Genomic DNA, 56,470 nt, shown 5'->3' on the forward strand with positions numbered 1-56,470 from the left:
GCAGGACGAGGCCGCGGCCGAGGACCCGGCGAGCCCGGTGCTGCGCAGCACGGTCTTCCAGCGTGACGACGTCGTCGTCCGCCTGGTCGAGCAGCGGCCCGGCACGCCCGCGGACGTCACCCCGGCCCACGCGCTGACCGCCCTGCTGGACGGCGACGCGGTGCGGATGCAGCTGATCACCGACCGCCGCTCACCGGACGCCTGACGCCCGACGCCCGACCCTTCAACATCGCATCACCCCCACGGAGGAACGCAGACATGCAGCCCATTCCGAAGATCGTGGACCTCAGCGAGGTCGAGCCCAACACCCGGCGCGGCGGCGATCTGCGCGCCATGCTCACCCCGGCCACGGTGGGTTCCACCAGCGGTTTCATGGGTGTGGCCATCGTGCAGCCGGGCGACCGCATCGCCGAGCACTACCACCCGTACTCCGAGGAGTTCGTGTACGTCGTCTGCGGCGAGATGGAGGTCGACCTGGACGGCGAACCGCACCCGCTGCGGCCCGAGCAGGGGCTGATGATCCCCATCAACATGAAGCACCGCTTCCGCAACGTCGGCAGCGCCGAGGCCCGGATCGTCTTCCACCTCGGCCCGCTGGCCCCGCGCCCGGCGCTCGGCCACGTCGACACCGAGGAGACGGAAGCCGTCGCCGTGGGGCAGGTCCGGTCGTGACCCGGCGCGTGGCGGTTACGGGCATAGGCATCGTCGCTCCGGGGGGTGTGGGCGTACCGGCGTTCTGGGATCTGCTCGCCTCGGGCCGGACCGCGACGCGCGGCATCACCTTCTTCGACCCCTCGGGCCTCAGGTCGCGGATCGCCGCCGAGTGCGACTTCGACCCGGCGGCACACGGCCTGGACGCCGAGGAGATCGAGCGGGCGGACCGGTACATACAGTTCGCCCTGGTCGCCGGCGACGAGGCGGTCCGGGACTCCGGTCTCGACCTCGGCCGGGAGGACCCCTGGCGGATCGGGGTCTCCCTGGGAACGGCCGTGGGTGGCACCACCCGCCTCGAGCACGACTACGTCCTGGTGAGCGGCGCGGGCCAGCGGTGGGACGTGGACCACCGGCAGGCGCAGCCGCAGCTGCACCGGGCGTTCTCCCCGAGCACCCTCGCCTCGGCGGTGGCGGAACGTTTCGGCGCGCAGGGTCCGGTCCAGACCGTGTCCACCGGCTGCACCTCGGGCCTGGACGCCGTCGGCTACGCCTTCCACACCGTCCAGGAGGGTCGCGCCGACGTCTGCATCGCCGGTGCCTCGGACTCCCCGATCTCACCCATCACCATGGCCTGCTTCGACGCGATCAAGGCCACCTCCCCGAACAACGACGACCCCGAGCACGCCTCCCGCCCGTTCGACAACCGCCGTGACGGGTTCGTCATGGGCGAGGGCGGCGCGGTGCTCGTCCTGGAGGAGGAGGAGCACGCCAAGGCCCGCGGCGCGCACATCTACTGCCTCCTCGACGGCTACGCCACCTTCGGCAACGCCTACCACATGACCGGTCTCACCAGCGAGGGCCTGGAGATGGCCCGCGCCATCGAGACCGCCCTGGACCACGCCCGCCTCGACCCCACCGCCATCGACTACGTCAACGCGCACGGCTCCGGCACCCGGCAGAACGACCGCCACGAGACCGCCGCCGTGAAGAAGGCGCTCGGACAGCACGCGTACAGCACGCCCATGAGCTCCATCAAGTCCATGGTGGGCCACTCGCTCGGCGCGATCGGCGCCATCGAGGTCGTCGCCTGCGTGCTCGCCCTGGCCCACCAGGTCGTCCCGCCCACCGCGAACTACGAGACCCCCGACCCCGAGTGCGACCTCGACTACGTGCCGCGGGTCGCCCGCGAACGGAAGCTCGGCGGCGTCCTGTCCGTGGGCAGCGGGTTCGGCGGCTTCCAGTCCGCGGTGATCCTGACCCGGCAGAGAGGACGGACACGATGAGCGAACCGCCTGCCCGACGGGCGGCCGTCACCGGCATCGGTGTCGTCGCGCCCAACGGAACCAGCACCGAGACCTTCTGGAAGTCCGTCCAGGAGGGACGCATCGTCCTCGACAAGGTGACCCGCGACGGCTGCGAGCACCTGCCCATGAAGGTGGCCGGCGAAGTCCGCGACTTCGACCCCGCGGCCGCCGTCGAGGAACGCCTCATCGTCCAGACCGACCGCTTCACGCACTTCGCGATGGCCGCGGCCGACCTGGCACTCGAAGACGCCCGGCTCGGCCGCGCCGACACCGACGGCTCGCCGTTCGACATCGGCGTGGTCACCGCGGCCGGCTCCGGCGGCGGCGAGTTCGGCCAGCGCGAGCTCCAGCAACTCTGGGGCAAGGGCAGCCGGTTCGTCGGCCCCTACCAGTCCATCGCCTGGTTCTACGCGGCCAGCACCGGCCAGATCTCCATCCGGCGCGGCTTCAAGGGACCCTGCTCGGTGGTGGCCGCCGACGAGGCCGGCGGCCTGGACGCCCTCGCCCACGCCGCCCGGGCGGTCCGCCGCGGCACGGACGTCATCGTGGCCGGCTCCACCGAGGCGCCCATAGCTCCGTACTCGGTGGTCTGCCAGCTCGGCTACGAGGAGCTCAGCCGGGAGACCGACCCGGCCCGCGCCTACCGCCCGTTCACCGAGCAGGCCTGCGGGTTCGTGCCGGCCGAGGGCGGCGCCATGCTCGTCGTGGAGGACACCGGCTCGGCCCGCCGACGCGGACTGCCGGTCCGGGCCACCCTCGACGGGCACGCGTCGACCTTCACCGGCGCCTCCCGCTGGGCCGAGTCCCGGGCCGGGCTCGCCCAGGCGATCCGCGGGGCACTGGCCGAGGCCGGCTGCGCCCCCGAGGAGGTCGACGTGGTCTTCGCCGACGCCCTCGGCGTCCCCGAGGCCGACCGGGCGGAGGCGCTGGCCATCACCGACGTCCTCGGCGCGCACGGCAGGCGGGTGCCGGTCACCGCGCCCAAGACCGGGATCGGCCGCGGCTACTGCGCGGCCCCCGTCCTGGACACCGCCGCCGCGGTGCTGGCGATGGAACACGGGCTGATCCCGCCGACCCCGGGTGTCCACGACATCTGCCACGACCTCGACCTCGTGACCGGCAGCGCCCGCGCGGCGCGGCCACGCACGGCACTGGTGCTCAGCCGGGGCCTCATGGGGTCGAACTCGGCGCTCGTGCTGCGCCACGGCGCGGCCGAGTGAGTCGAACACACCAGCTGCCCAGCAGCGAAGCAGAAGGAGTTGCTATGAGCATCACCGTGGACGAACTGTCCGAACTCATGAAGAAGGCCGCCGGCGTCACCGTCTCCCCGGCCGACCTCCAGGACCGGGCCGACAGCGGCTTCGACGTCCTCGGCGTCGACTCGCTCGGCCTGCTCGGCATCGTCGGCGAGCTGGAGAACCGGCACGGCGTGCCCATGCCGGTGGACGCCGAGCGGTGCAAGACGCCCCGCCAGTTCCTCGACCTCGTCAACAGCGCCATGCCCGCGGGAGCCTGACATGACCGGACACACCCAGAACGAGATCACCATCGCCGCCCCCGTCGACCTGGTCTGGGACATGACCAACGACGTGGCCAACTGGCCGCAGCTGTTCAGCGAGTACGCCAGCGCCGAGATCCTCGAGGAGGACGGGAAGAAGGTCACCTTCCGGCTGACCATGCACCCCGACGACAACGGCAAGGTGTGGAGCTGGGTCTCCGAGCGCGAGGCGGACCGCCGCAACCTGCGCGTCAAGGCCCGCCGGGTCGAGACCGGCCCGTTCGCGCACATGGACATCCTCTGGCAGTACGAGGAGGTCCCCGCCGGCACCCGGATGGTCTGGACCCAGGACTTCGCGATGAAGCCGGAGGCCCCGGTCGACGACGACTGGATGACCGACAACATCAACAAGAACTCCAAGATCCAGATGGCCCTGATCCGGGACAGGATCGAGAAGGCGGCCACCGGCCGGCGTCCCGACCCGGCCCTCGCCGACTGAGACCGCACGAGCCGTACGACAGGAGAGACACCGTGCACCAGGCCCTGATCGTCGCCCGTATGGCACCGGGCTCCGCCCCCGACATCGCGAAGGTGTTCGCGGACTCCGACCGGGGAGAACTGCCGCACCTCGTCGGGGTCACCCGGCGCAGCCTCTTCCAGTTCGGTGATGTGTACATGCACCTCATCGAGTCCGAGCGCGAGCCGGGACCGGCCATCGCCAAGGTCACCTCGCACCCCCAGTTCAGGGACGTCAGCGACCGTCTCACGGCGTACGTCAGCGCGTACGACCCGGAGACCTGGCGCTCCCCGAAGGACGCGATGGCCCAGCGCTTCTACCTCTGGGAGCGCGACGGCGGCGCGTGATCCCGCGTACCGCCGTACGCCAACGGTGCCGGACCCGCGCACGACGCGGGCCCGGCACCGGCGCGTGCCGGGGTGTCCGTCAGGCGGGCACCGTGCAGTCGAAGGCGTGCAGGTACGGGTTGACCGGCCGGATGTCGTTGACGTTCAGGCCCGCCTCCGTCAGCCGGCGCACCATGCTGTCGGTGGTGTGCTTGGCCCCGCCGACGTTCAGCAGGAGCAGCAGGTCCATCGCGGTGCTGAACCGCATCGACGGGGTGTCGTCGACCAGGTTCTCGATGATCACCACCCGGACCCCGGGCCCGCCCGCCGCGATCACGTTGGCGAGCAGCCGCGCGGTGGAGTCGTCGTCCCACTCCAGGATGTTCTTGATGATGTAGACGTCCGAGTCGACCGGTACGGCCTCCCGGATGTCGCCGGGCACGATCCGCGCCCGGTCCGCGAGGTCGCCGCCCTCGCGCAGCCGGGGCAGGGCCTTCTCCACCACCTTGGGCAGATCCAGCAGGTAGCCCTTCATCGCCGGGTACTTGTCCAGCAGGCTGGCCACCACGTGCCCCTGCCCGCCGCCGAGGTCCGCGACCGAGCGGCTGCCGGACAGGTCGAGCAGGGCGGCGACCTCCCGGGCAGACTGCTCGCTGGAGGTGGTCATCGCCCGGTTGAAGACGTCCGCGGATTCCGGCGCGTCCTCGTTCAGGTAGGCGAAGAACTCCTTGCCGTAGAGGTCCTCGACGACGTTGCGGCCGGTGCGCACGGCCTCGTCGAGCATCGGCCAGGCGTCCCAGGTCCACGGCTCGGTGCACCACATGGCGATGTAGCGCAGGCTGTGCGGGTCGTCCTCGCGCAGCAGCCGGGAGGTCTCGGTGTGGGCGAACGTCCCGTCCGGCCGCTCGGCGAAGACGCCGTAGCAGGACAGGGCGCGCAGCAGTCGGCGCAGCGGCTTCGGGTCCGTCTTCACCGCCGACGCCAGGGACTCCACCGTCATGGGGGCGTCCCCGAGCGCGTCGGCGACGCGCAGCCGGGCGGCCGCGCGGACGGCGGCGGCGCAGGCCGCCCCGAACACGAGCTCGCGCAGCCGCATCGACGGCGGCGGAGCGTCCTCCTCCAGCCCCTTGGCCGGCGTCGTGAGGTCGCGTGCTGGTGCGGTCATGTGCCGCCTTCCTTCCGTGTGGGGTGTCGTACGGCCGTCAGGTCAGCACAGACCCGAGGGCTTGGACTTCTTGCAGGTGTTGTCCTTGAAGGCGTTGTTGTGCTTGACGGCCTCCTGGTTGACCAGGTCGGCGGGGGCGTTGCCGGACAGCTTGTTGCGGGTGATCTGGTTCTTGTCGCTGGTGACACCCACGAAGCTCTTGAAGACCACGACACCGCCCGACAGCGGCGACTTGCCGGAGTTGCCGGTGACGGTGTTCCCGGTCACCAGGGTGTCCTCGGCGCCGGTCAGCACGATGCCGGAGCCCTGCAGGAAGGCCAGCCGGGCGGTCTTCTTGCAGTACTTGTTGTTCTTCACGACCTGGTTGTCGGCGACCGTCAGGTGACCGGCCTTCGGCTTGTTCTCGTCGCCGACGACGAAGACGCCCGCGCAGTTCCCGGTGACCGAGTTGTCCGAGACCGTGAGGTTGCGCAGCCGGCGGACGGTGACGCCGATCCGGTTGTTCTCCAGCAGGTTGTGCTCGACGACCGTGCCGAACGTGTCGACGGCGCCCTTCTCCGCGGTCACGGAGTTGGCGAGGAAGATGCCCGCGTCGCCGTTGTTCCGGGCGACGTTGTTCTGGTACATGCTGTGGACCGAGCGCTCCTCGGCGAGGCCCCACTGCCCGTTCTTCACGGCGGCCACGCCGTGCACGTGCAGGTTGGCCGTGCCCACGGCCATGACGCCGGTCCGGGAGAACCCGGTCACGGTCAGGTGGGCGACGGTCACGTCCTCGACGGGCTGGTTCTTGGCGCCGACCACGCAGATGCCGTTGCCCATCTCGGCGCAGGACTTCACGGCGGTCTTCTTCGTGCCGCTCATGGCCTTCGTGGCCTTCATGGCCTTCTTGGACTTCTTGACCGGCTCGAGCACGGTGTCCGGACCCATGCCCCGCAGGGTGAGGCCGGGCGTGGTCACCTTGACGCTCTCGTGGTAGGTGCCGGCCAGCACCAGGACCGTGTCACCGGGCTCGGCGGCGTCGACCGCCTTCTGGATGGACTCACCCGGGTGCACGGTCAGAACGCCGTGCGAGGAGGTCGCCGGAGCGGCACCGAGGAGGGAGCCGCACAGGGCGGCGCTGCACGCGAGGTATGTGATATGGCGTTTTGTCACATCCGGCAGATTAGGAGCAGATGACCCGATAAGCGGCAGGATGCTCCGTTCGGCGGCGTGTCACGAGCGCCCCGCAGGGGCGCGGGGAACTGCGCGGGAAACCACGAAGGCGCGGCGGTCGCCAACGCAACCACCGCGCCCGAGCCCGTAGGCGTGCCTACCGGCGGCTACCGCCCCCGAGGCCCGCCCTTCGGCATCCGCATCCCCTTGGGCATCGGCCCCTTCGGCAACGGCATGTTGGACATCAGGTCCCCCATCGCCCGCAGCCGGTCGTTGGTGGTCGTCACCTGGGGCCCCGTCAGCACGCGAGGGAACTTCAGCATGGTGGTCCGCAGCTTCTTCAGCTCGACCTGGCCGTCACCCGTGCCCACCATCACGTCGTGCACCGGCACGTCCGCCACGATCCGGGCCATCTTCTTCTTCTCGGCGGCCAGCAGGGTCTTCACCCGGTTCGGGTTGCCCTCGGCGACCAGGACGATGCCGGCCTTGCCGACCGCCCGGTGCACCACGTCCTGGCTGCGGTTCATCGCCACCGCCGGCGTCGTCGTCCAGCCCCGCCCGATGTTGTCCAGCACGGCGGCCGCGGCGCCCGGCTGGCCCTCCATCTGTCCGAAGGCCGCCCGCTCGGCCCGCCGGCCGAAGACGATCGCCGTCGCGAGGAACGCGAGCAGCAGGCCCAGGATGCCCAGATAGACCGGGTGGCCGATCAAGAAGCCGATCACGAGGAAGACGGCAAGGGTGCCGAGACCGACACCGGCAAGCACCAGGCCGATCACCTTGTCGGCCTTGCGCGTCATCTTGTACGTCAGGACGATCTGCTTCAGTCGTCCCGCATTCGCAGCGTCCGCTGCGGGTTCCTTCCTCGCCATGCCCCGAAGTCTACGTGGCCCCGGGAGTGCCGACGACGGCAGTGCCCGGGAAGGGCCGCGGAGGGGCGTCAGGAGCGGCCGGCGGCCTGCTCGAGGAAGCGCTGGGCCTCGACCCGGTCCTTGGCGCGACGGCGGTCCTCCAGCACGGAGGTCCAGGCGTTCTGGCGGGCGGTGCGCTGACCGCCGCTCATGAGGATCGACTCGACGGCGCGCAGCGCGTCGGTGAAGGACGGGATCGCGGTGGCGCGAACGGGCGCGGCCTGCATGGTGGAGGTCCCCCCTCGAGGTGGGTGTACATGCTGTGATACCAGGGTCACTGTTCGGTGTTACCAGGGCGTGACCGACCGGTCAAACGCCAATGAAACCTTGATACGCGGGCCCGGAACGCTGACGCGGCCCTGACGACGTCCTCATCAGCGAGGACGGTCAGGACCGCGTCCATTCGGTCACTACTGACCGGTAATAGTTTGTGCGTGAATTCACACGCTCGGCGGCGAGGCCCGTGCGGACCGCCGTCGGACCTCCCGTCAGACCGCCTGCGCGGCGACGAACGCGCCCCGCTTCTCGACGGCCATCTGGTACAGGCGGCCGGCGCGGTACGAGGACCGGACCAGCGGGCCGGACATGACACCGGAGAAGCCGATCTGCTCGGCCTCCTCCTTCAGCTCCACGAACTCCTGCGGCTTGACCCAGCGCTCCACGGGGTGGTGGCGCACGCTCGGGCGCAGGTACTGCGTGATGGTGACCAGCTCGCAGCCGGCCTCGTGCAGCTGGCGCAGCGCCTCGGAGACCTCCTCGCGGGTCTCGCCCATGCCGAGGATGAGGTTGGACTTGGTGACCAGGCCGAAGTCGCGGGCCTCGGTGATGACCTTGAGCGAGCGCTCGTAGCGGAAGCCGGGGCGGATCCGCTTGAAGATCCGGGGCACCGTCTCGACGTTGTGCGCGAAGACCTCGGGGCGGGACGAGAAGACCTCGGCGAGCTGCTCCGGGACCGCGTTGAAGTCGGGGGCGAGCAGCTCGACCTTGGTGCGGCCGGCCTCGCGCTGCGCCGTCTGCGCGTGGATCTGGCGGACCGTCTCGGCGTACAGCCAGGCACCGCCGTCCGCCAGGTCGTCGCGGGCGACGCCGGTGATGGTCGCGTAGTTCAGGTCCATGGTGACCACGGACTCGCCCACCCGGCGCGGCTCGTCGCGGTCCAGCGCCTCGGGCTTGCCGGTGTCGATCTGGCAGAAGTCGCAACGCCGGGTGCACTGGTCGCCGCCGATGAGGAAGGTCGCCTCGCGGTCCTCCCAGCACTCGTAGATGTTCGGGCAGCCGGCTTCCTGGCAGACCGTGTGCAGGCCCTCGCTCTTCACGAGGTTCTGCATCTTCGTGTACTCGGGGCCCATTTTCGCCCGGGTCTTGATCCACTCGGGCTTGCGCTCGATGGGGGTCTCGGCGTTGCGGACCTCCAGGCGCAGCATCTTGCGTCCGTCGGGTGAGACTGCGGACACGACCGGCTCCCTAGCGATTGATTCTTCGGCGACCTTCAGGGTACGCCCGTTGATTTGTAACCCGGAGAGGGTGCTGGCCTGCCGGGGGCTGCCGCCCCGGACCCCCGCTTCGGCCTGAACGGCCTCGTCCTCAAACTCCCCCAGAGGGGGTGCCCCCAGACGGGCTGACGGTTACCGGTGTTTTCTCGATCACCCTCGGCTTGAGGTCCGCGTTCTCCAGTACGGCCTTCAGATGGCGCTCCGCCACCGGCAGCACCTCCGCGATCGTCACGTCGCGGCCCAGTTCGCCGGCGAGGGAGGCGACGCCGGCGTCGCGGATGCCGCACGGGATGATCTTGTCGAACCACTTGTTGTCCGGGTTCACGTTGAGCGCGAAGCCGTGCATGGTCACGCCCTTGGCGACGCGGATGCCGATCGCGGCGATCTTGCGGTCCTCGCGGCGCTGGCCGGCGTTGGAGGGGGCGTACTCCGGGCCGTTGAGGCGGGGGTCGAACTCGTCGTCCGTCAGGCGGGGGTCGAAGTCCAGGGAGAGCCCTCCCCCAGCCTCCGGCCGGGGGGACCCCCAGGCCCGCGGGCGCTGCTCGACCGGGTCGCCGAGCACCCAGACGCCGCTGCGGCCCTCGACCCGGGTGGTCTCCAGGCCGAACTCGGCGCAGGCGCGGATCAGGGCCTCCTCCAGGCGCCGGACGTGCGCGACCACGTCCACCGGGCGCGGGAGCTTCTGGATCGGGTAGCCCACCAGCTGGCCGGGGCCGTGCCAGGTGATCTTGCCGCCGCGGTCCACGTCGATGACGGGAGTGCCGTCGAGGGGGCGCTCGTTGTCCGCGGTGCGGCGGCCCGCCGTGTAGACCGGGGGGTGTTCGAGCAGCAGGACCGTGTCGGGCACCTCGTCGGCGAACCGCGCCGCGTGCACCCGGCGCTGCTCGTCCCACGCCTCCTGGTACTCGACGGCGTCCGCGCCGAACCCCATGCGGACGAACCGCAACTCACTCACGGCAAGCGCCTCCCTCGGGCGATGGGTGTGTCAGGCACATAACGCGCCCAAGCCACTGTACGTCCGCCCGTCGCGCGTCAGCCCTGGGGCCAATCCTCACACGATCGGATGAATGAACGGCGAGATGTGCGATCGACTGCTCACTCTCCGCTACATTCGCGCCGTCCACGAGCGCCAAAAGGGCTGCTCACCGGCAATCCGGGCACAAGCGACCGAGCTGAGCCAGAAGGCAGGAGACCGCACCCCAGATGACGGACCGACCCGCGCAGCGCACCCCCAACCGCCAGCTCGCCGCGCTCATCGCAGAAGCAGGGTTCTCCAACGCGGGTCTGGCCCGGCGCGTCGACCAACTCGGACTCGAACACGGGCTGGATCTCAGATACGACAAGACATCGGTCACCCGGTGGCTGCGCGGCCAGCAGCCCCGGGGCACCACACCCGCCCTGATCGCCGAGGTCTTCACCCGGCGCCTCGGCCGTCGGCTCACCGCCCAGGACCTGGGTCTCGACGCCTGCGCCCCGGTCTACGCCGGGCTGGAGTTCGCGGCGACCCCCGAGGAGGCCGTCGACATCGTCAGCGGGCTGTGGCGCAAGGACTCCGGCAGCCACGCCGAGCTCCGCAAGATCGCCTTCACCCCGGCCGGGCTGGTCGTGCCCAGCCGGGACTGGCTGATCGGCCGCGCCGACGACAAGGTGGCCCGCGGCGAGCCGGCGCCACCGGTGGCCGCGGTCCGGGTGCCGGCGCAGACCCGGCCCGCCCCGCCCAAGCCGGTGCCGCTCGCCCCGGTGCGGCCACGCGGGCCGGCCGAGCGCGGGCCCGGCCAGAAGGTGACCGGCGGCGACATCGCCGCGCTCCGCTCGGTCGGCGAGCTGTTCCGCTCCCTCGACGACCAGTACGGCGGCGGCCATGCCCGGCAGGCCCTCGTGCGGTACCTGGAGCACGAGTGCGAGCCGATGCTGCGCGGCACGTACGGGGAGCAGACCGGCCGCAGGCTGTTCGGCGCGGCGGCGGACCTGACCCGGCTCGCGGGCTGGACGTCGTACGACATCGCCGCGCACGGCCTCGCCCAGCGCTACTTCGTCCAGTCGCTGCGGCTCGCCCAGGCGGCGGGAGACCGGTCCTACGGCTCCTACGTCCTCGTCACCATGAGCCGCCAGGCGGTCTACCTCGGCCACGGCCGGGAGGCGGTGCAGCTCGCGCGCGTCGCCCAGCAGGGGGTGGGCACGAGCGCCCCGCCGGTCGTGCAGGCGCTGCTCCACGCGGCCGAGGCCCGTGCGCACGGGGTGCTCGGTGAGGTGCGCGCCTGCACGGGCGCGCTCGTCCGCGCCGAACGGGCCCTGGAGACGGCCCGTCCCGGCGACGAAGTCCCGTACTGGGCCCGCTTCTTCGACGAGGCGCAGCTGGCCGACGAGTTCGGCCACTGCCACCGGGACCTCCAGCAGTTCCGGGCGTCCGCGCAGCACGCCGAGCGCTCCCTGCAACTCCGTGCGCCCTCCTATGCCCGCAGCCGCCTCTTCTGCCGCGTCGTCCTCGCCACGGCCCGGCTGGGCCTGGGCGAACTCGACCAGGCGTGTGCGCTGGGCGTGGAGGCGGCGGGGGCGGCGGCGGAGATGCGCTCGGTCCGTGCGATCGAGTACGTCAAGGACTTCGAACGCCGACTGGAGCCGTACAAGGACGCGGCACCGGTGAAGGGCTACCGCGAGAAGGTCGCGGCCCTGAACTGACGCTCCGCTGCGACTCACCTCTCTTTTCCGCCGCGGCGCTGATCAGCCACGACGGCGTTGCCCGGCGGCGCCGGGCCGACCGCTGCCGGTTCCCGCCGTCCGCCGGGCGCCGCGCCGTCGTGGCTGGTCGCGCAGTTCCCCGCGCCCCTTGCGGGGCGCGATGCCGTTCGCCCTCATCTTTTCCGTCGCGGCGGCGATCAGCCGCGACGGTCTTGTCCGGCGGCGCCGGGCCGACCGCTGCCGGTTCCCGCCGGGCGCCGCGCCGTCGTGGCTGGTCGCGCAGTTCCCCGCGCCCCTTGCGGGGCGCGATGCCGTTCGCCCTCATCTTTTCCGTCGCGGCGGCGATCAGCCGCGACGGTCTTGTCCGGCGGTGCCGGGCCGACCGCTGCCGGTTCCCGCCGGGCGCCGCGCCGTCGTGGCTGGTCGCGCAGTTCCCCGCGCCCCTTATGGGGCGCGATGCCGTTCGCTCTTTCTTGTTCCGTCGCGGCGGTGATCAGCCACGGCGGTGTTGTTCGGCGGTGCCGGGCCGTGGTGGCTGATCGCGCAGTTCCCCGCGCCCCTTGCGGGGTGCTAGGCGGCTCGGCGTTGTTCGGGGTCTGCTCGGTTCAGGGAGCCTGCTGTGCCCAGGTCGGCCAAAATCGCCGCAGTGGCCCGGTGGGCTGAATGGAGGGCTCCCTGGACTGTGCTGGTGTCGCGGTGGTCGCCGCAGACGTAGAGGCCGGCGAGGAGGCGGACGGGGCGGCGGAGGTCGTGCGGGGGGCGCATGGCGGGGATGGCCTCGGGGGTGTGGTGGACGGCGAGGGTCTCCCAGCGGCGGGTGGAGGTGCCGTAGAGGCGGGTGAGGTGCATGCGGACCGCTGTGTCGATGTCGGAAGGGGGCGTGCCGAGGACGGTCGAGGAGATCAGGGCGCGGCCCTGGGGGGCACGGCTCGGGTCGATGTTGCTGACGACGGAGGTGTGGGAGACGGGGCCGCCCCGGTCGGCGTCCAGCAGGAGGGACGTTCCGGTCGTGAGGGTCACCGGCTCGTCCGTCGTGTGGTGGACCACCGTCACCCGGTGGAAGTCCGGGACGCGCAGGCCCGGGAGGAGTTCGGCGGCGGCCCGGGCGTCGGTCGCGAGGAGGACCGCACGGCAGCGGATCTCGCCGTGGTCGGCCGTCGTCACCGAGGTCGTGGAGACCGAGGTGACCCGTACGCCGGTGTGCACCGTGCCGGGCGGCAGCGCGCGGGCCAGGAGGTCCGGGAGGACCTCGGCGCCGCCCTCCGGCACGCACAGCCGCCCGCTCGCGAAGGAACGCAGCGCGAGGTCCGCGCAGCGGCTGGACGTGGTCAGCTCGGGGTCGCAGAGGAGGGCCGCGAGCAGCGGGCGCAGAAAGCCGTCGATCGTGCGGGCGGGCACCCCGCGCTCCGCGAGGGCGTGCGCGGCGGGGAGTTCGGGGCGTGCGAGGATGCGCTCGACCGGGGTCGTCGCGATGCGGCCCAGCGCGGCGCCCAGGCGGGCCTGGTCGACCGCGCCGCCCATCGGCGCGGTGGCCCGGGGCGGCGCCACCGGCGAGCCGCCCCTGGGGGCGCTTGCCAGGGCGCGCACGGCATACAGTGCGCCCCTCGCGCTTCCCCCACCCGCTGGGGCGCCGGCCCGGTGCCTGCGCCCGTCGCGATGCAGCAGCACACCGGGCGCGTACCGGCGCAGAACCAGGGCGTCCAGTCCCGGGGCGAGGCGCAGCTCCGGATAGGACGTGGACAGGAGCTGCCCGATCCGGTCGAGCCGGAAGCCGTCCACCTTCTCGGTCGACATGCGTCCGCCGACGTAAGGGGCGGCCTCCAGGACCGCGGTCGTTACTCCTGCGCTGTTCAGCCGATGAGCCGCGGAGAGTCCGGCGATACCGGCTCCCACGATGACGACGTCCGCCTGGTACGCGGGCTCATGCACGAGGCCCCTCCTCGATTGCGCGTCCGGTGGAGACGTGATGCCCCCAACAAGCTCCGGGGATACCCGAGTTCGGGTCGAGGTTAGGACGGTGATCGGTCAAGGACAGTCGCGCATGAACAGGGCACGGTCGCACGGCGGTCGCATACGGTCACAGGGGCCGTCAGGCCGCGCGGATCGCGTCCTCGATGCCCGGGAACGCGAAGGTGAACCCCGACTCCAGCAGCCGCTTCGGCACCACCCGTTGGCTGCGCAGCACGTCCCCGGCCATCTCGCCGAGCGCCGCCCGCAGCACCGGGGAGGGCACCGGGAAGCGGGCCGGGCGGCGCAGCACCCGGGCCATCGCCGCGGTGATCTCGGCGTTGGTCAGGGGGTCGGGCGCGGTGAGGTTGAAGGGCCCCGCCAGACCCTCGGTCTCCATCAGGAACCTGATCGCGGCCACCTCGTCGTGCAGCGCGATGAACGACCAGTACTGGCGCCCGTCGCCCAGTCGCCCCCCGAGCCCGGCCTTGAAGAGCGGGAACAGCCGGCCCCAGGCCCCGCCCCCGCGGGCCACCACCAGACCCGTGCGCGGGAACACCGTCCGTACGCCCGCCTCCCGCGCCGGGGCCGCCGCCTCCTCCCACTCCACGCACAGCGAGGGCAGGAAGCCGTCCCCGGGCGGGGCGTCCTCGTCCACGGCCCGGTCGCCGGTGTCGCCGTAGAAGCCCATCGCGCTGCCGCTCACGAACACCCGCGGCGGGTCCGGCATCGCCGCCACGGCCTCCGCGAGCGCCGCCGTGCCGAGCACCCGGCTGTCCCGGATCTCCCGCTTGTAGTCGGCCGTCCAGCGCCGGTCGCCGATCCCGGCCCCGGCGAGGTTCACCACCGCGTCGCAGTCGGCCAGGCCCGCGGTGTCCACGTACTGCCCGCCGGGGTCCCAGCAGACCTCCCCGGTGCCGTGGGCCGCGCGCCGCACCAGGCGCACCACCTCGTGCCCGTCCGCCCGGAGGGACCGCACCAGGGCGCTGCCGATGAGGCCGGACGCGCCGGCCACCGCGATACGAGAACGTTCCATGGGTCCCAGCATGCCGGGAAGGACGGGGGAAAACCCCTGGGGCCCCGGTACCGGCCGACTTAGGGTGACCGCATGCCGGAACCGTACATACGCAGCGCCCTGCCCGACGACGACGAGGAGCTCTCCGCCCTCGACCGCGCCACCTGGTCGTACCTGCACGCGGTGCTGCCGAGGCCGCAGCCGCCGTACGACCCCTTCTTCGGCGAGCGGCACGCCCCCGAGGACACGCTGGTCGCCGAGGCCGACCGGCGCATCGTCGGCTACGTCCGCCTCGGCCTCGCCTACAAGGTCGCCTCCAACGCGCACGTCCGGCAGATCCAGGGCCTCGCGGTCGCCGAGGAGGCCCGCGGCCGGGGCGTGGCACGGGCGCTGCTGCGGGCGGTGATGGAGGAGGCCCGGCGCCGCGGCGCCCGCCGGATCCGGCTCGGCGTCCTCGGGCACAACACCCCCGCGCGCCGGCTCTACGCGTCGGAGGGCTTCGCCGTCGAGGGCGTGCTGCCCGGGGAGTTCTTCCTGGACGGCGAGTACGTCGACGACGTGATCATGGGCCGGTCGCTGTGACGCCCAAGGCATGACGCCCGGAACGTGACGCCCGGAACGTGACGCCCAGAACGTGACGGTCACGACGTGACGCTCAGGGCGTGACGCTCAGGACGTGATCAGCTCGCCCGTGTCCACCGGTGAGGTGGCGCGCGCCCCGCGCGCGGCGTCCGTGGCCACCTCGTCGGCGGTCAGCACGTACCCCGTCTCGTCGTCGGACGTGGAGCGGGCGAACACCACGCCGTACACCTTGCCGCCGGTGGTCAGCAGCGGTCCGCCCGAGTTGCCGGGGCGGACCGTGGAGCGGATCGAGTAGATCTCCCGGGTCACGGTGGCGTCGTTGTAGATGTTCTGGCCGGTGGCCTGCACCTTGTTCGCCACGGTGGCCGCCTGGAGGTTCAGGTTGCCGTCCTGCGGATAGCCGGCCACCACCGCGGAGTTCCCGCGCGCCGCGCTCGTGTCGAACTTCAGCACCGGAGCCCGCAGCTGCGGCACGTACAGCACCGCCACGTCCCGGTCCGGGTCGAAGAGGACGACCTCCGCGTCGTACGCCGGACCGACCCCGCCGATCCGCACGCTCGGGTTGGCGATGCCGGCCACCACGTGCGCGTTGGTCATCACGTGCTCCGGCGCGAACACGAACCCGCTGCCCTCGCGGCCCTGGGTGCCGGAGGAACCCTCGATCTTGACCGTGCTGCGCTTGGAGGCGTTCGTGGCCGCCGCCGTGACGTTGTCCCCGGAGGGCTTGGCGACCTGGGCCGTCGACTCGTTCTCGAACGGGTTGAAGACCTGCGGGAAACCCGCCTCGGTCAGGGCGGAGGTGGCCCGCGAGAACCAGTCCGGGGTGGTGTCCGGCATGGCGCTCTGCACCGTGCCCAGCAGCTTCGAGTCGCGGATCGCCGTCGTCACCGCGGGCGACGAGGACGCGCCCAGCACGCTCGCCGCCACCCAGGCCACGATCAGCACCGCCACCGAGTTGGCGACCGCGCCGCCTACTCCGTCCGCCACCCTGAGCGGCCCCTGGTCCAGCTCCCGGCGCAGCCGCAGCGCCAGCCGCCCCGCCAGCTCGTGCCCCACCACGGCCGGTACCAGCACCGTCAGCACCGCGACCACCGTCGCCGTCGCCGTCCCGCGCGTGACCAGCTCCATCACCCAGGGCAGCACCCACACGCCGATCACCGCGCCGCCCACGAACCCGGCCAGCGACACACAGCCGGCCACCAGCCCGCGCCGGTAGCCGGACGCCGCGTAGACGAGGACCACCAGTACGAGCACCAGGTCGAGCAGGTCCACGGAGCCGCCTTTCTCTCGGTGCCCTCAATTACGGCCGGGACAGGTCCAGTGATCAGTTCACGCGCGCGAGGCCACGGGAACCGGCCACGCGTGCCTGTACCCCCTGAAACGCCCCGGACCAGGACGATGGTTCCACCAGGTGGCACAGCACACATCGCGGGCGCAGTCGATCACCCCGAGAGTGATTGCCATGCGTGTCTTCCCACGAGCGGGGCGGCGCACCAGGATCACCGCCCTGACGCTGCTCGGCTGCCTGCCCGGCCTCGCCGCCGTCCTCGCCCTGGTGCTGTGCGCCCAGGGCGCCGACCGCACCGTCGCGATCCACCTGGCCGCGCCCGCGCCCGCCAGCCCCGCAGCCTTCCACCGGGCGCCCCGGCCGCACATCGTGCCGCGCTCGGCCTGGCTCGACGCCACCGTCCGCCGCACCCAGCCGCCGCCGCGCTACGACGACCAGGTCGTCGCCGTCTTCGTGCACCACACCGACTCGCCCAACGGCTACTCCTGCGCGCAGACTCCCGAGATCATCCGCCGCCTGTACACCGGCCAGACCGGCGACCGCGCCTGGGACGACATCGGCTACAACTTCCTCGTCGACCGGTGCGGCACCGTCTACGAGGGCCGCGCGGGCGGCGCGGACCGGGCCGTCACCGGCGCGCACACCCAGGGCTTCAACCACCGCACCGCCGGCATCGCCGCCCTCGGCACCTTCACCGCCGGGGTACCCGTGCCGCGCGCCATGACCGACGCGATCGCCGCCGTCGCCGCCTGGAAACTCGGGCTGGCCGGCGTCGACCCGCGCGGCAGCGCCCGGCTGGTCTCCAGCAACGGCCTCAGCCGGTACCGGGAGGGCACCGCCGTCGCCCTGCCCGCGGTCGCCGGCCACCAGGACGGCTACCGGACCAACTGCCCCGGAGCCGCCCTCGCCGCCCTCCTCCCGGAGATCAGGGAGACGGCGGCCCGGCTCCAGGGCAGGACGGCCCTGGCGGGAACTCCCTTGCGAACACTCATGGAAACGCCCCCCGCCGTCTCCCTCGGACCACCCGCGAAAGCATCCACAGGAACGCCATAGGCGGCACGCAGGCGGCTCAGATCCCCGCGCCCTACCGTCGGGGACATCAGAAGCCGACTGGAGGTGGGGATCATGAACAGCAGTCGTACCGAAGCCCGTACGGACGCCGCGCAGGCCACGCAGGCCGCGGAGAAGGCCGGTCGGGGCAGGTCTTCCTGGGGACCCTGGGCCGTGGTCTGCGCGGTCGCGACGGTCGTCCTCGGCCCGGCCGCGGTCACCGCGTCCGCCCTCGACCAGGCCAACGCGGCACCGATGCACCACGCGGTCAAGGCCGAGCAGACGCAGGCGTACATCCCGTCGGACGCGACCCGCCGGCGCACCGCGGCCTGAGCCGCACCCGCCCGGGTCCTCCCCGTCTGAGCCCTACCCCTTGAAGCGGTCCCACAGCCTCGGGAACCGCTCGGCGAGCACCCGGCCGTTCTCGAAGTCGACCGGGGCGCCCTCGGGTTCGGAGGGCGCGGGGGCGATGCCCAGGTCCGGCGCCACCGTCCCGGTCAGCTGCTCGTACGCCTCGTCCGCCGCGTACCCCAGCTCCTCGCCGTCGCCGTCGATCTCCTCGTCGAAGTCGGCGAGCAGCTCCGCCAGCGCGTCCGGGTCGTGCAGGGCGCCCTCGAAGATCTCCCGGCCCTGGGCGATGAGCCAGCACCGGAAGAAGTCGAACGCGTCGTCGCTGGCCCCGTCCAGCAGCACCCAGGCGGCACCCCACAGGTCCCAGCGGTAGGCGCGGTTGTAGCGCGCCTCGAAGTGCCGGGCGAAGTCCAGGACCAGGTCGGGCTCCAGCTGGAGCAGCCGCTCCACGAGCAGGTCGGCCTGCTCCTCGGGGTCGCCCTCGGCGGCCTCGCGGGTGGTGTCGACCAGCTCCCAGAACTCCGTCTCGTCCATCACGGGTCCAGCATCGTGCCTGGGCGCCGGGGGCGCACGCGGAGTGGTGCGGATTGTTATCCACCGTCACTCCGGCGTGCGTCACCCCGTCAACCAACCGCTCAGAGCGCGTACCGCTCCCGTGCTTCCTTCACCGCGGTCGCCTTGACCTCGCCGCGCCTGGCCAGCTGGGCCAGGGCCGCCACGACGACCGACTCGGCGTCGACACCGAAGTGGCGGCGGGCCGCGTCCCGGGTGTCGGAGAGACCGAAGCCGTCGGCGCCGAGGGAGGCCCAGTCCTGCTCGACCCACTGCGCGATCTGGTCCGGGACCTGGCGCATGTAGTCGGACACGGCCAGCACCGGGCCCTCCGCGCCGTGCAGCACCTGACGGAGGTACGGCACCCGCTCCTCGCCGCGCAGCAGGGCCGCGTCCGCCTCCATGGCGTCACGGCGGAGCTCCGTCCAGGAGGTGGCGGACCAGACGTCGGCGGCCACGCCCCACTCCTCGGCGAGCAGCCGCTGCGCCTTCAGCGCCCAGTGGATCGCCGTACCGGAGCCGAGCAGCTGGATGCGCGGGGCGTTCGCCCGCACGGACAGCCCGGCCGACTCCGCCGTGTTGAAGCGGTACAGGCCCTTGACGATGCCCTCGTCGATGCCGAGCCCGGCAGGCTTCGCGGGCTGCGGGAGCGGCTCGTTGTAGACGGTCAGGTAGTAGAAGACGTTCGGGTCCTCGCCCGGGGCCGGCTCGCCGTACATCCGGCGCAGGCCGTCCTTGACGATCGTCGCGATCTCGTAGGCGAAGGCCGGGTCGTACGACAGCGCCGCCGGGTTGGTCGCGGCGATCACCGGCGAGTGGCCGTCGGCGTGCTGGAGGCCCTCGCCGGTCAGGGTGGTACGGCCGGCGGTCGCGCCGACCAGGAAGCCGCGGCCGAGCTGGTCGCCGAGCTGCCACATCTGGTCGGCGGTCCGCTGCCAGCCGAACATCGAGTAGAAGATGTAGAACGGGATCATCGCCTCGCCGTGCGTCGCGTACGCGGTGGACGCGGCGATGAAGTCGGCCATCGAACCGGCCTCGGTGATCCCCTCGTTGAGGATCTGGCCGTTCTTGGCCTCCTTGTAGTACATCAGCTGGTCGCGGTCGACCGGCTCGTACGTCTGCCCCTTGGGCGAGTAGATGCCCAGCGAGGGGAAGAGGCTCTCCATGCCGAAGGTGCGCGCCTCGTCGGGGACGATCGGCACCCAGCGCTTCCCGGTCTCCTTGTCGCGGACCAGGTCCTTGACGAGGCGGACGAAGGCCATGGTCGTCGCCACGTTCTGCGTGCCGGAGCCCTTGTCGAAGGAGGCGAAGGCCTTGTCGGCGGGGGCGGGCAGCGGGGCGAGGGCGTGCGTGCGGCGGGCCGGGGCGGGACCGCCGAGGGCGGCGCGGCGCTCCTGGAGGTAGCGGACCTCGGGGGAGTCGGCGCCCGGGTGGCCGTAGGGCACGACCCCGTCGGCGAAGGCGCTGTCCGGGATCGGCAGCTCCAGCAGCTCCCGCATCGTCTTGAACTCGTCCACCGTCAGCTTCTTCATCTGGTGGTTGGCGTTCTTCGACGCGAAGCCGTCGCCGAGGGTGTGGCCCTTGACCGTCTGGGCCAGGATCACGGTCGGCGCGCCCTTGAACTCGACGGCGGCCTTGTAGGCGGCGTACACCTTCCGCGCCTCGTGACCACCGCGCGAGAGGTGGAAGCACTCCAGGATCTTGTCGTCGCTCAGCAGCTTCGCCATCTCGGCGAGCGCCGGGTCCTTGCCGAAGAAGTCGGCGCGGATGTAGGCGGCGTCGCGGGTCTGGTACGTCTGCACCTGGGCGTCGGGTACCTCGCGCAGCCGTCGTACCAGGGCCCCGGTGGTGTCCAGCTGGAACAGCTCGTCCCAGGCCGTGCCCCAGAGGGTCTTGACGACGTTCCAGCCGGCACCGCGGAACTGGGCCTCCAGCTCCTGCACGATCTTGAAGTTGGCGCGCACCGGGCCGTCGAGTCGCTGCAGGTTGCAGTTGATGACGAAGGTGAGGTTGTCCAGACCCTCGCGGGAGGCGAGTGCGAGGGCGGCCGTGGACTCCGGCTCGTCCATCTCGCCGTCACCGAGGAAGGCCCAGACGTGGGACTGCGAGACGTCCTTGATGCCACGCGCGGTCAGGTACCGGTTGAAGCGGGCCTGGTAGATGGCCGAGAGCGGGCCGAGGCCCATGCTCACCGTCGGGAACTCCCACAGCCAGGGCAGGCGGCGGGGGTGCGGGTACGACGGGAGGCCGTTGCCGCCGGCCTCCTGGCGGAAGTTGTCGAGGTGCGCCTCGGTCAGGCGTCCGTCGAGGAAGGCGCGGGCGTAGATGCCGGGGGAGGCGTGGCCCTGGATGTAGAGCTGGTCGCCGCTGCCGTCCGCTTCAGGGGATTCCTTGCCCTTGAAGAAGTGGTTGAAGCCGGTCTCGTAGAGCCAGGCGGCGGAGGCGAAGGTGGCGATGTGGCCGCCGACGCCGTGTTTCGAGCTCCGGGTGACCATCGCGGCCGCGTTCCAGCGGTTCCACGCGGTGATCTTCCGCTCCATCTCCTCGTCGCCGGGCACGGCGGCCTCGGCGGCGGTGGGGATGGTGTTGACGTAGTCCGTCTCCAGGAGCTTCGGCAGCGCGATGCCGTCCGCCTCGGCGCGCTCCAGCGTGCGGCGCATCAGGTACGCGGCGCGGTGCGGCCCGGCCTCCCTGGCCACGGCGTCCAGAGAGGCCCGCCACTCGGCGGTCTCCTCCGGGTCCCGGTCGGGGAGCTGGTCGAGCGCGCTCGGCTGGATGGCCTGGGGGTCGGTCATGTCGCCGCCTTCCTCAGTCGAAGGGGGTTCCCTCATCGGCAAGGGGTTCGGGGGTGCCCTTGGTCTTTGGCAGGACAGGGCAGAGGGCCCGGGTGCGGGCCCGTCGGTGACTCTAACTCCCTGATCGATGATCGATCAAAGGGTTGCCGGGCAAAACCTCTCGATTCCGAGAAAGTCGGCACGGGGTGCCTTCGGCAATGGCACCGGGTGACGTGATCCAGTCGACGTTTACGCAGGTGAGGCGGTGTTTGAGCGGGGGAGCGCTCGTGTGTGGGAGGGGCGGGGGTTGCCGGTTCGGTGCCGCGCCGCGCGGGCTGGTCGCGCAGTTCCCCGCGCCCCTGAAGGGGCGCGCTGTGCTCGCCCCGTCTTTTCCGCCGCGGCGGCGCTCAGCCGGGACGGCGCTTTTCGGCGGTGCTCGAAGGGCCGCACCCCCGTAGGGTCACGGTCTCGGGGCGCAGCCCAGGACGTGGGACTTCACGATGTCCGCGATGCGGGGGTCGCGGCGCTTGAAGGCGGCGACCAGTTCCTCGTGTTCCTCGGCGTAGGACTGCTGGACCGTGCCCAGCCAGCGGATCGACAGGGCCGTGAAGACCTCGATGCCCAGGCCCTCCCAGGTGTGCAGGAGGACCGAGTTGCCTGCCGCCCGGACCAGCTCGCGGTGGAAGCCGACCGTGTGGCGGACCTGGCCCGTGCCGTCGGCGTCGCGGTCGGCGTCGTAGAGGGCCGCGACGTGCGGTTCGAGCGCCGAGCAGTCCTCGGCAAGCCGCTCCGCCGCCAGCTCCGCCGCGATCGCCTCCAGACCGGCCCGCACCGGGTAGCTCTCCTCCAGGTCGGCCGCGGTCAGGTTCCGCACCCGCACGCCCTTGTTCGGCGCCGACTCGATGAGCCGGAGCGACTCCAGCTCGCGCAGCGCCTCCCGCACCGGCGTCTGGCTGACCTCAAGCTCCGTCGCGATCCGTCGCTCCACGATGCGCTCGCCCGGCTTCCAGCGCCCGCTGACGATTCCCTCCACGATGTGCTCGCGGATCTGTTCGCGCAGCGAGTGGACGACGGGCGCGGTCATGGGAGCTCCTTAAGGGCGTTTGACGTTTAGACAATAAGGCCGGACCGTCTTTCGGGAGAGGCGCACGGGGGCGCTTTCGCGCAGGTGAGACGAGACTTACACGCGGGACGGCAATGCCCCGCCCGGAAGAACTCCGGACGGGGCACCGTGGAAACCGCTGGGGATCAGAGACCGAGCTCGACCTCGAACTCGCCCGCCTCCAGGATCGCCTTGACGGCCGTCAGGTAACGGGCCGCGTCGGCGCCGTCCACCAGGCGGTGGTCGTAGGACAGGGTCAGGTACGTCATGTCGCGGACGCCGATGACCGTGCCCTCCTCCGTCTCGATGACGGCGGGGCGCTTGACCGTGGCACCGATGCCGAGGATCGCGACCTGGTTCGGCGGCACGATGATCGTGTCGAACAGCGCGCCGCGCGAGCCGGTGTTGGAGATGGTGAAGGTCGCGCCGGACAGCTCGTCCGGGGTGATCTTGTTGGCGCGGACCTTGCCGGCCAGGTCGGCCGTGGCCTTGGCGATACCGGCGATGTTGAGGTCGCCCGCGCCCTTGATGACCGGGGTCATCAGGCCCTTCTCGGAGTCCACCGCGATACCGACGTTCTCGGTGTCGAAGTAGGTGATGGTGCCGTCGGCCTCGTTGATCCGGGAGTTGATGACCGGGTGGGCCTTCAGCGCCTGGGCGGCGGCCTTGACGAAGAACGGCATCGGGGAGAGCTTGACGCCCTCGCGGGCCGCGAACGAGTCCTTGGCCTGGTTGCGCAGGCGCATCAGGCGGGTCACGTCGACCTCGACGACCGAGGAGAGCTGGGCCTGCTCGCGCAGCGCCTTGACCATGTTGTCGCCGATGACCTTGCGGATGCGGGTCATCTTGACGGTCTGGCCGCGGAGCGGGGAGACCTCCAGGGCCGGGGCCTTCCTGGCAGCGGCGGCGGCCGGAGCGGCGGCCACGGGGGCCGGGGCAGCGGCGGCGGCCTTCGCGGCCTCGGCGGCGGCGAGCACGTCCTGCTTGCGGATCCGGCCGCCGACGCCGGTGCCCTTGACGGCGCCCAGGTCGACACCGTTCTCGGCGGCGAGCTTGCGGACCAGCGGGGTGACGTAGGCACCCTCGTCGACCGGAGCGGCCGGGGCCGGCGCCGGGGTGACGGGAGCGGGGGCGGCGGCCACCGGCGCGGGGGCCGGGGCGACCGGAGCCGGCGCGGCGGCGACCGGCGCGGGGGCCGGAGCCGGGGCGACCGGCGCGGGGGCCGGAGCCGCCGGGGCAGCGGCGACGGGCGCCGGAGCCGGGGCGGCCGGAGCGGCCGCCGGAGCGGCACCCGGGGCACCGATGACGGCGAGCTTGGCGCCGACCTCGGCGGTCTCGTCCTCGCCGACCGTGATCTCGAGCAGCACACCGGAGACGGGCGCCGGGATCTCGGTGTCGACCTTGTCGGTCGAGACCTCGAGCAGCGGCTCGTCGGCCTCGACGGAGTCGCCGACCGACTTCAGCCAGCGGGTGACGGTGCCCTCGGTGACGGACTCACCGAGCGCGGGCAGGACCACGTCCGTGCCGGACGCGCCACCGGCCGGAGCGGCGGGCGCGGCGGCAGCGGGGGCCGGGGCGGGGGCTGCGGGGGCCTCGGCGACCGGCGCGGCCGGAGCCGGGGCGGCCACGGGCTCGGCGGCAGGGGCCGGAGCGGCGGCGGGGGCGCCGGTGCCGTCGTCGATGATCGCCAGCTCGGCGCCCACCTCGACCGTCTCGTCCTCGGCGACCTTGATCGAGGCCAGCACACCGGAGGCAGGGGCCGGGATCTCGGTGTCGACCTTGTCGGTCGAGACTTCGAGCAGCGGCTCGTCGGCCTCGACGCGCTCGCCCTCGGCCTTCAGCCAGCGGGTGACAGTGCCCTCGGTGACGCTCTCGCCGAGCGCCGGAAGGGTTACGGAAACCGCCATGGTTTCGGTTGCTCCTTACGAATTGCGGAAGTCTGAGTCGTCGCTTCGTCGACCGAGGGTCAGTCGTGCGAGTGGAGGGGCTTGCCGGCCAGGGCCAGGTGGGCCTCGCCGAGCGCCTCGTTCTGCGTCGGGTGGGCGTGGATGAGCTGGGCGACCTCGGCGGGCAGCGCTTCCCAGTTGTAGATCAGCTGGGCCTCGCCGACCTGCTCGCCCATGCGGTCGCCGACCATGTGGACGCCGACCACGGCACCGTCCTTCACCTGGACGAGCTTGATCTCGCCGGAGGTGTTGAGGATCTTGCTCTTGCCGTTGCCCGCCAGGTTGTACTTCAGCGCGACGACCTTGTCCGCGCCGTAGATCTCCTTGGCCTTGGCCTCGGTGATGCCCACGGAGGCGACCTCCGGGTGGCAGTACGTGACCCGGGGGACACCGTCGTAGTCGATCGGGACGGCCTTCAGACCGGCCAGGCGCTCCGCCACCAGGATGCCCTCGGCGAAGCCGACGTGCGCGAGCTGGAGGGTCGGGACCAGGTCGCCGACGGCGGAGATGGTCGGGACGTTCGTCCGCATGTACTCGTCGACCAGGACGTAGCCGCGGTCCATGGCGACACCCTGCTCCTCGTAGCCGAGACCGGCGGAGACGGGCCCGCGGCCGACGGCGACGAGCAGGACCTCGGCCTCGAACTCCTTGCCGTCGGCGAGGGTGACCTTGACACCGTCGGCGGTGTACTCGGCCTTCGAGAAGAAGGTGCCCAGGTTGAACTTGATGCCGCGCTTGCGGAAGGCGCGCTCAAGGAGCTTGGAGGAGTTCTCGTCCTCGACCGGGACGAGGTGCTTGAGGCCCTCGACGACGGTGACGTCGGCACCGAAGGACTTCCACGCGGAGGCGAACTCGACGCCGATGACACCGCCGCCCAGGATGATCGCGGACTTCGGCACGCGGTCCAGGACGAGAGCGTGGTCGGAGGAGATGATCCGGTTGCCGTCGATCTCCAGACCCGGCAGCGACTTCGGCACGGAGCCGGTGGCGAGGAGCACGTGGCGCCCCTGGATCCGCTGGCCGTTGACATCCACGGAGGTGGGGGAGGACAGCCGCCCCGTCCCCTCGATGTACGTCACCTTGCGCGAGGCGATCAGACCCTGCAGGCCCTTGTACAGGCCGGAGATGACACCGTCCTTGTACTTGTGGACGGCGGGGACGTCGATGCCCTCGAACGTGGCCTTGACGCCGAACTGCTCGCTCTCGCGGGCCTGGTCGGCGATCTCGCCCGCGTGCAGCAGGGCCTTGGTGGGGATGCAACCCCGGTGCAGGCAGGTACCGCCGACCTTGTCCTTCTCGATCAGGGCGACGTCCAGGCCCAGCTGCGCCCCGCGCAGGGCCGCGGCGTAACCGCCGCTACCACCGCCGAGGATCACTAGGTCGAAAACGGTGCTGGCGTCGTTCGCCACGTCACGTCCTCCATGCATGTGCGCCGTACGCCGGGCACCTTTTCCCCATACGGGTGGTTGACCGGTCGGTCGGCTGGTGTCCGGCCGCTCTTCTTCGGCCCTGTGGGTGGGGCCCTGTCCTGCCGAGCCCCATCTTCGCACTTGTCGGAGGTGAACGAGACGCGGGGCTGGGGTGTGAGACACCACACGCTCACTTGTGAGAAGGGGCACGTGGTCCCACTCAGGGGCGCGGGGAACTGCGCGAGAAACCCCCTCGGCCCGCAGTCGCCATACGACGGAATGGACCGAGCCAATGGGCGACGGGACCCCGCCCTACCCGCGCGCGAGGTCCCGTCGGCAACATCAGCCCAGGTCACCCTCGGCCGTCAGCTCCGCCAGCCGCACCAGCGTCCGCACCGCGGACCCCGTGCCCCCCTTCGGCGTGTAACCGAAGGCACCCCCCTCGTTGAAGGCGGGCCCGGCGATGTCCAGGTGCGCCCAGGTGATCCCCTCGCCCACGAACTCGCGCAGGAAGAGACCGGCGACCAGCCCGCCGCCCATCCGCTCACCCATGTTCGCGATGTCCGCGGTCGGCGACTCCATCCCCTTGCGCAGGTGCTCCGGCAGCGGCATCGGCCACGCCGGCTCGCCCACCTCCTCCGCGGCCTCGTGCACCGCGGAGCGGAACGCGTCGTCGTTGGACATGATCCCGAACGTCCGGCTGCCCAGCGCCAGCATCATCGCGCCGGTCAGCGTCGCCACGTCCACGATCGCGTCCGGCTGCTCCGCCGACGCCGCCCACAGCGCGTCGGCGAGCACCAGCCGGCCCTCCGCGTCCGTGTTGAGCACCTCGACGGTCTTGCCGCTGTACATGCGCAGCACGTCACCGGGGCGCACGGCGGTGCCGGACGGCATGTTCTCGGCCAGCGCCAGCCACCCGGTCACGTTGACCGGAAGGCCGAGCCGGGCCGCCGTGACGACGGCCGCGAACACCGCCGCCGCGCCGCTCATGTCGCACTTCATCGTCTCGTTGTGGCCGGCCGGCTTGAGCGAGATGCCGCCCGAGTCGTAGGTGATGCCCTTGCCGACGAACGCGAGGTGCTTGTCCGCGTCGGCGTGCGTGTACGTCAGCTTCACCAGCCGCGGGGTCGCCGCCGAGCCCCCGCCGACGCCGAGGATGCCGCCGTAGCCGTCCTTGGCGAGCGCCTTGTCGTCGAGCACCTGGATCTTGAGGCCGTGCTCCTTGGCCGCACCCTGCGCGATCGCGGCGAACGCGGCCGGCGTGAGGTCGTTCGGCGGGGTGTTGATCAGGTCACGGGCCCGGTTGAGCTCCTCGGAGACGGCCGTGGCGCGGGCCAGGGCCGCCTTGTGGGCGGCGTCCCGCGGCTTGCCGCCGAGCAGCACGCCGTCGGCGAGCGGCACCCGGCCGTTCTTCGCCTTCAGGCTCTTGCCGGTGCCGGCACCGTTGTCCTTGTACGTGTCGAAGGAGTAGGCGCCGAGCAGCACGCCCTCGGCGATCGCGCCCACGGCGGCCGCGTCCTCGACGGGCAGCGCGAAGGCCGCCTTCTTGGCTCCGGTCAGCGCGCGGGCGGCGACACCGGCCGCCCGGCGCAGCGCCTCGGCCTCGTAGTCCGCGTCCGGGCCGGGCTCGGCGCCCAGGCCCACCGCGATGACCAGCGGCGCCTTGAAGCCGGCCGGAGCGGGCAGCTTCGTCAGTTCGCCCTCGGCACCCGAGGCTCCGAGGGTCTCCAGGACGGCGGCCAGCTTCCCGTCGTAGGCCGTGTCCACGGCTTCGGCGCCCGGGGCGACGACCGGGCCCTTGGCGCCCTTGGCGACACCGATCACGATCGCGTCGGCCCGGAGGCCGGGCGCCGCCGAGGTGCTGAGAGTGAGAGCAGTCACGGTAGTGGGATCTCGCTTCCGATGTTGAGTTGCAGTGGCCGAGCGGGTGGGTCGACCGGGCCCGGGAAGCGACCCTAAGGAGTGTCCTCGGGCCGCGTTGCGACCGGGGCCTTCACCCCGTCGGCGAACACCCGGGACGAGCCTACGCGTGTGTATGCGTTCGCTCATTCCTGCGGTCGTTCACCTGGGGGTGGCGTCGTAGCCACTTTCCACCGCCCGGACACCGCACCGGCCCTCGGTGTCCGGGCCGCACCGGGGATGGGAGATCATCCATGGGGAACCCCGCCGCACCCCCTGGAGCCCGCCCGGTGAAACTCCGCACCGCCCCGCTGCTCGCCGTCCCGGCCCTGCTCGCCGGCTGCACCCAGGCCCCGGACGCGGGTGACGCCGGACGCTGGCAGCCGCGGCCGGGCATCAGCTGGCAGTGGCAGCTGAGCGGCCGGGTCGACACCACCGTCAAGGCGTCCGTCTACGACATCGACGGCTTCGACCAGTCCAGGGCGACGGTCGCCGCACTGCACGGCAAGGGCCGCAAGGTCATCTGCTACCTCTCCACCGGCGCCTACGAGGACTGGCGCCCCGACGCGAAGAAGTTCCCGGCGTCGGTGCTCGGCCGCGGCAACGGCTGGGAGGGCGAGCGCTGGCTGGACATCCGCCGTACGGACGTGCTGAAGCCGTTGATGGCGGCCCGCCTCGACATGTGCAAGGACAAGGGCTTCGACGCGGTGGAGCCCGACAACATGGACGGCTACAAGAACCGCACGGGCTTCCCCCTCACCGCGGCCGACCAGCTCCGCTACAACAGGCTCGTCGCCGGGCTCGCCCACGACCGCGGCATGGCGGTGGGCCTCAAGAACGACCTGGACCAGATACCGCAGCTGGTGGGCGACTTCGACTTCGCGGTGAACGAGCAGTGCGCCCAGTACGGCGAGTGCGACGACCTGAAGCCGTTCGTCAAGGCGGACAAGGCGGTCTTCCACGTCGAGTACGAACTGCCCACCAGCAAGTTCTGCGCACAGTCCCGCAAGCTCCGGCTGAGCTCGCTGGAGAAGAAGTACGAGCTGGGGGTGTGGCGAAAGGCCTGCTGAAGCGCCGCGCCCCAAGGGGCGCGGGGCTGTGTCAATGTGCTGCTCCGCAGCGTGGGCGCGACCAGCCCCCACCGACCCGCAGGTTCTACGCGACCTCAGCCCCCGAACGAGAACACCACGAGCGCCACGGTCGCAGCCGTCTCCGCAAGCGCCCCGAACACGTCCCCGGTCACCCCGCCGAACCGGCGCTTGCAGTGCCGCAGCAGCCCGTCCGTCGCGCCCTCCGCCACCACCACCGCGAGCAGCGCCCGCAGGCTGTCGCCCGGCCCGACCAGCGCCCCGGCGCCCGCCGCGAGCAGCATCACCGCGAACGTGACCACGGTCGCCCCCATCCTGGGCACCACCCCGGCCACCGCCGCCCCCAGCCCCTCGGGACGGGCGGCGGGCACCCCCTCCACCGCGGCCAGCGTCAGCGCCAGCCGGGCCACCGTCGCCGCGACGACCGCCGCCAGCGCACCCCGCTGCCACCCGTCGCCGTACGCCTGGGCCAGCGCGGCCACCTGCCCGAGCAGGACGAAGACCAGGGTGACGACCCCGAACGGCCCGATGTCCGACTGCTTCATGATCCGCAGGGCGTCCTCGGCGGGCTTGCCGCTGCCCAGGCCGTCCGCGGTGTCGGCGAGGCCGTCCAGGTGCAGCCCCCGGGTGAGCACGGCCGGTACGGCGACGGCGGCCACCGCGGCCAGCAGCGCGCTCGCCCCGGCCGCCAGCAGCAGCGCGCCGGCCGCTCCCGCACAGGCGCCGACCGCGAGGCCGGCCAGCGGAGCGGACAGCATGCCGCCGCGAGCCGCCTCGCGGTCCCAGCGGGTGACCTTCACGGGGAACACGGTGAGCGTGCCGAAGGCGAAGCGGACGCCGTCGAGCCAGGGAGTCGCAGAGGTCACAGCCACCGGCGCAGGTTACCTGGTGGTCAGGAGGCCCCGGCCGGGCCGCACTCCCGCCGTACTCCCGACCGCACTCCGGCCGGGCTTCCCGCCAGGGATAAAGTGCGCACATGGGACATTGGCTGGAGCGGAACATCGTCGAGCCGGGCAAACTCCCGCTGTTGCTCGCCCTGACCGCCTTCGTCCTGACCTTCGTGATCACGCGGGTCATCACGCGGCTGATCCGCGCCGGGAAGGGCCCGTTCGGCAACGTGAAGGCCGGCGGACTGCACATCCACCACGTGGTCCCCGGCGTCATCCTGGTCGTGGTCGGCGGCTTCGGCGCGGTCGCCGGTTCCCGCAACGGCGTCGGCGCGGCCCTCGCCGCGATCGTCTTCGGGATCGGCGCGGGACTGGTCCTCGACGAGTTCGCGCTGATCCTGCACCTCGGCGACGTGTACTGGACCGAGGAGGGCCGCAAGAGCGTCGAGGCCGTCGTCATCACGGCCGCGCTGGTCGGGCTGCTGCTCGCCGGTTTCTCGCCGTTCGGCGTCAACGACCTCTCGGCGGACGAACTCCAGGACCGGGGCACCGTCATCGCGAACGTCGTGGCCAACTTCGGCCTCTCCCTCGTCGCCCTGAGCAAGGGCAAGACGCGCACCGCGATCTTCGGGGTGATCGTCCCGCTGGTCGCCCTCGTCGGCGCGGTCCGGCTGGCCCGCCCCGGCTCGGCCTGGGCCCGCCGCTTCTACGGCAACCGGCCGCGCGCCCGCGCCAGGGCCCGGCTGCGCGGCTATCACCACGACCGCCGCTGGTCCCGGCTCACCCTGACCCTTCAGGACTGGATCGGCGGCAGACCCGACCGCCCCGAACCACTGGAACTGCCCGGCCGCAGCCCCGGCTCCGGCCCTGGTCCCGGCCCCAGCCCCGGTCCCGACCCCGGCCGCCGGTGACGCCACCGGCGCCACGGCCGCCGTCCCGCCGGCACCACCGCGCACAGCAACGCGACCCCCGCGATGGCCGCCAGATGCTCCTTTCCGGCCAGGTTGTCCTTCAGCGCCACCTCGACCGCCATCGCGGCCGCCACCGCGCCGACGGTGACGTAGGCGCCGTACCGCCAGCCCAGGTAGACCGCGAGCCCGACGACGGCGGCCGACGGTCCGGTGTCCACCAGCAGGGCGTCCGAGGCCGGCAGCCCCAGCGGACCGTGCGGTCCCAGCGCGATGCCCGTCCGCGCGTACAGCGTGCCGGCGAGGGTCGCCACGTACGCGACGACCAGGGTCCGGTACCAGCCCAGGCACACCTCGGCGATGCCGAGGACCACCAGGACCTGGACCAGCGCGCCCCACACCGGCAGGTCGAGCGCCGGCACGAACAGCGACAGGGGAGTGCGCAGCAGGGCCGCCCAGAGCGGGTCCGCGGCGCGCACCGCCCCGGCGTTCTGCACGACGCGGTAGCCCCACGACTGGTTCTGCGCGAACTGGAGCAGCGCGGTCAGGCACACCGCCCCGACCGTCATCGGCACCGCCCGCAGCCGGCGCTTCGTCAGCGGGCCGTGCACGGTGGCGTACAGCAGCCCCCATTCGGCGCGGGCCCAGCGGGCGAGCGGTGTCATGCCGTGGTCCTCATCCCCGCGCTTCCCGCTGCGTGTCCAGGTGCTTGCGGTGCACCCACTTCGGCAGTCCCGGCGCCTCCAGGAACCCCTCCGCGCGCGCCGACGCCAGGCCGATGCGCGGAAGGTCCGCGCTCTTCTCGAAGAGCAGGAACCGGGGTTCCCAGATGGGCCGGTACTTGGCGTTGGCCCGGTACAGGGACTCGATCTGCCACCACCGGGAGAAGAAGCTCAGCAACGACCTCCACAGCCGCAGCACCGGCCCGGCGCCGAGACGCGCACCACGTTCGAAGACCGAACGGAACATCGCGAAGTTGAGCGAGACCTGCGTGATCCCGATCTCCCCGGCACGCCGGAGCAGTTCGATGACCATGAACTCCATCAGCCCGTTGTCGGAGTCCCGGTCCCGCCGCATGAGGTCCAGGGACAGCCCGCCCGGCCCCCAGGGCACGAAGGAGAGCAGGGCCCGCAGCCCACCCTCCCCGTCCGTGCACTCCAGCATCACGCACCGGCCGTCCCGGCCGTCCCCGAGCCGCCCCAGCGCCATGCTGAACCCGCGCTCGGTGGCCCCGTCCCGCCAGTCGTCCGCGCGCCGGACCAGGTACGACATCTCGTCCGCCGGGATGTCCTCGTGGCGGCGGATCCGCACCTCGTACCCCGCCCGGCCGACCCGGTTGTACGCCTGCCGGACGGTCCGCATCGCCCGCCCGTCCAGCGTGAACTCGGCGACCTCGACGATCGCCTCGTCGCCGAGCTCCAGCGCGTCGAGGCCGTGCCGCGCGTACACGGTCCCGGCCTCCTCGCCCGCCCCCATCACCGCCGGGATCCACCCGTGCGCCCGCGCCTCGGCGAGCCACGGCACGATGGCCCCCGGCCATGCCTCGGGGTCCCCGATCGGATCCCCTGAGGCGAGCGACACCCCGCCCACCACCCGGTAGGCGACCGCCGCCTTCCCGGTCGGCGACCACACGACGCTCTTCTCCCGCCGCAGCGCGAAGTACCCGAGCGAGTCCCGCTCGCCGTGCCGCTCCAGCAGTTCCCGCAGCCGCTTCTCGTCGTCCTCGGTGATCGCGTCGACGGCGCGGCGGGAGCGGAAGGCGGCGTAGAGGACGGCGAGCACGAGGACCGTGCTGAGCACGTTGATGACGACGTTCACCCAGTTCGGCGGGGCGATGTACGGGAACCGGGAGGGGTCGGCGGCGACCGACACCAGGCGCAGGGTGCCGTAGTGCCAGCGCTCCGGGAACGTCGAACGCGCGGCGTGCGGCGCCTGGTCGGTGACGGTCACCAGAAGGGCGGCGAGCAGCGAGGCGGCGAGACCGCCGGCGACGGCGACGGTGGCGGCGAGACGCGGGTTCGACCGGTCGCCCTTCGCGTAGAACTCCCGCCGCCCGACCAGCAGGGCCACGACGAAGGCGGCGGTCAGCACGATCGAGACCCAGTTCTGCGCGTACCGCCGGATCTCCGGGAACGCCATGGCGAACGCGAACAGCGCGAGGAAGAGCCCGCTCAGCACCAGGTTGAGGATCCACGCGGCCCGCTTGCGGCGCCGCATCGTGATCGCGAGGAACGCGGTGAAGACGCCGGAGGCGAAGCCGGCCGTCAGCAGGTACGGCGTGAAGAAGTTCTCCTGGTTGTGCCGCCGCACGTCCTGGCCCAGCGAAACCCACACCGCGCTGAGGAAGTTGACGAAGGCGACGGCCCGCAAGTACCACACGGCGAAGGCGGCGGCCCGCTGGGAAACCCCGGCACCCCGCCGCCCCGGCCCACGTCCCTCACACCGCTCCACGGCAATTCGGACATCTCCCATGGAGAGCGATCATATGGGCGTCCTCGTGCCAAACCTCGCCGCACGCACCCTCTTTCCGTCGCACGCGTACCCGGGTCGCGCCTTTCGCCGGGTGTCGCGCCCTCGTGGCTGGTCGCGCAGTTCCTCCCCCAGCCTTCGGCCGGGGGGACCCCCAGCGCCCCTGAGGGGGCGCTACTCCTCGGGCTTCTCCTCCGGCTCGGGCTGCTTCTCCGGGAGTTCCGCCGCCAGTGCTGCCGCGGCCTGGACCAGTGGCAGGGCCAGCAGGGCGCCCGTGCCCTCGCCGACCCGCACGCCCTGCTCGAGGAGCGGCTCCAGGGCCATCCGGTCCAGAGCCTTCGCCTGGCCCGGCTCCCCGCTGTCGTGGGCGGCCAGCCACCAGTCCGGCGCCCGGAACGCGATCCGCTGCGCGACCAGCGCACACGCGGCCACCACCACACCGTCCAGCACCACCGGCAGCTTCCGCACCGCGGACTGCAGCAGGAACCCGGTCATCGCCGCGAGGTCGGCCCCGCCGACCGTCGCCAGCAACTGCAACTGGTCCCCGAGCACCGGCCGCGCCCGCCGCAGCGCGTCCCGGATCGCCGCGCACTTCCGCATCCACGCGAGGTCGTCGATGGGGAGCCCGCCCCGTCCGGTCACCACGGACGCGTCCGTCCCGCAGAGCGCCGCGACCAGGACGGAGGCCGCCGTGGTGCCGCCGACACTGACGTCACCGAGGACCACCAGGTCGGTCCCCGCGTCGGCCTCCGCGTCGGCCAGCGCGAGGCCCGCCCGGAAGGCCGCCTCGGCCTCCTCCGGGGTCAGCGCGTCCTCGATGTCGATCCGGCCGCTGCCCCGCCGCACCCGGTGCCGCACGACCTCCGCGGGCAGCGCGTCCGGGTCGCAGTCCAGCGCCATGTCCACGATCAGCACCGGCACCCCGAGCCGCCGGGCGAGCACCGCCACCGGGCTGGCCCCCTCCAGGACCGCCCGCACCAGCACCTCCGCGCTGCCCGCCGGCCGGGCGGAGACGCCGAGTTCGGCCACGCCGTGGTCGCCGGCGAAGAGCAGCACCCGCGGCCGTTCCACCGGCCGCACCGGAACCGAACCCTGCGCGGCGGCCAGCCACTCACCCAGGTCGTCGAGGCGGCCCAGCGACCCGGGCGGCACGTTCAGCCGCTCCCGGCGCGCCTCGGCGTCACGGCGCACACCGCCGTCGGGGCGCTCGATCAGATCGGTGAAGTCGTCGAGATTAAGCGAGCTCATTCGCCGAACAGTACCGGCACCCGACGAACGGTTAGGTGCCAGATCGCCACCACACCCGCACGGCGCCTTGGCAGGCAAGATCGGTATCCCATACGTTCCGGTTTGCAGTGGATTGCGTTCAGGGAGTACTGGCCCGTACCGGGAGCACAGGGAGCCGCCCATGCCGCCGCGCACGCCCGAACCCGCCCCGGGCCCCGACCGGTTCCACGAGCCGCGCCGCGAGGACTGCCCCTGGTGCGGCTCCAGGCGGCTGCGCACCCGCCTGCGCACGCCCGACCTCCTCCACCACCGGCCCGGCACGTTCACCGTCGACGAGTGCCGGGACTGCGCCCACGCCTTCCAGAACCCCCGGCTGTCCGCGGCCGGCCTCGCCCTCTACCACCGTGACTTCTACGACGGCCGCCTGGAGGACTACACCGACCGCCTCCACACCACCCGCGCCGGCCGCCGCAGGCACCGCGCCGCCGCCCGCGTGATGCTGACGCTGCCGGAGCCGGAGAGCTGGCTGGACGTCGGCACGGGCCACGCCCACTTCCCGCGCACGGCGAAGGAGCTCTTCGCCTACACCTCGTTCGACGGCCTGGACCCGACCCTCCGGGTGGGGCGCGCCCAGACCGAGGGCCACATCGAGGAGGCCCACTGCGGGTACCTGGCCGCGCCGGAGGTGCTGGCCCGCCTGCGCGGCCGCTACGACGTCGTCAGCATGTTCCACCACCTGCAGCACACCCCCGACCCGCGCGCCGAACTCCGCGCCGCCCTCACCGCGCTGCGCCCCGGCGGCCACGTCCTCATCGACGTCCCGAACCCGCGCAGCGCGTTCGCCCGGCTCCTCGGCAAGTGGTGGATTCCCTACGGCCAGCCCCGCCACCTGCACCTGATGCCGCTGGGCAACCTCCGGGCGGAGCTGGAGTCCCAGGGCTGCGAGATCCTCGGAACCGACCGGAAGTCGCCCCACCTGCCGTACGACATCTCGGCGGCGCTCGGCCTGGTGCTCGGCCGGCTCCTGCCCAAGCGGTGGCTGCGGGCGGCGGCCCCGCTGGTCGCCGCGGCGAGCATCGCCGACCACACCCTGGCCCCGCTGCTGCGCCGGACGCCGTTCTCCAACGCGTACCGGATCGTCGCCAGAAAGCCCTGCTGACGACCGGTCACGCGACCGCGGCCCGGCGGGGGTTGCTCGCGCAGTTCCCCGCGCCCCTTGTGGGGCTTCCTAGCTGCGGGCAGGCGTGCCGCTGGGGCGGCACGGGTGGGCGCGGCGGCACCCGGTGAGCGCCGGTGAGTGTCCCGACCCCCCGCCCTCACTTACCTCAGCACCACCACCTGCCCCGCCACCACCAGCACCACCTGCTCGCACTCACCCGCGAACGCCGCGTTCAGTCGCCCCAGTTCGTCCCGGTACCGCCGCCCCGACGCCGTCGCCGGCACGATCCCCGACCCCACCTCGTTGGACACGGCCACCACCGTCCGCCGACTCGCCCGCACCGCCTCCGTCAGCTCCCGCACCCGCTCCCGCAGGGCCTTCTCCCCGCCCGACGCCCACTCCGTGTCGTCCCACGCCCCGACGGAGTCCATCGCGTCCGTCAGCCACAGCGACAGGCAGTCGACCAGCAGCGGCGGCCCGTCCTCGGCCAGCAACGGCACCAGGTCGCACGTCTCCGTCGTACGCCAGGACCCCGGCCGCCGCTCCCGGTGCACGGCGACCCGCGTCGCCCACTCGGTGTCCCCGCCGCGGGTGCCGCCCGTGGCGACGTAGAGCACGTCCGGGAAGGACTCCAGCCGCCGTTCGGCCTCCACGGACTTCCCCGACCGGGCCCCGCCCAGCACCAGCGTCCGGCGCGGTACGTCGGGCACGTCCTCGTACACCCCCACCGTCAGCGTCGTCCCGTCCGGCACCGCCCGCGCCCCGGCCACCGCCAGCCGGCGCCGCAACTCCGGTCCCGGCGGCACGTCATGGCCGAGATGGACGGCGACGACGTCCGTGGTCGGCCCGACCGCGCCGACCGCCCGCAGCTTCGCCAGCGCGTCCGGCCGCCCGACGACGTCGAGGAGCACCAGGTCGTACGCCTCCGCGCTCCCGTTCTCCAGCCCGGCCTGCGCCCCGCCCGGCGGCAGGTACAGGAGCCGCTGCCCGTCGGGGCCGGTCACCGCGTACCCGGTGCCGCCCGCGTCCATCGCCACCGCCCGCACCCGATGCCCCGTCAGCAGCGCCAGCTCCCGCCCGTCCGGCACCCGCCCCGGCTGCGGCAGCCCGGCCGGCACCTCGACGGCGGGCCCGTCGTGCGGATGCGACAGCAGCACCTGCCGTACCCCGCCCAGGGACAGCCCGGCCCGGGCCGCCGCGAACGCCACACCCGGCGTCAGATCGAGCAGCAACGTCCCGTCGACGAGCACCGCGGTGGCGGCCCGCGCATCCTCCCCGACGGCACACGCACAGGCCGCACACGGACAGCCGGGCGAAGGCAGCCCCGCAGGAGCACCGGTACCGAGCAAAGTCACTTCCACGCCCTGATTTTCACCCGTCCCAACGGTTCCCGCTTCAGCGGCGTCCAGTAAGACGCGCCCCGAGGGGGCGCGGGGCTGTATTTGACTTGCGGCTGCCGCCGCGTGGGCGCGAGCAACCCCCACCGGCCCCGCACCTGCCCCACAACCAGCGGAGTTTTCGTCGGCGCCCTTATACGATGCACCGGTTGGATCAAAGGAGGCCTACATGGCGGCATGGACATGGCGGTTCGAGAAGTCCGACGGGACGGAGGTCCAGCCCGCGGTGGAGCCCGAGGAGTTCACCACACAGGGCGACGCCGAATCGTGGATCGGCGAGCAGTGGAAGGCCCTGCTGGCCGGCGGCGCCGACCAGGTGCGGCTCTACGAGGACGCCACCGAGATCTACGGCCCGATGAGTCTGCACGCGGACGAGTCCTGAGGCGTGCCGGTCCGGGGCGGCCCTCGCCGGCCGCCCCGCCGGTCACCCGGTCACTGCTCGCCCAGCGTCACGTCCACCGTCCTGCTGATGCCCTCCCGGCTGTAGGCCACCGTCGTCTTCTGCCCCGGCCGGTCCGAGGCGAGCGACTCGGCCAGTGAGGTGATGGTGGTGATGTCGTCGCCCCCCACCCTGGTGATGATGTCCCCGGGCCGGATGCCCGCCTTGTCGGCCGCGCCACCGTGCTCCACGGTCACCACGGCCACTCCGGCCGGCTGGTAGTTCACGTCGACGACCGTGCGCCCGGTGATGTCGAGCGCGGCCCGCCCCGAGTCGGTCACCTTGCCCTGCTTGATGATCTGGTCGGCGACCGTCTTCACCATCGACCCCGGGATGGCGAACCCGATCCCGGGCGCCGCGCTGCCGCCCAGGTCGGGGTCGCTCGCGGCGAGCGTGGGGATGCCGATGACCTGGCCGTCCAGGTTGACCAGCGCGCCGCCGCTGTTGCCGGGGTTGATGGCCGCCGAGGTCTGCACCATGTTGGGGATGGTGGCGCCCGTACCGCCGCCCGCGGTGTTCTCGCTGACGGTCCGTCCGGTCGCCGACACGATGCCCTCGGTCACGCTGGACGACAGCCCGAGCGGCGATCCCATGGCCAGCGTGATCTGCCCGACCGAGACCTTCTCGGTGTCCCCGAAGGCGGCCGCCTTCAGCCCGTCCGGGATCCTGTCGAGCCTGATGACCGCCAGGTCCTGCTGCGGGTAGGAGTACACCAGCGTCGCGGTCAGCGGTTCCTCCGTGTTGGCGGTCGTCACCTTGAACCGCTTCTCGTTGCCCACGACATGCGCGTTGGTGACGATGTGTCCGTTGCCGTCGTAGACCACGCCCGAGCCCAGGTCGCTGCTGGCCTGGATCTGTACGACCGACGGCAGGACGTCCTTGATCACCTTCTGGTACCGGTCCTGCAGCTCCGTCGCCGCCAGCGGGACGGCCGCCGCCCGGGCGGCGGCGGTGTCCTCGGCCGCGTCACCGTCGAAGGCGGAACATCCGGAGACCAGGGCGAGGCAGCAGGAACCGAGCGCGGCGGCCGTACGCAGGGTCCGGCGGGCGGGGGAAGCGTCCATGCCCCGAGTCTCGCCGCGACGGTGACGCTCCGGCTCGCGCTGCTGGCCCGAACGAGCGGCAGCGGCACCGGCCACCGGGTGCGGTCAGCCGCGGACCCCGCACAGGTGCAGCAGCGCCGCGACCGAACGGTACGGATCCGTCCGCCCGGCCCGCTCCTCCACCGCGAGCAGCGTCTCCAGGCCGGCCGGTGCCTCCGCGTCGTCCGCGGCGGTGTCCGTGAACACCCGTACGCCGTACCAGGACTGCAATGGCGCCCCGATGCCGGCGAGTGCGCCGGTGAGGGTGGCCAGCCGGTCGGCCCGGACGTCCAGGCCCAGCCTGTTCCGGTAGGAGACGGTGTCGAAGGCCTCCAGGGCGCCCGCCCAGTCACCGCTCAGCCCCGGCCGCATGGCCAGCGCGTCGGCGTTGCGCACCAGCAGCGACAGCAGCCCGCCCGGGGCCAGCATCCGGGCCAGCCCGGCGAGCAGCGCGTCCGGCTCCTGGACGTACATCAGCACCCCGTGGCAGAGCACCACGTCGAAGCTGCCGGGGAGGAAGTGGACACCCGTGTCCCGGCCGTCCCCCTGGACGATCCGCACCCGCTCGCGGATGCCCTCCGGCTCGTCGGCCAGGGCCCGGCGCGCGGCCGCGACCATCGCCGGCTCCCGCTCGACACCGGTCACCTGGTGCCCGGCCCGGGCCAGCCGCAGCGCCTGCGTGCCCTGGCCCATCCCCACGTCGAGCACCCGCAGCCGCTGCCCGACCGGGAACCGCCCGGCTATCTGCTCGTCGAGCTGACGGGCCACCAACTGCTGCCGTACGACGTCACGCAGTCCGCCCAGCCTGTTCAGCCAGGCTTCTGCCGCACCCTCGGAGAACGGCTCTGCGCTCAGGGCCGCTCTCCGCGCTTGACCTGCGGCTTGGGCAGCCGGAGCCGGCGCATCTGGAGGGAGCGCATCAGGGCGTAGGCGACGGCGCCCTTCTTGTTCTGGTCGGGGAAGCGCTCGGCGAGGCGCTTGCGCAGCCGCAGGCCGCTGATCACCGCGTCGAGCACGATCAGCACGATCACGACCAGCCACAGCAGCAGCGCGATGTTCTTGATCGCCGTGTTGTTGACCACGCTCATGACCAGGATGACCACGGCCAGCGGCAGGAAGAACTCCGCCACGTTGAAACGCGAGTCGACCCAGTCGCGGGCGAACCTGCGGACCGGGCCCTTGTCACGGGCGGGCAGGTACCGCTCGTCGCCGGTGGCCAGCGCCTGGCGCTGCCGGTCCATGGCGGCGCGCCGGTCGTCGCGCTGACGCTTGGCGGCGTCCTTGCGCGTCGTCGGCGTGTTGGCCACGCTGCGCCGCTGGCTCTGGGCCTCACTGCGCTTGGGCGTGGGCCTGCCCTTGGGGGCCTGCGGGTCACGGGTCTCTTTGGAGTCGGTCACGACCGCCTTGTCGGCGGAGGCCTTCTCATCCTTGGCACGGCTACGGAACACAAAACCCAAGGGTACGGGGTCGCGGGGTGTGGGCCCTAGTCCGGCGGGGAACGATCCCGCAACGCCGGTCGTCTCCATGGGGGGACAGAGGGGACGTTGCAGGCGCTTCGCTCAGGGGGCCACCTACTACCTGTGCCGGAGCGGAGCTGTCGGTAGTCGTCCTTGGGGATGAGCGCATCGGTCCCCGAACAGTGCGGTAATGGAGGCAGGGCCCGTACTGTGGGTTCTGTCGCAGGATCTGTGAGCTGGAGTCCGTCAGAAGGGGGCGCGCGAAGCCCATGAGCGGTGTCATGAAGCGTATGGGGATGATCTTCCGCGCGAAGGCGAACAAGGCCCTGGACAGGGCCGAGGACCCGCGCGAGACCCTGGACTACTCGTACCAGAAGCAGCTGGAGCTGCTGCAGAAGGTCCGCCGCGGCGTCGCCGACGTGGCGACCAGCCGCAAGCGGCTCGAACTCCAGCTGAACCAGCTCCAGCAGCAGTCCTCCAAGCTGGAGGACCAGGGCCGCAAGGCGCTCGCGCTCGGCCGCGAGGACCTCGCCCGCGAGGCGCTCTCCCGCCGCGCCGCCCTCCAGCAGCAGGTGACCGACCTGGAGACGCAGCACGCCACCCTCCAGGGCGAGGAGGAGAAGCTCACCCTCGCGGCCCAGCGCCTCCAGGCCAAGGTGGACGCCTTCCGCACCAAGAAGGAGACCATCAAGGCCACCTACACCGCCGCCCAGGCGCAGACCCGCATCGGTGAGGCCTTCACCGGCATCTCCGAGGAGATGGGCGACGTCGGCCTCGCCATCCAGCGGGCCGAGGACAAGACCCAGCAGCTGCAGGCCCGCGCCGGCGCCATCGACGAGCTCCTCGCCTCCGGCGCCCTGGACGACCCGACCGGCACGGCCAAGGACGACATCGCCGCCGAGCTGGACCGGCTCTCCGGTGGTACGGATGTGGAGCTGGAGTTGCAGCGCATGAAGGCCGAGCTCGCCGGAGGTTCGCCCCAGCAGGCGATCGAGGGCGGCACCGGCCAGGGCCAGCAGTCGCAGCAGCCGCAGGACACCCCGCGCTTCGACAAGCAGTAGCCGACGCCTGGAGGGCGACATGGCCGACATGGTCGTGAGGATCATGGGGGAGGGCCAGGTGAGGCTGGCCGACAGCCACCTCGCCGAACTGAACAAGCTGGACGACGAGCTCCTCGCGGAGACCGAGTCCGGCGACGAGGCAGCCTTCCGCCGCACCCTGGGCGCCCTCCTGGACAAGGTCCGGGAACTGGGCGCCCCGCTCCCCGACGAAGCCCTGGAACCCTCCGACCTGATCCTCCCGTCCCCGGACGCGACCCTGGAAGAGGTCAGGGCCCTGCTCCGGGACGACGGTCTCATTCCAGGCTGACGCTCACGTAGACAGCCCGTCCGGCGTTCGAGGACGAGGCCGTTCAGGCCGAAGCGGGGGTCTGGGGGCGGCAGCCCCCAGGGAGGACGGTGCCTGCAGCGGCCCGAACCGACAGTTCCGGCCCGCACGAACCGGCCGTACTGTTCAGTACGTGAGCACTCTCGAAAGAGCCCGCTGCAGAGCCGGCGCCCATCCACTCGCCGTGGACGCGGTCATCGCCGCGGGCGCCCTCGTCTGCATGGTCGTGAGCTCTTTCGCGGTACCGCACGGCGCGCACGGCGTCGCCTGGGGCATCCGCACCCCGGACCCGCTCAGCCTGCTGCTGATGACGCTCGCCGCCGCGGCCCTGGTCTTCCGCCGGTACGCCCCGAAGACGGTCCTCGCCGTCACCGGCGCCGCCTCCGTCGTCGAGTGCGTCACCGGCGACCCCCGCGCCCCCGTCGCGATGGCGGCCGTGGTCGCCCTGTTCACCGTCGCCGCCACCACCGACCGCCGCACCACCCTGCGGGCCGGCCTGCTCACCATGACCGTGCTGACCACCGCCGCGATGGTCGCGGGCCCGCTGCCCTGGTACGCCCAGGAGAACCTCGCGATCTTCGCCTGGACCGGCATCGGCGCCACCGCAGGGGACGCCGTCCGCAGCCGGCGCGCGGTCGTCCAGGCCATCCGCGAGCGGGCCGAGCGCGCCGAGCGGACCCGGGAGGAGGAGGCCCGCCGCCGGGTCGCCGAGGAGCGGCTGCGCATCGCCCGGGACCTGCACGACGTCGTCGCCCACCACATCGCCCTGGTCAACGTGCAGGCCGGGGTCGCCGCGCACGTCATGGACAAGCGGCCCGACCAGGCCAAGGAGGCCCTCGGCCACGTCCGCGAGGCCAGCCGCTCCGCGCTGAACGAACTGCGCGCCACCGTCGGCCTGCTCCGCCAGTCCGGCGACCCCGAGGCACCGACCGAGCCCGCCCCCGGCCTGCACATCCTGGACGAACTCGCCGACACGTTCCGCAACGCCGGCCTCCAGGTCGAGGTCGCCCGCGCCGACCAGGGCGCCACCCTGCCGGCCGCCGTCGACCTGGCCGCCTACCGGATCATCCAGGAGGCCCTGACCAACGTGCAGAAGCACGCGGGACCCGACGCCAAGGCCGAGGTGAGCGTCGTACGCGTCGGACCGCAGATCGAGGTCACCGTCCTGGACGACGGCTCCGGTGAGGACACCGCCCCGGAGGAGGGCGGCGGCCACGGGCTGCTCGGCATGCGCGAGCGCGTCACCGCCCTGCGCGGCACCCTCACCACCGGCCCCCGCTACGGCGGCGGCTTCCGCGTCCATGCGATCCTGCCGGTCAAGACCGACACCGACGACCGTACGGGCGACCGTGCGCACGGCCGGGCCAAGGGCCGTGCGGCCGCTCTGGGGGATTCCGCATGACGATCCGTGTCCTGCTCGCCGACGACCAGGCACTGCTGCGCAGCGCGTTCCGGGTGCTCGTCGACTCCGAGTCCGACATGGAGGTGGTCGGCGAGGCCTCCGACGGCGCCGAGGCGGTGGCGCTGACCCGGGAGCGGGAGGCCGACGTCGTCCTGATGGACATCCGGATGCCGGGCACCGACGGGCTCGCCGCCACCCGGCTGATCAGCGCCGACCCCTCCCTCGCCCACGTCCGCGTGGTCATCCTCACGACCTTCGAGGTCGACGACTACGTCGTCCAGGCGCTGCGCGCGGGCGCCTCCGGCTTCCTCGGCAAGGGCAGCGAACCCGAGGAACTCCTCAGCGCCATCCGGGTCGCCGCGGGCGGCGAGGCGCTGCTCTCCCCGACGGCCACCAAGGGCCTGATCGCCCGCTTCCTCGCCCAGGGCGACCTCGGCGACGACGGCCGCGACCCGGCCCGCACCGACCGGCTCGACGCGCTCACCTCACGCGAGCGCGAGGTCCTGGTCCAGGTCGCCGGCGGGCACTCCAACGACGAGATCGCCGAACGCCTGGAGGTCAGCCCGCTGACCGTGAAGACGCACGTCAACCGGGCCATGGCCAAGCTGGGCGCGCGGGACCGGGCGCAGCTCGTGGTGATCGCGTACGAGTCGGGGCTGGTCCGCCCGAGGATGGACTGATCTCCACCCGGGCGTACTGCGGGCGGAGTAGGAGCCGGATAAGGGAACGGCACCCTGGGGCTACCCGAGCAGGTCCGCGCATGGGTGAGAGTGGTGCGGTGGGCGCTCACAGGTGCCCCCTGTGCCGTCCGTCTGCCGCTCACAGCAGCTCACCGAAAAGAGACCCCGACCCATGTCCTGGCTGTCCAGATTCAGCCTCGCGCAGCGGGCCCTGATAGGCCTCATCTCCCTGATCGCGCTCGTCTTCGGGGCGATCGCCATCCCCCAGATCAAGCAGCAGCTGCTGCCGACGATCTCCCTGCCCATGGTGTCGGTCATCGCCCCGTACCAGGGGGCGGCGCCCGACGTCGTCGAGAAGCAGATCGTCGAGCCGATCGAGAACAACCTCGAAGGCGTCGACGGCGTCACCGGCGTCACCTCCACCGCGAGCGAGGGCAACGCCGTGATCATGGCGTCCTTCGACTACGGCAACGACACCAAGCAGCTGGTGGCCGACGTCCAGCTGGCCGTCAACCGCGCCCAGCTCCCGGACTCCGTCGACCCGCAGGTCATCTCCGGCTCCACCGACGACATGCCGACCGTGGTCCTCGCCGTCACCTCCGGCAAGGACCAGCAGGCCCTCGCCGACCAGCTGGACAAGACGGTCGTCCCGGCCCTCAAGGACGTCGACGGCGTCGGCCGCGTCCAGGTCACCGGCGTCCGCGACGTCCAGGTCACCGTCACCCCGCAGGACGCGAAGCTCGCGCGGGCCGGGCTCACCTCCGCCGCCCTCGCCCAGTCGCTCCAGGCGGCCGGCGCGACCGTCCCGGCGGGCTCCTTCGACGAGGACGGCGCCAACCGCACCGTCCAGGTCGGCGGCGGACTCACCTCGCTGCGGCAGATCGAGGACCTGATGGTCACCGGGCAGGGCGTGCAGAAGCCCGTGCGCCTCGGCGACGTCGCCACGGTGAAGCAGCAGGAGGCCCCGGCCGACTCCATCACCCGCACCGACGGCCGCCCCAGCCTCGCCGTCAACGTCACCATGGACCACGACGGCAGCGCCGTCTCCATCTCGAACGCGGTCAAGGACAAGCTGCCGAAGCTGCGCCAGGACCTCGGCTCCGGCGCCACCCTCACGGTCGTCAGCGACCAGGGCCCGGCGGTCTCCAAGTCCATCAAGGGCCTCACCACCGAGGGCGCCCTCGGCCTGCTCTTCGCGGTCCTGGTCATCCTGCTCTTCCTGGCCTCGGTCCGCTCGACCCTGGTGACCGCGGTGTCCATCCCGCTCTCCGTGGTCCTCACGCTGATCGTGCTGTGGACCCGCGGCCTCTCCCTCAACATGCTCACCCTCGGCGCGCTCACCATCGCCATCGGCCGGGTCGTCGACGACTCGATCGTGGTCCTGGAGAACATCAAGCGCCACCTCGGCTACGGCGAGGAGCGCCGGTCCGCCATCCTCACGGCGGTGCGTGAAGTGTCCGGCGCGGTCACCTCCTCCACCCTCACCACGGTCGCCGTCTTCCTGCCGGTCGGCCTGGTCGGCGGCATGGTGGGCCAGCTGTTCGGCCCCTTCAGCCTCACGGTCACCGCGGCACTGCTGGCGTCCCTCCTGGTCTCCCTGACGGTCGTGCCGGTCCTGTCCTACTGGTTCCTGCGCGCCCCGAAGAGCGCCCCCGAGGACGCCGAGGAGGCCCGCCGCAAGGCCGAGGAGAAGGAGGCCGACAGCCGCCTCCAGCGCCTCTACGTCCCCGTCCTGCGCTTCGCGACCCGGCGCCGCCTCACCAGCGTGCTGATCGCGATCGTCGTCCTGGTCGTCACGTTCGGCATGTCCGGGCTGCTGAAGACCAACTTCTTCGACCAGGGGGACCAGGAGGTCCTCACCGTCAAGCAGGAGCTGAAGCCCGGCACCAGCCTGGCCGCGACCGACGTCCAGGCGAAGAAGGTCGAGAAGCTCCTCGCCTCCATCGACGGCGTCAAGGACTACCAGGTCACCGTCGGCTCCTCCGGCTTCATGGCGGCCTTCGGCGGCGGCACCGACACCAACCAGGCGTCGTACTCGGTGATGCTGGACGACTCGAAGTCGTACGACCGGGTGCAGAACGCCATCGAGGACGGCCTGCACAAGCTGTCCGGCATCGGTACGACCACCGTGTCGGCCGGTGACGGCTTCGGCAGCCAGGACCTGAGCGTCGTCGTGAAGGCGGCCGACGGCGACGTGCTGCGCAAGGCCGCCGAGCAGGTCCGGGCCACGGTCGCCAAGCTGGACGACGTCACCGACGTCACCAGCGACCTGGCGCAGAGCGTGCCGCGCATCTCGGTGAAGGCCAACTCCAAGGCCGCGGCGGCCGGTTTCGACGACCAGACGCTGGGCGCCGCTGTCACCCAGGCCGTCAAGGGCACCACCGCCGCGAAGGCCACTCTCGACGACACCGAGCGCGACGTCGTCGTGAAGTCCGCCAAGCCGGCCGAGACCCTCGCGCAACTGCGCGCGCTCAAGCTCGGCCCGGTGAAGCTCGGCGACATCGCCACCGTGAAGCTGGTGGACGCCCCGGTGTCGATGACCCGGATCGACGGCCAGCGCGCCGCGACCGTCAGCGCGAAGCCCACCGGTGACAACACCGGCGCGGTCAGCACCCAGCTCCAGTCCAAGATCAAGGCGCTGAAGCTCCCGGCGGGCGCGACGGCCTCGATCGGCGGCGTCACCTCGGACCAGGACAGCGCGTTCAAGAACCTGGGCCTGGCGATGCTCGCGGCGATCGCGATCGTCTTCATGCTGCTGGTCGCGACCTTCCGGTCGCTGGTCCAGCCACTGATCCTGCTGGTCTCCATCCCGTTCGCGGCGACCGGCGCGCTCGGCCTGCTGGTCGTCACCGGCACCCCGATGGGCGTCCCCGCGATGATCGGCATGCTGATGCTGATCGGCATCGTGGTGACCAACGCGATCGTCCTGATCGACCTCGTCAACCAGTACCGGAGCCAGGGCTACGGCGTGGTCGAGGCCGTGATCGAGGGCGGCCGCCACCGTCTGCGGCCCATCCTCATGACGGCCCTGGCGACGATCTTCGCCCTCCTCCCGATGGCGCTCGGCGTCACCGGCGAGGGCGGGTTCATCGCCCAGCCGCTCGCCGTGGTCGTGATCGGCGGTCTGATCACCTCCACCCTGCTCACCCTGCTGCTCGTGCCGACGCTCTACGCGATGGTCGAGCTCCGCAAGGAGCGCAGGGCCGGGAAGCGTGCCGCGAAGAAGGGCCGGGGGGACACGGAGTCCGCCCCCGCGTCCGAGGAGCCGCAGCCCGCGGCCGTGTGACGGTCCCGCGAACGGCGGCCGGTTTCCGGAACACCACCGGGAACCGGCCGCCCGTGCCTGCCCGTTCCGTATGCTGGCGCCGCGAACCGCACGACGGGGAAGGGGAGTTTCGGCGTGCCGCTGCACAAGGACGACCCGAGGTCCCTCGGCGGGTACCGGCTGGCCGACCGGCTCGGGGCCGGCGGGATGGGCATCGTCTACCGGGGCCGCTCACGCTCCGGGCGCGAGGTCGCCGTCAAGGTGGTGCACGCCCAGTACGCCGAGGACCCCGTCTTCCGGGCCAGGTTCCGGCAGGAGATCGAGGCCGCCCGCCGGGTCAGCGGCGCCTTCACCGCCCCCGTCCTGGACGCCGACCCGGACGCGCCGACGCCCTGGATGGCCACCCAGTACGTGCCCGGCCCCTCCCTCGCCGCCCGCATCCGGGCCCACGGCGCGCTCCGCGTCACCGAGTTGCGGCCGCTGGCCCTCGGCCTGGTCGAGGCGCTGCGCGACATCCACCGGGCCGGGGTGGTGCACCGGGACCTGAAACCGGCCAACGTCCTGATGGCCGAGGACGGCCCCCGCGTCATCGACTTCGGCATCTCCCGGGCCGCCGAGAACCACAACACCCTCACCGAGACGGGGCAGATGGTCGGCACCCCGCCGTTCATGTCCCCGGAGCAGTTCACCGACGCCCGTACCGTCGGCCCCGCCTCCGACGTCTTCTCCCTGGGCGCGCTGCTGGTGTACTGCGTCACCGGGCGCGGCCCCTTCGACGCCGACAGCCCCTACCTCACCGGCTACCGGGTGGTCCACAACGAGCCCGTCCTGGACGGCGTCACCGGCCCGCTGCGCGCGGTCCTGGAACGCTGCCTGGCCAAGGAACCCGACGCCCGGCCCGGACTCGACGACCTGGCCCGCCAGTTCGCGGCGGCCCTGCCGGAGCCGTCCGCCGCCGAACCGCAGACCCTGACCCTGCGCCTGCCGGACACACACCCCGGCCGCCATGCCCCGGCCCCCGACGCCGCCACCCCGCCGGTCACCGCCCGCCGCTCCCGCCGCCGCACCCCCCGCGTACTGCTGGCCGCGACCGCGGTGACCGCCCTGTCCCTGACCGGCTACTTCCTGCTCGGCCCCTGGAACGGCGACGGCGAGGCCCGCGCCGGCTCCTCGACCTCCTCGGCCTCCTCCGGATCCCGCTGGGACGCCCTCCCCGACGGCTGGAAACCCTGGCAGACAACGGTGTCCGCGACCGCCGAGCAGGGGGTGAAGAAGGCACCGGGCTACGAGGGCGACACCTCGCCGACCTGCGTCTCGGACGGCTCCTCCGTCTACTGCGGCGGCACCGCCCTCCTCCCCACCCGGGTCGACGCCACCACCGGCCGGACCCTGTGGCGCGCCGGCATAGCCCCCACGGGCACACCGGCCGACCGCTACATCACCACCGTTCTCGGCGTGGACGACGGCCGGGTCCTCGTCGAGCTCCAGATCACCGACGGGAACGGCGCCGGAAAGGCGCAGTCCGTCATGGCGCTCGACGGCAAGGACGGCACCAGGCTCTGGTCCCACGCGGTCCGCACCGACTCCCTGGGCTCGGCCTACGGCGACGGGGTGACCCTGACCCAGGAGGGCGACGGCAGCACGTTCACCGTCCGCTCGGCGCGGGACGGCAGCGTCATCAGCACCGTCCCGGTGCCCGGCGGCTGGCTCTGCTCGATGCTCTCCGCGGGCGACTTCCCCTACGCGGACTGCGGCGACCAGTCGGACGGCTCGCACGCCACGAAGTTCTACGTCGTCCACCCCGCCGACGGCTCGGTGCGCACCCTGGACTCTCCCGCCCAGACGGCCAGTTTCGTCGGCACCCTCTCCGGACAGCTGATCTTCCTGGAGTCGGACGACCAGGACGTCAACAACGGCCCGGATCTCATCTACAACCGCATCGTGCGCGTCGACCCCGGCACCGGCGAACGCACTCTGACCCCGCTGCCCGAGAAGTACCGGGGCGGGCTGCCCACCCTGGCCCACGGCACGCTCTTCCTCGCCACCTCCAGCGGCCTGGTCACCGCGTTCTCACCGACGACCGGGGCCCGGCTGTGGGAGAGCCACACGACCCTGGAGTCGCCGGGCCAGGCCTCGGTGGACGCGAAGGGCCGCACGGTGTACATGGCGGGCATGAGCGGCCGGGTGGTCGCCCTCGACGCGGCCAGGGGCACCGTCCTGTGGGAGTCCTCCGCGCGCGCCGAGGTGCTCGGCAACAGCGGCCTGCTGCCGACGGTGTGGTTCAACCGCGGCGCGCTGGTCCTCTCCACCTCCGACGGCACCGTCTTCACCCTCGACCCCGCACACCCCGAGCGCAAACCCGTCGACCCGGGGTGACACGGGCGTCGTCACGGCTACGGCAGCGCCAGCATCCGCTCCAGGGCCAGCTTGGCGAACGCCTCGGTCTCCTGGTCGACCTCGATGCGGTTGACCAGGTTGCCCTCGGCCAGCGACTCCAGGGTCCACACCAGGTGGGGGAGGTCGATGCGGTTCATGGTCGAGCAGAAGCAGACCGTCTTGTCGAGGAAGACGATCTCCTTGCCCTCGGGCGCGAAACGGTTCGCGAGGCGGCGGACCAGGTTCAGCTCGGTGCCGATCGCCCACTTGGAGCCGGCCGGGGCGGCCTCCAGGGCCTTGATGATGTACTCCGTCGAGCCGACGTAGTCGGCGGCGGCCACGACCTCGTGCCGGCACTCCGGGTGGACCAGCACATTGACGCCCGGGATCCGCTCGCGCACGTCGTTGACCGAGTCCAGCGAGAACCTGCCGTGCACCGAGCAGTGGCCGCGCCACAGGATCATCTTCGCGTCCCGCAACTGGTCGGCCGTGAGACCGCCGTTGGGCTTGTGCGGGTTGTAGAGGACACAGTCCTCCAGGGACATGCCCATGTCCCGGACGGCGGTGTTGCGGCCCAGGTGCTGGTCGGGCAGGAACAGCACCTTCGTTGTTGAGGGCTCCCCCTGCTCGAAGGCCCACTCCAGGGCGCGCTGGGCGTTCGACGAGGTGCAGATGGTGCCGCCGTGCTTGCCCGTGAACGCCTTGATGTCCGCGGACGAGTTCATGTACGAGACGGGGACCACCTGCTCGGCTATCCCGGCCTCGGTCAGCACGTCCCAGCACTCGGCGACCTGCTCGGCGGTGGCCATGTCGGCCATCGAGCAGCCGGCCGCGAGGTCGGGGAGGACCACCTTCTGGTCGTCGGAGGTCAGGATGTCGGCGGACTCGGCCATGAAGTGCACACCGCAGAACACGATGTACTCGGCCTCCGGGCGGGCGGCGGCGTCCCGGGCCAGCTTGAAGGAGTCGCCCGTGACATCGGCGAACTGGATGACCTCGTCGCGCTGGTAGTGGTGGCCGAGCACGAAGACCTTGTCGCCGAGCTTCTCCTTGGCCGCGCGGGCGCGCGCGACCAGGTCCGGGTCGGACGGCGAGGGCAGGTCGCCGGGACACTCGACGCCCCGCTCGCTCTTCGGGTCGGCCTCACGGCCGAGCAGCAGCAGGGCGAGCGGAGTCGGCTGTACGTCGAGCTCCGTGGTCTGGGCGGTGGTCACGACACGCACCCTTTCTACTTTTCGTCGTTCTGACGTTATCTATCATAACTGCTTCACGTCACTTTGACGATGGCCATAGCGTCGATGTGACATCAATCCCGGCGCCGAACGGGAGGGTGGCCGCCAGGTGGACGCGGTGTGGTCGCCTTGTGCGCAGGTCGCCGTGGGTGGCCAAGGCGACAGCTGTGTGTCACCGCGGGCATGTGCGAGCATGAAGACGTAGGAAAAACGCGAGAACGCGCATGCCGGCCCGGAATGAATCAGCGGACCCGCCGGTTGCACTCGTCGGCAAGCAGTCTCCGTACAACCCGGGAGAGATGTAGATGTCCGTATCGGACGAGACCAGCACCGCCACCGACGGCATCATCCTGAGCGACGCCGCCGCGGCCAAGGTCAAGGCCCTGCTCGACCAGGAAGGCCGTGACGACCTCGCCCTGCGTGTCGCCGTCCAGCCCGGTGGCTGCTCCGGCCTGCGCTACCAGCTCTTCTTCGACGAGCGTTCCCTCGACGGCGACGTCGTCAAGGACTTCGGCGGTGTCAAGGTCGTCACCGACCGCATGAGCGCCCCGTACCTGGGCGGCGCGTCGATCGACTTCGTCGACACCATCGAGAAGCAGGGCTTCACGATCGACAACCCGAACGCGACCGGCTCCTGCGCCTGCGGCGACTCCTTCAGCTGAACCGAAGGGCACACAGCAGGAAGGCGGCGGCCCCTCGTGGTGAGGGGCCGCCGCCTTCGTGTGTGCCTGCTCATCCCACCTGCGGGATCAGCGTCGTCGCCTTCTCCTTCGGGACGGCGCCGCCGTCCGTGCCGACCACCTTCCGGCCGTCCAGCGGCGCGTCGAGGCGGACCGTCTGGTGGTACTGCTTGGCGATCATGACGCAGATCTTGTCCGGCCAGGGCGTCGCGGTCACCTTCACCACCACCTGCTCCGAACCCTCGTCGGCCGTGGCCTTGTAGTCGGCGCACACCCCGCCGGTGAAGGCGACGGTCAGCTCGCGGCCGTCGGCCGTGTAGCCGTCCACCTTCACGTCCTTCGTGGCCCCCGCCGACGGCGTCGGCGTCGGCGTCGACGCGGAGGCCAGGTACGTCGGGTCCACCGCCGGATAGGTCACGGTGTACGAGTCCGCCGCCCCGCTCACCCGGAACAGCCAGGACGGCACCAGCGCCTGCCGCCCCGCGACGGACTGCGCGGCGAGCCCGAACACCGCCTTCTCGACCACGGCCGACGACGCGGACGACGGGGACGACGCCGTCGACGCGGCGGACGGCGTCGACGCGCCGCACGGCTGCTCCAGCCGGTCCTTCAGCGGTACGGAACTGGCGCAGCCGCCGATGCCCATCCGGTGGCCGGAGCGCGGCGCCGCGTTCATCAGCGCCAGCGTCTTCGCGGCGCCCAGCACCGGATACGTGTCGCCCTTGGCGGGCGCCGCCAGCATCCCGTTGCCGCCGACCACCTCGCCCTGCCTGCTCACGGTCAGCCCGGTCGTCCAGCCGTACGTCGGCAGCCCGCCGACCACCGGATCGGCGTTCACCACCCGCTGGGCGCCCATCACCTGGCTCGCGTCGAGCTTCGCGCCGTCCTGGCCGAGCGCCTTCAGTACCGGCGCCGCCGCCTGCTCGGCATCGCCGACGCTCACCGGGTCACCGGCGGGCGCCGCCGGGTCCTGCGCGCACACCAGGCCGCTCTTGCAGTTGTCGGTGCCGGGGGCGTAGCGGCTGTACGTCCACAGGCCCGGGGCGGCCCGGTTCACCTGGAGACTCCCGCCCGAGCCGTCGTGGTCGGTGCCCACCTTCCAGACCTGGCCCTCGGCCACCGGGGCCCCCTCGATCCCGAGCGCCTTCGCCAGCGCGGCGACCCGGTCCTTGGAGACCTCGGCGGAGGGCTGGTACACGGCGGCCGAGCCGGGGCCCGCGGGGAGCGTTCCGCTCGCCCGGTACGTCACGCCGTAGGGGTTGGGCTCGCCCGGGGCTATGCCGTTGCCGCCCGAGGAGCCCGAGGAGCCCGAGGAGTAGCCGTCCAGGGCGAGGGGCGGGGGAGTGGAACCGCCGGACGCGCCCGTGGTCGTACCGCCGCCGGAGTCGGAGCCCCTGTTCGAGGCGAGGTAGGCGCCGCCTCCGCCGACCAGCAGGACGGCGGCGGCCACGGAGGCGATGACGAGGGCGGGGGAGCGGCGGCGGGGAGCGAGATCGTCGGCGAGGTCGTCGGCCTCCTTGGCGTCGGCGTCGGCGTCGGCACCGGTTTCGGCCTCGGGTGTGCCGGGAGCCTCAGGAGCGTCGGAGGCATCGGAGAGCACGGCCGCTTCCGGCTCGGCCGGGGGCTCCGCGGGCTCGGCGGCGGTCTCGGCGGCCGGGGCCACGTCCGGCTCGGGGGCCTCGTCGGGCTCCGGCACCTCCGCTGCGGCGTCCTCGGCGTCCTCGGCGGACTCCGCGTCGGCATCGGAGCGGGCATCGGCGGCGGCGACCGCCTCGGCCTCGACCTCGGCAGCCTTCGGCGACTCCGTGGCCTGCCCGGCCTCGGGGGGCTCCCCGGTGCCGCCCGCGGCCGCGTCGTCCTCGTTCTCGGGTCGCTCGCTCTTCACCGCATCGCTCCTTGCCGTGTCGTATCCCGCCTCCCCTTCACGGGGGACGGCGATGGGACGCGGGAGGGGAGCGCGCGGTTCCCTGGAAACGCGCCGGGCGGGACTCAGTCGCCGTAGTCGGACATCGCGTCCAGGAGTCTGGCGGACTTCTTCGGCACGGTCACCCCGTGGATGAGTGAGGGCGGCACCGGGCGGGCATCGCTGTGATCGGGAACCACCCAGTGCGGAGCCATCCGGGCGCAGTCCCCGCGCAGCGACGCGAGGTCGTCGTCGAGGTCGGCCGGAGCGGGGGCGTGGACCTTGAGGTTCGTCATGACGGAACCGTAAGCACGCCGGGTGCCGCGAAGAAAGATCTACTATCGGGTAGTTTTGGCACCTTCAGGGCGCCCACCCGGACCCGGTAGCGTTAACTGTCAATAACGCCTCCCCTTCAGGAGAGTCCCAGCCGTGCGCATCGCAGTCACCGGCTCCATCGCCACCGACCACCTCATGACCTTCCCCGGCCGCTTCGCCGACCAGCTGGTCGCGGACCAGCTGCACACGGTCTCGCTGTCCTTCCTGGTCGACAACCTGGACGTGCGGCGCGGCGGCGTCGGCGCGAACATCGCGTTCGGCATGGGACAGCTCGGCACCCGGCCGATCCTGGTCGGCGCGGCGGGCTTCGACTTCGACGAGTACCGGGCCTGGCTCGACCGGCACGGCGTCGACACGGACTCCGTCCGGATCTCCGAGACCCTGCACACCGCGCGATTCGTGTGCACGACCGACGCCGACCACAACCAGATCGGCTCCTTCTACACGGGCGCGATGAGCGAGGCCCGCCTGATCGAGCTCAAGACGGTCGCCGACCGGGTCGGCGGACTCGACCTGGTCCTGATCGGCGCGGACGACCCGGAGGGCATGCTCCGCCACACGGAGGAGTGCCGGACCCGGTCCATCCCCTTCGCCGCCGACTTCTCCCAGCAGATCGCCCGGATGAACGGCGACGAGATCCGGATACTGCTGGAGGGCGCGACGTACCTCTTCTCCAACGAGTACGAGAAGGGGCTCATCGAGACGAAGACCGGCTGGAGCGACGAGGAGATCCTCGCGAAGGTCGGCCACCGGGTCACGACGCTGGGCGCGCGGGGCGTGCGCATCGAGCGGGCGGGGGAGGACCCGATCGAGGTCGGCTGCGCCGACGAGGAGCGCAAGGCCGACCCGACGGGTGTCGGCGACGCGTTCCGTGCCGGGTTCCTGTCCGGGCTCGCGTGGGGGGTCTCGCTGGAGCGGGCCGCCCAGGTCGGCTGCATGCTGGCGACTCTCGTCATCGAGACCGTGGGGACGCAGGAGTACCAGCTGCGGCGGGGGCACTTCATGGAGCGGTTCACGAAGGCGTACGGGGACGAGGCCGCGGAAGAGGTTCGCGGGTACCTGGTCTGACGTCGTCGGGTGCCGGTGCGTGGGGGCTGGTCGCGCCCACGCGGCGGCAGCCGCAAATCGACCCGGCCCCGCGCCCCTTTCCGGGGCGTTCAGCTGAGCCGGCGTACCAAGTAAGCCGTTCCTCGTTCCGCCTTCTCCTCACCCTCGTACTCCTGGCCCCGCATCTCGCACCACGCCGGGATGTCCAGCCGTGCCGCCTCGTCGTCGGACAGGACCCGGACCCTGCCGCCCACCGGCACGGTCCCGATGACCTTCGCCAGCTCGATGACGGGGATCGGGCAGCGCTTGCCGAGTGAGTCGACGACGACTTCCTCTGCCTGCGGCACGGCAGCCGTCGGCGTCGGGGCGCCCAGCCTCTCCCGCACCCCCGCCACCACCCCCGGCAGCACCTCCAGGAACCGTTCCACATCCGCCTCGGCCGCGCCCGTCGGCAGGGACACCCGGACGTTCCCCTCGCTCAGCACACCCATTGCCTTGAGCACATGGCTCGGCGTCAGGGTGCTGCTCGTGCAGGACGACCCCGAAGACACCGAGAAGCCCTCCCGGTCCAACTCGTGCAGCAGTGTCTCTCCGTCGACATAGAGACAGGAGAAGGTGACGATCCCGGGCAGTCGGAGCTCCGGATCGCCCACCACCTCCACGTCCGGCACCAACTCCGGTACCCGCGCCCGGATCCGCGCCGTCAGCTCCCGCAGCCGTACGGCCTCCCGCTCGGCCTCCGCCCGCACGGCCCGCAGCGAGGCCGCCGCCGCGACGATCGCCGGCAGGTTCTCGAAGCCGGGTGCCCGCCCCGACTCCCGCTCGTCCGAGGCCCCTTGGACGGCGAACCGCACCCCCTTGCGCACCACCAGCAGCCCCACCCCGGCCGGCCCGCCCCATTTGTGTGCACTCGCCGTCAGCAGCGACCAGCCGCCCTCGACCCGCCCCCACCCCAGCGACTGCGCCGCGTCCACCAGCAACGGCACCCCGGCCGCCCGGCACGCCTCGGCCACCGCCGCCACCGGCTGTACGGTCCCCACCTCGTGGTTGGCCGACTGGAGGCAGGCGAGCGCGGTGTCCGGGCGGAGCGCGGCCTCGTAGGCACCGGCCTCCACCGTGCCGGTCCGCGCCACCGGCACCCGGGTCACCTGTCCGCCTTCCGCTTCGAACACCTCGGCCGAATGGAGCACCGAGGAGTGTTCGACGGCTGACACGATCAGGTGACGTCCGACGCGACGACGACCGGCCAACGCACCCGCGATGCCCGCGTGTACGGCCCGGGTGCCCGAGGGGGTGAAGGCCAGCTCGTCCGGTCGGCACCCGACGGCCTCGGCAGCCGCCTCCCGCGCGGCATCCAGCAGCATCCGCGCCTTCCGCCCCTCCCGGTAGAGACGGGAGGGGTCGGCCCACCCGTCGTCCAGAGCGGCCAACAACGCCTGCCGGGCGACGGGATGGAGGGGAGCAGCGGACGCAGCGTCAAAGTAGGGCACACAGCAACGGTAGAACGCCGGTGGATCACCCAACCTCAGGGGCGCGGGGCTGTGCCGATATGCGGCTCCGCCGCGTGGGCGCGACCAGCCCCCACCCACCCGCACCTGCCCCGCAAACCGCGACAACCCGAGCTATTGGGCGCCCATTCCCACCCCAACCGAGTGACAGGCGACGCGTATGCCCCCCTCCCCGCGAACCCCCGAATCGCGTCGGCTAGGGTTTGGTCCGCATAAACATCCAAACCCCTGCCCGACGCAGGGCGGCGACCGACCAGCGAGAAGGCCGCAGCCGACCGCGCGGGCGAGACTCTCGGGAAGGCGCTACGTGAGTCCCAACGGCTCCGACCGCTCGCCGCGGCGCCCGATGCGGCGGAAGCTGCTGCAGGCAATGACCGCGGGCCTGGTCCTGGCATCCGCTACCGGATGCACATACAAGGACTTCCCCCGCCTTGGTATGCCCACCCCGACCACGGAAGAGGCTCCGCGGATCCTCTCCCTGTGGCAGGGCTCCTGGGCCGCCGCGCTCGCCGTCGGCGTGCTGGTGTGGGGTCTGATCATCTGGAGCGCCATCTTCCACCGGCGCAGCCGCACCAAGATCGAAGTCCCGGCCCAGACCCGGTACAACATGCCGATCGAGGCGCTGTACACGGTGGTGCCGCTCATCATCGTCTCGGTGCTGTTCTACTTCACCGCGCGGGACGAGACGAAGCTCCTCAGCCTCTCCGACAAGAAGCCGGACGTCACGGTCAACGTCGTCGGCTTCCAGTGGAGCTGGGGCTTCAACTACATCACGCCCGTCGACGGTGTCTCCGGCGACGCGAAGACCGACGAGAACCTGGCGGCCATTCCGGACCGGTTCAAGAACGCCTTCCCGGCCAACGCCGGCGGTGTCTACGACGTCGGTACGCCGGGCACGAAGAATCCGCAGACCGGCAACCCCGGTCCGACG

General features: G+C 72.2%; 51 protein-coding genes (2 of these 51 only partly in view). 24 read left to right on the top strand and 27 right to left on the bottom strand.

The window, feature by feature from the left end; genetic code table 11:
- The 7 genes in view from ACGF5O_RS01930 to ACGF5O_RS01960 are tightly spaced (at most 53 nt apart) and all read left to right on the top strand, a layout consistent with a single transcriptional unit that may run on beyond the window.
- Positions 1-205, top strand: the final stretch of a protein-coding gene (locus ACGF5O_RS01930) for a SchA/CurD-like domain-containing protein (protein WP_393807972.1). Its footprint begins 866 nt before the window's first position; 205 of the gene's 1,071 nt are visible here — the last part of the coding sequence; its start codon lies beyond the left edge, outside the window; its stop codon occupies positions 203-205.
- A gap of 53 nt (positions 206-258) precedes the next feature.
- Positions 259-672 (top strand): cupin domain-containing protein, encoded by a 414-nt coding sequence (locus ACGF5O_RS01935; protein ID WP_393807973.1) that lies wholly within the window; start codon positions 259-261, stop codon positions 670-672.
- Complete coding sequence (locus ACGF5O_RS01940) at positions 669-1,937, top strand: beta-ketoacyl-[acyl-carrier-protein] synthase family protein (RefSeq protein WP_393807974.1); 1,269 nt, start codon at positions 669-671, stop codon at positions 1,935-1,937. The genes ACGF5O_RS01935 and ACGF5O_RS01940 overlap by 4 nt, the downstream gene beginning before the upstream one ends.
- Complete coding sequence (locus ACGF5O_RS01945) at positions 1,934-3,178, top strand: ketosynthase chain-length factor (RefSeq protein ID WP_393807975.1); 1,245 nt, start codon at positions 1,934-1,936, stop codon at positions 3,176-3,178. Before ACGF5O_RS01940 ends, ACGF5O_RS01945 begins: the two co-directional genes overlap by 4 nt.
- A 44-nt stretch (positions 3,179-3,222) precedes the next feature.
- Positions 3,223-3,474 carry an acyl carrier protein gene (locus ACGF5O_RS01950; RefSeq protein ID WP_089101200.1) on the top strand — a complete coding sequence of 84 codons (252 nt, stop codon included), beginning with the start codon at positions 3,223-3,225 and terminating at the stop codon, positions 3,472-3,474.
- 1 nt (position 3,475) lies between these two features.
- The gene (locus ACGF5O_RS01955; protein WP_393807976.1) at positions 3,476-3,955 is read left to right on the top strand and encodes an SRPBCC family protein; all 480 of its coding nucleotides are present in this window, start codon (positions 3,476-3,478) and stop codon (positions 3,953-3,955) included.
- 32 nt (positions 3,956-3,987) lie between these two features.
- Positions 3,988-4,320, top strand: a complete 333-nt coding sequence (locus ACGF5O_RS01960) for a TcmI family type II polyketide cyclase (RefSeq protein WP_393807977.1) — start codon at positions 3,988-3,990, stop codon at positions 4,318-4,320.
- Positions 4,321-4,399: 79 nt separating this feature from the next.
- Here ACGF5O_RS01960 and ACGF5O_RS01965 read toward each other — a convergent pair whose 3' ends face one another.
- The 6 genes from ACGF5O_RS01965 to lipB all read right to left on the bottom strand — a co-directional run bounded on the left by ACGF5O_RS01965 (position 4,400) and on the right by lipB (position 9,972).
- Positions 4,400-5,464: a methyltransferase gene (locus ACGF5O_RS01965; RefSeq protein WP_393807978.1), complete on the bottom strand. Its 1,065-nt coding sequence runs from the start codon at positions 5,462-5,464 to the stop codon at positions 4,400-4,402.
- Positions 5,465-5,506: 42 nt separating this feature from the next.
- Entirely contained in the window at positions 5,507-6,616 is a 1,110-nt protein-coding gene (locus tag ACGF5O_RS01970; RefSeq protein ID WP_393807979.1) for a nitrous oxide reductase family maturation protein NosD, read from the bottom strand.
- A 167-nt stretch (positions 6,617-6,783) separates the two neighbouring features.
- Positions 6,784-7,485 (bottom strand): DUF4191 domain-containing protein, encoded by a 702-nt coding sequence (locus ACGF5O_RS01975; protein WP_393807980.1) that lies wholly within the window; start codon positions 7,483-7,485, stop codon positions 6,784-6,786.
- Between the two features lie 68 nt (positions 7,486-7,553).
- The gene (locus tag ACGF5O_RS01980; RefSeq protein WP_123977777.1) at positions 7,554-7,751 is read right to left on the bottom strand and encodes a hypothetical protein; all 198 of its coding nucleotides are present in this window, start codon (positions 7,749-7,751) and stop codon (positions 7,554-7,556) included.
- 261 nt (positions 7,752-8,012) lie between these two features.
- Entirely contained in the window at positions 8,013-8,978 is a 966-nt protein-coding gene (gene lipA, locus ACGF5O_RS01985; protein WP_393807981.1) for a lipoyl synthase, read from the bottom strand.
- 130 nt (positions 8,979-9,108) lie between these two features.
- Entirely contained in the window at positions 9,109-9,972 is an 864-nt protein-coding gene (gene lipB, locus ACGF5O_RS01990) for a lipoyl(octanoyl) transferase LipB (protein WP_393807982.1), read from the bottom strand.
- Between the two features lie 248 nt (positions 9,973-10,220).
- Here lipB and ACGF5O_RS01995 point away from each other — a divergent pair, with 248 nt between their 5' ends.
- Positions 10,221-11,696 carry a regulator gene (locus ACGF5O_RS01995; protein ID WP_393807983.1) on the top strand — a complete coding sequence of 492 codons (1,476 nt, stop codon included), beginning with the start codon at positions 10,221-10,223 and terminating at the stop codon, positions 11,694-11,696.
- A gap of 570 nt (positions 11,697-12,266) precedes the next feature.
- On the opposite strand, the gene ACGF5O_RS02000 is transcribed toward ACGF5O_RS01995, so the two are convergent.
- Both ACGF5O_RS02000 and ACGF5O_RS02005 read right to left on the bottom strand, forming a co-directional pair.
- Complete coding sequence (locus tag ACGF5O_RS02000; protein WP_393807984.1) at positions 12,267-13,625, bottom strand: NAD(P)/FAD-dependent oxidoreductase; 1,359 nt, start codon at positions 13,623-13,625, stop codon at positions 12,267-12,269.
- A 160-nt stretch (positions 13,626-13,785) separates the two neighbouring features.
- Entirely contained in the window at positions 13,786-14,679 is an 894-nt protein-coding gene (locus ACGF5O_RS02005) for a TIGR01777 family oxidoreductase (RefSeq protein ID WP_393807985.1), read from the bottom strand.
- A 72-nt stretch (positions 14,680-14,751) separates the two neighbouring features.
- Here ACGF5O_RS02005 and ACGF5O_RS02010 point away from each other — a divergent pair, with 72 nt between their 5' ends.
- Complete coding sequence (locus tag ACGF5O_RS02010; protein WP_393807986.1) at positions 14,752-15,240, top strand: GNAT family N-acetyltransferase; 489 nt, start codon at positions 14,752-14,754, stop codon at positions 15,238-15,240.
- An 87-nt stretch (positions 15,241-15,327) separates the two neighbouring features.
- Here ACGF5O_RS02010 and ACGF5O_RS02015 read toward each other — a convergent pair whose 3' ends face one another.
- Positions 15,328-16,512, bottom strand: coding sequence for a MarP family serine protease (locus tag ACGF5O_RS02015; RefSeq protein ID WP_393807987.1), 1,185 nt, complete (start codon positions 16,510-16,512; stop codon positions 15,328-15,330).
- Between the two features lie 190 nt (positions 16,513-16,702).
- Between ACGF5O_RS02015 and ACGF5O_RS02020 the strand changes: the two genes are divergently transcribed.
- Both ACGF5O_RS02020 and ACGF5O_RS02025 read left to right on the top strand, forming a co-directional pair.
- The gene (locus ACGF5O_RS02020; protein WP_393807988.1) at positions 16,703-17,581 is read left to right on the top strand and encodes a peptidoglycan recognition protein; all 879 of its coding nucleotides are present in this window, start codon (positions 16,703-16,705) and stop codon (positions 17,579-17,581) included.
- Positions 17,582-17,653: 72 nt separating this feature from the next.
- Positions 17,654-17,911, top strand: coding sequence for a hypothetical protein (locus ACGF5O_RS02025; protein WP_393807989.1), 258 nt, complete (start codon positions 17,654-17,656; stop codon positions 17,909-17,911).
- A 33-nt stretch (positions 17,912-17,944) separates the two neighbouring features.
- Here ACGF5O_RS02025 and ACGF5O_RS02030 read toward each other — a convergent pair whose 3' ends face one another.
- From ACGF5O_RS02030 to ACGF5O_RS02055, 6 genes are all read right to left on the bottom strand, one after another.
- Positions 17,945-18,463, bottom strand: coding sequence for a DUF4240 domain-containing protein (locus ACGF5O_RS02030; RefSeq protein ID WP_393808398.1), 519 nt, complete (start codon positions 18,461-18,463; stop codon positions 17,945-17,947).
- Between the two features lie 101 nt (positions 18,464-18,564).
- Entirely contained in the window at positions 18,565-21,276 is a 2,712-nt protein-coding gene (gene aceE, locus ACGF5O_RS02035; RefSeq protein ID WP_393807990.1) for a pyruvate dehydrogenase (acetyl-transferring), homodimeric type, read from the bottom strand.
- Between the two features lie 439 nt (positions 21,277-21,715).
- A complete protein-coding gene (locus ACGF5O_RS02040) occupies positions 21,716-22,339 on the bottom strand; it encodes a GntR family transcriptional regulator (RefSeq protein WP_393807991.1) in 624 nt (207 codons plus the stop codon).
- Between the two features lie 164 nt (positions 22,340-22,503).
- Entirely contained in the window at positions 22,504-24,264 is a 1,761-nt protein-coding gene (sucB, locus tag ACGF5O_RS02045; RefSeq protein WP_393807992.1) for a 2-oxoglutarate dehydrogenase, E2 component, dihydrolipoamide succinyltransferase, read from the bottom strand.
- Between the two features lie 59 nt (positions 24,265-24,323).
- Positions 24,324-25,712 carry a dihydrolipoyl dehydrogenase gene (gene lpdA / locus ACGF5O_RS02050; protein ID WP_355726858.1) on the bottom strand — a complete coding sequence of 463 codons (1,389 nt, stop codon included), beginning with the start codon at positions 25,710-25,712 and terminating at the stop codon, positions 24,324-24,326.
- A gap of 342 nt (positions 25,713-26,054) precedes the next feature.
- Complete coding sequence (locus ACGF5O_RS02055; protein WP_393807993.1) at positions 26,055-27,593, bottom strand: leucyl aminopeptidase; 1,539 nt, start codon at positions 27,591-27,593, stop codon at positions 26,055-26,057.
- A 272-nt stretch (positions 27,594-27,865) separates the two neighbouring features.
- Between ACGF5O_RS02055 and ACGF5O_RS02060 the strand changes: the two genes are divergently transcribed.
- Positions 27,866-28,681, top strand: a complete 816-nt coding sequence (locus ACGF5O_RS02060; protein ID WP_393807994.1) for an endo alpha-1,4 polygalactosaminidase — start codon at positions 27,866-27,868, stop codon at positions 28,679-28,681.
- Between the two features lie 95 nt (positions 28,682-28,776).
- Here the strand turns inward: ACGF5O_RS02060 and ACGF5O_RS02065 are convergent, their stop codons facing one another.
- Positions 28,777-29,571, bottom strand: a complete 795-nt coding sequence (locus ACGF5O_RS02065) for an adenosylcobinamide-GDP ribazoletransferase (protein WP_393807995.1) — start codon at positions 29,569-29,571, stop codon at positions 28,777-28,779.
- 104 nt (positions 29,572-29,675) lie between these two features.
- On the opposite strand from ACGF5O_RS02065, the gene ACGF5O_RS02070 reads away from it, so the two are divergent.
- Positions 29,676-30,497, top strand: coding sequence for a hypothetical protein (locus tag ACGF5O_RS02070; protein WP_393807996.1), 822 nt, complete (start codon positions 29,676-29,678; stop codon positions 30,495-30,497).
- On the opposite strand, the gene ACGF5O_RS02075 is transcribed toward ACGF5O_RS02070, so the two are convergent.
- The 3 genes from ACGF5O_RS02075 to cobT all read right to left on the bottom strand — a co-directional run bounded on the left by ACGF5O_RS02075 (position 30,380) and on the right by cobT (position 34,211).
- A complete protein-coding gene (locus tag ACGF5O_RS02075; RefSeq protein ID WP_393807997.1) occupies positions 30,380-31,159 on the bottom strand; it encodes a hypothetical protein in 780 nt (259 codons plus the stop codon). The genes ACGF5O_RS02070 and ACGF5O_RS02075 overlap by 118 nt on opposite strands.
- A gap of 10 nt (positions 31,160-31,169) precedes the next feature.
- Complete coding sequence (locus tag ACGF5O_RS02080) at positions 31,170-32,966, bottom strand: phosphatidylglycerol lysyltransferase domain-containing protein (protein ID WP_393807998.1); 1,797 nt, start codon at positions 32,964-32,966, stop codon at positions 31,170-31,172.
- A gap of 171 nt (positions 32,967-33,137) precedes the next feature.
- Positions 33,138-34,211, bottom strand: a complete 1,074-nt coding sequence (gene cobT / locus ACGF5O_RS02085) for a nicotinate-nucleotide--dimethylbenzimidazole phosphoribosyltransferase (protein WP_393807999.1) — start codon at positions 34,209-34,211, stop codon at positions 33,138-33,140.
- A gap of 160 nt (positions 34,212-34,371) precedes the next feature.
- On the opposite strand from cobT, the gene ACGF5O_RS02090 reads away from it, so the two are divergent.
- Entirely contained in the window at positions 34,372-35,349 is a 978-nt protein-coding gene (locus ACGF5O_RS02090; RefSeq protein WP_393808000.1) for a class I SAM-dependent methyltransferase, read from the top strand.
- 161 nt (positions 35,350-35,510) lie between these two features.
- Here ACGF5O_RS02090 and ACGF5O_RS02095 read toward each other — a convergent pair whose 3' ends face one another.
- Complete coding sequence (locus ACGF5O_RS02095) at positions 35,511-36,710, bottom strand: bifunctional adenosylcobinamide kinase/adenosylcobinamide-phosphate guanylyltransferase (RefSeq protein ID WP_393808001.1); 1,200 nt, start codon at positions 36,708-36,710, stop codon at positions 35,511-35,513.
- 205 nt (positions 36,711-36,915) lie between these two features.
- Here ACGF5O_RS02095 and ACGF5O_RS02100 point away from each other — a divergent pair, with 205 nt between their 5' ends.
- On the top strand, positions 36,916-37,128 hold the full coding sequence (locus ACGF5O_RS02100; RefSeq protein WP_393808002.1) for a hypothetical protein: 213 nt from the start codon (positions 36,916-36,918) through the stop codon (positions 37,126-37,128).
- Positions 37,129-37,178: 50 nt separating this feature from the next.
- On the opposite strand, the gene ACGF5O_RS02105 is transcribed toward ACGF5O_RS02100, so the two are convergent.
- From ACGF5O_RS02105 to ACGF5O_RS02115, 3 genes are all read right to left on the bottom strand, one after another.
- Complete coding sequence (locus ACGF5O_RS02105; RefSeq protein WP_393808003.1) at positions 37,179-38,249, bottom strand: S1C family serine protease; 1,071 nt, start codon at positions 38,247-38,249, stop codon at positions 37,179-37,181.
- Positions 38,250-38,333: 84 nt separating this feature from the next.
- A complete protein-coding gene (locus tag ACGF5O_RS02110; protein WP_393808004.1) occupies positions 38,334-39,035 on the bottom strand; it encodes a class I SAM-dependent methyltransferase in 702 nt (233 codons plus the stop codon).
- 83 nt (positions 39,036-39,118) lie between these two features.
- Complete coding sequence (locus ACGF5O_RS02115) at positions 39,119-39,793, bottom strand: DUF3043 domain-containing protein (RefSeq protein WP_393808005.1); 675 nt, start codon at positions 39,791-39,793, stop codon at positions 39,119-39,121.
- A gap of 200 nt (positions 39,794-39,993) precedes the next feature.
- Here ACGF5O_RS02115 and ACGF5O_RS02120 point away from each other — a divergent pair, with 200 nt between their 5' ends.
- The 6 genes from ACGF5O_RS02120 to ACGF5O_RS02145 all read left to right on the top strand — a co-directional run bounded on the left by ACGF5O_RS02120 (position 39,994) and on the right by ACGF5O_RS02145 (position 48,833).
- A complete protein-coding gene (locus ACGF5O_RS02120) occupies positions 39,994-40,785 on the top strand; it encodes a PspA/IM30 family protein (RefSeq protein ID WP_362581794.1) in 792 nt (263 codons plus the stop codon).
- A 28-nt stretch (positions 40,786-40,813) separates the two neighbouring features.
- On the top strand, positions 40,814-41,092 hold the full coding sequence (locus tag ACGF5O_RS02125) for a hypothetical protein (RefSeq protein WP_384046734.1): 279 nt from the start codon (positions 40,814-40,816) through the stop codon (positions 41,090-41,092).
- Positions 41,093-41,243: 151 nt separating this feature from the next.
- On the top strand, positions 41,244-42,512 hold the full coding sequence (locus ACGF5O_RS02130; protein WP_393808006.1) for a sensor histidine kinase: 1,269 nt from the start codon (positions 41,244-41,246) through the stop codon (positions 42,510-42,512).
- On the top strand, positions 42,509-43,192 hold the full coding sequence (locus ACGF5O_RS02135) for a response regulator (protein WP_393808007.1): 684 nt from the start codon (positions 42,509-42,511) through the stop codon (positions 43,190-43,192). Before ACGF5O_RS02130 ends, ACGF5O_RS02135 begins: the two co-directional genes overlap by 4 nt.
- A gap of 172 nt (positions 43,193-43,364) precedes the next feature.
- On the top strand, positions 43,365-46,478 hold the full coding sequence (locus ACGF5O_RS02140) for an efflux RND transporter permease subunit (RefSeq protein ID WP_393808008.1): 3,114 nt from the start codon (positions 43,365-43,367) through the stop codon (positions 46,476-46,478).
- A 114-nt stretch (positions 46,479-46,592) separates the two neighbouring features.
- The gene (locus ACGF5O_RS02145) at positions 46,593-48,833 is read left to right on the top strand and encodes a PQQ-binding-like beta-propeller repeat protein (RefSeq protein ID WP_393808009.1); all 2,241 of its coding nucleotides are present in this window, start codon (positions 46,593-46,595) and stop codon (positions 48,831-48,833) included.
- Between the two features lie 17 nt (positions 48,834-48,850).
- Here ACGF5O_RS02145 and nadA read toward each other — a convergent pair whose 3' ends face one another.
- Complete coding sequence (gene nadA / locus ACGF5O_RS02150) at positions 48,851-50,047, bottom strand: quinolinate synthase NadA (RefSeq protein WP_393808010.1); 1,197 nt, start codon at positions 50,045-50,047, stop codon at positions 48,851-48,853.
- A gap of 323 nt (positions 50,048-50,370) precedes the next feature.
- On the opposite strand from nadA, the gene ACGF5O_RS02155 reads away from it, so the two are divergent.
- The gene (locus tag ACGF5O_RS02155; RefSeq protein WP_030951236.1) at positions 50,371-50,727 is read left to right on the top strand and encodes an iron-sulfur cluster assembly accessory protein; all 357 of its coding nucleotides are present in this window, start codon (positions 50,371-50,373) and stop codon (positions 50,725-50,727) included.
- Between the two features lie 70 nt (positions 50,728-50,797).
- On the opposite strand, the gene ACGF5O_RS02160 is transcribed toward ACGF5O_RS02155, so the two are convergent.
- Positions 50,798-52,630, bottom strand: a complete 1,833-nt coding sequence (locus ACGF5O_RS02160; protein ID WP_393808011.1) for a hypothetical protein — start codon at positions 52,628-52,630, stop codon at positions 50,798-50,800.
- Between the two features lie 104 nt (positions 52,631-52,734).
- Positions 52,735-52,944, bottom strand: a complete 210-nt coding sequence (locus tag ACGF5O_RS02165) for a hypothetical protein (RefSeq protein WP_362581780.1) — start codon at positions 52,942-52,944, stop codon at positions 52,735-52,737.
- Between the two features lie 133 nt (positions 52,945-53,077).
- On the opposite strand from ACGF5O_RS02165, the gene ACGF5O_RS02170 reads away from it, so the two are divergent.
- A complete protein-coding gene (locus tag ACGF5O_RS02170) occupies positions 53,078-54,052 on the top strand; it encodes a carbohydrate kinase family protein (RefSeq protein ID WP_393808012.1) in 975 nt (324 codons plus the stop codon).
- A gap of 89 nt (positions 54,053-54,141) precedes the next feature.
- Here the strand turns inward: ACGF5O_RS02170 and ACGF5O_RS02175 are convergent, their stop codons facing one another.
- The gene (locus ACGF5O_RS02175; RefSeq protein ID WP_393808013.1) at positions 54,142-55,521 is read right to left on the bottom strand and encodes a cysteine desulfurase/sulfurtransferase TusA family protein; all 1,380 of its coding nucleotides are present in this window, start codon (positions 55,519-55,521) and stop codon (positions 54,142-54,144) included.
- A 325-nt stretch (positions 55,522-55,846) separates the two neighbouring features.
- Between ACGF5O_RS02175 and coxB the strand changes: the two genes are divergently transcribed.
- Positions 55,847-56,470, top strand: the 5' portion of a protein-coding gene (coxB, locus tag ACGF5O_RS02180; protein ID WP_393808014.1) for a cytochrome c oxidase subunit II. The gene runs 339 nt beyond the window's last position; the window shows 624 of its 963 coding nt (coding positions 1-624); the start codon lies at positions 55,847-55,849; its stop codon lies off the right edge, out of view.

Source organism: Streptomyces sp. NPDC048291, assembly GCF_043201715.1.
In the GTDB taxonomy this organism is placed as follows: Bacteria; Actinomycetota; Actinomycetes; order Streptomycetales; family Streptomycetaceae; genus Streptomyces.

Excerpts from the sequence above, each read along its gene's own strand:
- ACGF5O_RS01935 (WP_393807973.1), top strand. The coding sequence starts at position 259 with ATGCAGCCCATTCCGAAGATCGTGGACCTCAGCGAGGTCGAGCCCAAC.
- ACGF5O_RS01945 (WP_393807975.1), top strand. The coding sequence starts at position 1,934 with ATGAGCGAACCGCCTGCCCGACGGGCGGCCGTCACCGGCATCGGTGTC.
- ACGF5O_RS01950 (WP_089101200.1), top strand. The coding sequence starts at position 3,223 with ATGAGCATCACCGTGGACGAACTGTCCGAACTCATGAAGAAGGCCGCC.
- ACGF5O_RS01955 (WP_393807976.1), top strand. The coding sequence starts at position 3,476 with ATGACCGGACACACCCAGAACGAGATCACCATCGCCGCCCCCGTCGAC.
- ACGF5O_RS01965 (WP_393807978.1), bottom strand. The coding sequence starts at position 5,464 with ATGACCGCACCAGCACGCGACCTCACGACGCCGGCCAAGGGGCTGGAG.
- ACGF5O_RS01975 (WP_393807980.1), bottom strand. The coding sequence starts at position 7,485 with ATGGCGAGGAAGGAACCCGCAGCGGACGCTGCGAATGCGGGACGACTG.
- ACGF5O_RS01980 (WP_123977777.1), bottom strand. The coding sequence starts at position 7,751 with ATGCAGGCCGCGCCCGTTCGCGCCACCGCGATCCCGTCCTTCACCGAC.
- ACGF5O_RS01995 (WP_393807983.1), top strand. The coding sequence starts at position 10,221 with ATGACGGACCGACCCGCGCAGCGCACCCCCAACCGCCAGCTCGCCGCG.
- ACGF5O_RS02005 (WP_393807985.1), bottom strand. The coding sequence starts at position 14,679 with ATGGAACGTTCTCGTATCGCGGTGGCCGGCGCGTCCGGCCTCATCGGC.
- ACGF5O_RS02010 (WP_393807986.1), top strand. The coding sequence starts at position 14,752 with ATGCCGGAACCGTACATACGCAGCGCCCTGCCCGACGACGACGAGGAG.
- ACGF5O_RS02020 (WP_393807988.1), top strand. The coding sequence starts at position 16,703 with ATGCGTGTCTTCCCACGAGCGGGGCGGCGCACCAGGATCACCGCCCTG.
- ACGF5O_RS02025 (WP_393807989.1), top strand. The coding sequence starts at position 17,654 with ATGAACAGCAGTCGTACCGAAGCCCGTACGGACGCCGCGCAGGCCACG.
- ACGF5O_RS02030 (WP_393808398.1), bottom strand. The coding sequence starts at position 18,463 with ATGGACGAGACGGAGTTCTGGGAGCTGGTCGACACCACCCGCGAGGCC.
- aceE (WP_393807990.1), bottom strand. The coding sequence starts at position 21,276 with ATGACCGACCCCCAGGCCATCCAGCCGAGCGCGCTCGACCAGCTCCCC.
- ACGF5O_RS02040 (WP_393807991.1), bottom strand. The coding sequence starts at position 22,339 with ATGACCGCGCCCGTCGTCCACTCGCTGCGCGAACAGATCCGCGAGCAC.
- sucB (WP_393807992.1), bottom strand. The coding sequence starts at position 24,264 with ATGGCGGTTTCCGTAACCCTTCCGGCGCTCGGCGAGAGCGTCACCGAG.
- ACGF5O_RS02060 (WP_393807994.1), top strand. The coding sequence starts at position 27,866 with ATGGGGAACCCCGCCGCACCCCCTGGAGCCCGCCCGGTGAAACTCCGC.
- ACGF5O_RS02070 (WP_393807996.1), top strand. The coding sequence starts at position 29,676 with ATGGGACATTGGCTGGAGCGGAACATCGTCGAGCCGGGCAAACTCCCG.
- ACGF5O_RS02075 (WP_393807997.1), bottom strand. The coding sequence starts at position 31,159 with ATGACACCGCTCGCCCGCTGGGCCCGCGCCGAATGGGGGCTGCTGTAC.
- ACGF5O_RS02080 (WP_393807998.1), bottom strand. The coding sequence starts at position 32,966 with ATGGGAGATGTCCGAATTGCCGTGGAGCGGTGTGAGGGACGTGGGCCG.
- cobT (WP_393807999.1), bottom strand. The coding sequence starts at position 34,211 with ATGAGCTCGCTTAATCTCGACGACTTCACCGATCTGATCGAGCGCCCC.
- ACGF5O_RS02090 (WP_393808000.1), top strand. The coding sequence starts at position 34,372 with ATGCCGCCGCGCACGCCCGAACCCGCCCCGGGCCCCGACCGGTTCCAC.
- ACGF5O_RS02100 (WP_393808002.1), top strand. The coding sequence starts at position 36,916 with ATGGCGGCATGGACATGGCGGTTCGAGAAGTCCGACGGGACGGAGGTC.
- ACGF5O_RS02105 (WP_393808003.1), bottom strand. The coding sequence starts at position 38,249 with ATGGACGCTTCCCCCGCCCGCCGGACCCTGCGTACGGCCGCCGCGCTC.
- ACGF5O_RS02115 (WP_393808005.1), bottom strand. The coding sequence starts at position 39,793 with ATGGAGACGACCGGCGTTGCGGGATCGTTCCCCGCCGGACTAGGGCCC.
- ACGF5O_RS02120 (WP_362581794.1), top strand. The coding sequence starts at position 39,994 with ATGAGCGGTGTCATGAAGCGTATGGGGATGATCTTCCGCGCGAAGGCG.
- ACGF5O_RS02125 (WP_384046734.1), top strand. The coding sequence starts at position 40,814 with ATGGTCGTGAGGATCATGGGGGAGGGCCAGGTGAGGCTGGCCGACAGC.
- ACGF5O_RS02135 (WP_393808007.1), top strand. The coding sequence starts at position 42,509 with ATGACGATCCGTGTCCTGCTCGCCGACGACCAGGCACTGCTGCGCAGC.
- ACGF5O_RS02140 (WP_393808008.1), top strand. The coding sequence starts at position 43,365 with ATGTCCTGGCTGTCCAGATTCAGCCTCGCGCAGCGGGCCCTGATAGGC.
- ACGF5O_RS02155 (WP_030951236.1), top strand. The coding sequence starts at position 50,371 with ATGTCCGTATCGGACGAGACCAGCACCGCCACCGACGGCATCATCCTG.
- ACGF5O_RS02165 (WP_362581780.1), bottom strand. The coding sequence starts at position 52,944 with ATGACGAACCTCAAGGTCCACGCCCCCGCTCCGGCCGACCTCGACGAC.